Here is a 54133-nt window from a genome sequence, read left to right on the forward strand (position 1 = left end):
CTGATAGCCATTAGCGCTAAATAAACCGCACAATTTTAACTACGCCCGTTTTCACTTTTATCATTCTCACTAAATTTTTTAACACGACATCTATTGTCGTGTTTTTCGTTTTATCGTTTGCCGATTGGGGCCAGCTTGGTTACGATGTGCGCCGCTATTTTCTGTTTCTTCCTGTTCTTTTCTGTACTGTATAACCTGTCAGCCTATAAAGGCTGCCCTGCCGCGGTTAGCTATGTTTCGTCATTTTATTTAATGACATCCTCTACGTAGCTGACGGCTTTAATTATGTATAAGGTAAAACCATGTCATTTGGCGTTATATTTTTAATATTGGCAGTTGGATTTGTCGGGCTGATCACCCTGCCAAAACTGTTTTCTGATAAGCAGGCCACTGAGCCTGAGCCACCACCTGTGCGCGGTGATGAGCTGGCTATTTGGCCATTTGCGCCCATGCCTATTATGACTGATACGGAAGTTATCTTCTTTAAAAAGTTAAAAAATGCCTTGCCCGAATATCATATCTTTGTCCAAGTTCAGCTGTCTCGTATCATTGAAGCAAACAGTGACGAAACCTCGGAGCGTAGCTTTTGGTTCAATCGCATTTGTCGCCAAAGCGTCGACTATGTCATCGTGGATATCGATGCGCAGACTACCTTGCTGGCCATCGAGCTTGATGATTGGACGCATAATAGTAAAGCGCGGCAAAAGGCGGATGATAAAAAGGATAAAGCGCTTGCCAGTGCCGGTATTGCTATCGTGCGCTTTCATGCCGAACGCATGCCGAGTGCCGATATGCTCAGATATGAACTGATGCAGGTGATTGAGAGTTATTGAGGTTATAATAAAAACTTAACCTTTATCTTTTGCTTAGCCAAGCTTTTTAGGATAAATCACAATCGGCCTGTCACCTTCAAAATATAATCCTGTTCTTAAAACACCGTTTTCAGAATAGATAAGTGGTAACAGCCGATTGTCATAAAAGTCGCGCTTGCTAAACCATTCAATATAATGAGCGGCGCGTAATGCAGTTACATCAATCGTTGCAAGCGTGGCATTATCAGCTTTATCGCACCATTCGTGCATCGGAAAGCTAGGTGTTAGCCAATGAGGGTAGACGAAATTAGCGATGTTCATTGGCAAAAAGAAGCGTCCTTTAATGACGCCATAACGCTTATCAATCTTCACTTGGCCATGACTTTTAGTCTCGACCCACACCGTACGAAACTGTTTGGTTTGCATGTGGGTCATTTTGCGCTGTAAATTGTCGTTAGAATTGATACCGACCCAATTTATCGGCGCAAACGGTGCTGAACCCATAAAAAACTTAATCGCCAGCTCCCAATGCTCAACCAGATTGTCTTCATGATTATACAAAATCAAATCCAGCTCGCCTGTTGTCTGCTTGCCATTGTATAACTGCACGTTATTGGCAAGCGTCTCGTACCGATGTAATTTGCGTGCAAAGCCATCTTCTAGCCAAAACGATAACAATCCTTCAAAGTGAAAACCCAAGCGATTGGGGCTAGGACGTTTTAATAAATAGCGGGTTAATGCCTGATAGTCATTGGTGGTATCCAACTCTTTTAAACGCGGCTTATAAGCTTCAAACTGCTGTTGCCAAAAGTCTGCGCTATGTATTGCAACTTTGTGGGTAGTTTGATGCGGTGCGAAATCCAACCATGTCGTCAAGACGTTAGGGCAGGCGAGTACATACGCCAAATCACGCACAAAAGGTCGCCGATAAGCTTCCCAAGGTGCATAGCTATCAAGGCGCGGCGTAAGCTCAGACATAGGACAAACCAGAGTAAATATAAAGTATTTACCCTAGCGACTTGCTTACTAAAAGTCTATAGCGAATCGTAATATGTTAAGATTGTAGTCATCTGGCAGAATATATGATTGCCAACCTTTCAGTAATACAGAGGACTAAATTATGAAGTACCTTTTGCAAATCGACTTTCCTTATAGCGGTCCTTTTGGTAGTGCGTTTTTTTATGCCATGAAAGAGCTGGCTGAAGATATCGCAACCGAAAACGGTTTGGTCTATAAGCTATGGACGGAAAACGAAGCAACGCAAGAAGCGGGCGGTATCTATGTGTTTGATAATTTGGACGATGCCAATCGTTATTTAGAAAAGCATACCCAAAGACTGACTTCATTTGGTTTTAAAGATATCAAATCCAAAGTCTTTGTTATTAATGAAGCGCTAAGTGCGATTACTAAAGCGTCTTTGTAATACTTTATGAAGAATAATGAGCATAAAAAAAGCCAACCATTGATATCAATGGTTGGCTTTTTTGTTTAACTACTATATTTGGTCGGAACGGCAGGAAGTAAAGCGTAAGCTGTAAGCTTTGATGTTAAAGGGTTATTGATTTATTAAAATAAAATATACCGCAAAATATACCGCATTATGCAAAAGTCACTTAGTTTTTAGCCCTCATTTGGCTGTTAAAAGTAAAGATCATAGATTGTAACCTCATTATTATAATGAATATGCCAGCAACTTAGGAATACTTTTTTCTACTTGCAACTTTCTTGCATGGGGTTAAATTGCTGATGACTGCACGCGCGTGATTAATAGCATCTTAAGCCATGAAAAATAGGTGCACATATCGTGCATATGTATTGCGTTTTCTTTGCGCCTTGCTCGCAAAATTAGATAAGCCCAAACTTGTGGTCATCTCAAGCCACTCTCTTAAATATATTACTGCAATTTGCTGATACTAAAATCAACTTGCGCTTTGTTTGCATGGGGTTGTTTTGCTGGCGTGCTCTATCAGTACATATATATAATTTTTGAATAGGTTCAAGCACGCTGTTTATGAGACTAGATATAGCAGCGGCACTGGCAGGGTAAGCGTAAAATATAAAACTATGATTAAGGTTAATAGCTACCGCACAGACTCTCGCATGGCACTCCATCACCATCTCTATCTAAATCATAGTTACCGCACTCAAAAGCTTCCTCAGCCTCACTACAGCTTGTCATCTCATAGCAGTACAGAGGCAACTCCCTACAGTTATCAGCATATTCTTTATCATATGTTGATTCATTGTGAGTACCGCCTTTAGCAAAGAGTTTCTGAGTATCGACATACCCATTATCATTTGCCTTGCCAGTTACACCTATTTGACTGTAAATAATAAACCCAGCTATAGAAACTGCAATCAAGAAGGCCATTGTTTTTCTATAGGGGAGTAGTGCTTTCAATAAATAAAATGCAGCCCATAACGCAATACCTATGATAAGCACTGCGATGAATGTCTGAATAATAAAAAATATACTCACAACCCGATCACAGGTGCCAAGATTCCAATAAACCATAAACCAACGGCTATTTTCAAAACTTGCTGTCTTGTTAGTTTCGACTGCTTAGCAATCGCTATAAACACAAAAGGCAGGCATAAGATGCCAGCCGCGGTAGTCGCTATGAAGCTTACTAATCCTATTACGTGCTCCACAAAGTAAGAGTAATACGCCCCAATAAGTATCACGGCGCCTAGCAATAAACTAAAAGCATAAAGCCCATATTTAATGATTTGTTTTTTCACAACCCTTCCTTGTTAGAACACTTGCATATCAAAGATGCTTAGAATGTGATTGATAGCCCATGCCAGCGGCAGATAGACCACACAGTAAAGAATGCTGCCCAAGATAGCTAAAACGCCAAGTACGACAATAAGTCGTGAATAAAACCATACCACTCCATACACCAGAAGTTGTAGATACTCAATCGCCTTGCTAGATAGACTGGCTTTGCGCCCTGTTCTCAAGATACTTCCTCACCTTACTAGGGATTACCTTCTTATTGCCATCAGTGCTAACGCTCTACCTAAACAACCAAGTATTAGCGCGTGCGCACTCTCTTTGCCTAAACTAACTTCCAAGGCAGTCCGCTAAGCTTATCAAACACACGATATAACAACCATTCTATGAAGTCACGCAAGTTATCAACAAAAGATAAGCGCATCTTGCCATCAATACTAAGTAATCATTTAAGCCCATATGATTCCTACCACTCAATGTGGTCGTTTAGGTTCTCCAAGTAGTTAACATTCTCTGCTGTTTTCGGGTCAGTCTTTACCGCCGGCAAGCCGCGTGCATATAGTGCTTGTAGTTTTCCAGTTTGCGGAGTATTTCTAGAAGGAGATGGAGAGCTAGGTTGTTGACCGGGTAGATTTAAAGTTAACCCGCCTGCGGACACTGCCTTGCCACCATCATTTCTAGCTAAAGGATTAACGCCATAGACGATAGATTTTACTTCTCTTAACGAGGATGCGCCTAGCATTGAACCTAATATCTTGTGTCCTAGCGCGTTCTGATCCTCCTTGCTCATTTTCTTACGACTACGTTCTGGCACCGCATTAAGCACTAAGTCGAACGCCTCTTGATATAGGTTTAGAAACTCTTGCTTATTTCTCGCCGTTCCCATACCTTTTAGTTTCGTGCCAGCTCGTGCAAACGTCGCAGTCGTTGCGGCATCCGATTTGATACCTAAGTTTTTTACATCTTTTAGGGCAGTATTGACGCCTTTAGTAATATTGCTATTGTAGTCTGTCACAGTTAAGGGCTTAACCATATTACCAGCCTTGCTTTTAGATGGCTTTGCTGCCAATGGCTGTGTAAGTGTTGTTTGCACACCGCCCGCTGTGCTTGATCGATGTTTTACTAGGTAGTCTGTTAATGATGTGCCTAACTGGTCTTTAGGGTTATAGCGGCCATTGGACTGCACAAACTTATTCATACCGCCTTTACCGCCAAGATGGGCGACGGCAACCAAGCCGCCTAATGTCACTGGAACGCCATTAATTACTTTGCCTACTGCACCGGTTGCTTGTGCTGCGCTAATCAAATCGTTTACGTGCCACTCATTAACGGCTCGCTGCTGTGCTGCTGGCAAGTTTTTAAACTGGCCTGCTGATATAGGTCTTGAGCCTGTTGCTATTGCGTAGTCTTTTAGGCGGTCATCACCCATCTGTATTAAGCCGCCGTAACCTTTTCCATTGGCATTGGTTCTAAATGCTGCACTATTGCCGCTGCTTTCTGTGCCAGTGAGTGAGCTTATAATCCCATTGACTTGACTGGCTCTATCTTTGCCAAGCGTTACACCTGGTGTCTGCCCTTGGTCGACTCCTGCTTTGTATAAATACTCTTCCATGCGATTGTAGGTCTGTTGGTCGATACGTCCTGCCGCAAGCTCGCCCTGAATGTACGCTAATGATTGAGCATGCCCTGCTTGGTTGTTTTGCTTATCTATTGCGTAGCCATGCAGAGTTTCATCACGCTGTGTTTGATTTCCAAACTTAATGCCCTCTAAGCTGACGGTATAACCATAGTCGCGCTGTGCTTTGTCAGCGTCTTTGGCATCATCGATTTTTGCCTCACCTAGCCTTAATGACAATCTGTCGCTATTTTCATCTAGAGCTTTGCGCCGCTCTGCTTCATAAGCAGTTTTCTCTGCGGCTAATGATTGACCATTCTGTAGTTGTTTATAGCCATTATATAATTGGTCGTAAGTCACCGAATCGGTGCGGATAACCTTGCCTGTTTCTTTATCGATGATGTTTTGGAAGTAATACTCATTGCCGTTTTCGTCGGTACGTGCGGCGATATTGCCTTTCACGTCACGGTCAACGCTGATTTTGTAGGGTAAGTCGCTGTGACTGTTTGCGCCTTCAACGATGGCATTGATAGCGCCGTTCTTATCGCCTAAGTTTTTAAAATACTCAACCTGATTGAATGTTTTTCCATAGTTTCTGGCGTTGACTGAATCGGTGCGAGCGTCTTTTGTTTCATCAAGTTTAATTTGATTGCCTTGCAAGGTTACATCATGGTTTTGCTGCTCTCGTAAATCCGCCTGCTGTTGGCGGTTGCGGTTGTACTGCTTGTCTGCTACACGCTCAGCCTCGTCTTTTTTGTCCTGATCATAACCCATGATATTTTTGGCGAACTGATTAGTGAACTGTGCAATGCCGGTTAAGCTACTCATAACAATCTCCTAGTTACATCCAAACGCCGGTGCCGACGGTGGTCTTTGCTGGCTTATTTCTATATTGATCCCATGCTTTGAAAACGGTGCCACCAAGATCGGCCCAGCTTTTAGCAGCGTTATCGGCATTGGTTTGCGACTGTGTGGCGCGGTTGGCATAGGTTTTTGATAGGGCGGTTGACGCGCTATCAATGTTTGATTGCACGCCATTTAGCTTATTGATGCCGGTTTGATTGGCGTCTTGGTAACGTGCAAAGGTTAAATCTTTAGCTCGGTCCATTTCTTGCTGGAGCGACTGATTGATTGTTTCTGCCAGCGCAAGGCCGCGAGATAAAGACAATTGACGGCCTAATGCGTCAGCACGCCCACTGTTAGGATTGACACCCATGCGCTGCATCTGTCTTAGGCGTGCGGCTTCTGAATTGGCAAACTGCGTGTTCACATCGCCTATAGCGCGTGTGGTCACGCCATCGATATCAGGCTTAACCCCTTGCGTGACTAGGGATAGATAACCTTTTTCAATCGGACCGTATATTTTATCGTAGTCCTCTTGTCTTTTTCTTGCATCATCATACTGCTGCTGCTGCTGCATATCTAGCGACTGCTGGTTAGCTTTATCTGCTTTTTTCTGCTGCTTATCTTTTTCTTTACCGCCCAGAAATCCAGCGGCGCCGCCAATTACAGCGCCAGCCGGTCCGCCTGTTAAAAATCCCGTTGCTGCACCTAGAACCCCACTTAGAAAACCCATGATACCCTCGCTTACTTTTACTATTAATTTATTGTTGATGAATTTTAGACACGAGAAAAACCCAATCATCTGTTAATGACTAGGTATCTGTTTGTTGTGAGGTGGCAAAGGCTGCCTAATTACTGCAAGTGGAACAAGGTATTACTATGTTTTAATTATAGCAAAATAACGTGTAAGTGTTCTGATGAATAGCAGAAATCCAGTTTCGCTACACTCTCAGCTCAACTCTAAAACAGCCTCGTAAATATGTCGCTCCGCATTACTCAGATGCTCCTGAACCTTGCGTACATGACTGCGCTTAGTTGTGCCCTCGCCATGCTCGTACTCACTCACCACCGATTTACTTAGTTTTGTGTAAGACATGCCGTATAGATAATAGTGCCTTATAATCTTAGCCCACATCATAAGTTCTTTATCACCTGATTGCCTCATGCCTCCTAATTCACGGTCTATCAGCGTGTAATAAGCTTCGTCGTTCATGTCCCACAGCACTGGACGACTTCTTTCGCGACTTTGCTGCACATTGTCACTTAAGACCTTTGCCATAGGTGACTGATAGCCCAAATGACCGCCAACCTTCTCACGATTGCAAAAATCACCCCAGCCAGTCAACCAGCTTTGCACCTCTAATAAATCAATCGCTTTAATTTTTCCAGTATTATTGCTCATCTCTCACCTTCAAAATAACGCACAATATTTTTTTTGATAATATAACTCTGTGACTTGCCAGCCTATAGCGCGTCTGTAGTAAGATTATTGGCACCAAAAACCAATGCATCAGCTCTCACTTACTCGCAAAAATAGATAAACCCAAAATTGGTTTTATCTCAAGCCAGCCTCTTAAATATATTACTGTGATTTGCTGATACTAAAATCGACTTGCAACTTTCTTTCATGGGGTTGAATTGCTAACCACTATGCATACTCATTTATATGCAATTTTAGCCTTGCGAAAATACCCGTGGCTCGCCGGTCTCAGGGTCTAAATTGAAAATTCTCTGCGGATTATGTTTGCTGCTATTAGGGCTGTCGGATTGCCGCTTGTTTCCAGTATCTCTACTGTCTCTCGCGCCATTACTTCCGGTGTCATCCATGCTTCTTGTGATAGCTTCATTGGGCTTTCCTCTTTTATTCTGTCTAACTCCTCTATCTGCTCGCTCGTTAAGTCCAGTAGCGTTTTCGGTTCTTTGTCCATTTTCCCAATCTCCAAATTATCTTTTAAATAAAGGCATACGCTAGACGTACACCTTTCGGTATTGGCTTAGGTTCACCCATTGGGTGAGGGTGTCCTATCAAGCTCGGATTGTTCAGTGTTATCTCTCGGCTCTAGTCTGCCCAACTCAATAGACTGGCTTAAGCGTTTGGCTTTGTCATTGATAACTTGCTGTCTATCGGCTGGCATGGCTGCTAGGTAGTCGTCTAGGTTGGTAAGTTGTGTCATTGGTTATCCTCTAACCACTAAACGATCAAGCCTCTATAAAAGGTTCGGCTTTAGGGGTTAAGGTGACTTGTAAGCCCATGCCGTCAATGATCTTTAGCATGGTATCAAAACGTGGCTTTTCGGACTGCAAGGTTTTATAAAGACTTTCGCGTCTTATGCCTGTCTTTGCTGCCAACTCATTCATACCTTTTGCGCGTGCAACATCGTTTAATGCTTGGATAAAGTCACTAGGTGCGCCATCGCTCAATGCTTCATTCAAGTAAGCATTAATTAGTGTTTCATCTGTTAGGTACTCTGCTACGTCAAAACGGCTAGTTTTAATATTAGTCATTGGGGTGTTCCTTTTCTTGATCCTTAACTTGCTGCCATAAGGTGCAAGCCTTAGAAATATCGTTTGTTTGGCTGTCTTTACTGCCACCTATCAACAATAGATAGAGTGTATCGCCTTGCTGGGCATAATAAACACGGTAACCATTGCCTTTGAATATTCGCATCTCATAGATACCGTTTGTATTGGCTAGTGGTTTATGGTCACCAAAGTTACCGCCTTGCGCTCGCTTGATACGTGCCAATATGCCAACTTTGCCTAACGGGTCTTTGAGCTTATGCAGCCAACGTTCAAACTGTTCTGTTTGGTCAATATTAATCATCATAGGAAATTATTAGTAAACTTATAATTGATTGTAAACTTTCGGATAATAGATAACAAGTTATGATTGTACTTGCTGTGTTGCTTATCGTTGATTTATAAAAAAAGGCAGACGCTAACGCCTACCTTTCAATATTATTAGGGTTCGTTATGATAACGATACCTACTTGCTAGCTAAGAATTACTGCCAAAATCAGGGATTGCGTCAAGATCGTTCATCATCGGACTGTGGTTGGTAAAGCGCGAGTACCTACCTTCAAAACCTAGTCGAACCGTTCCGACTTGGCCTTGTCGGTTCTTAGCGATAATTACTTCTGCTACGCCTCTATCTTTTGATTTATCGTTATAAACCTCGTCACGATATAAGAATGTAGTGGTCAACTAATTTAGGACACCTGATAAGAGGTTTTTGTTAAAGTAGCGTTTCTCTTTTTCTAGCGGTGTTAAATAGTCATTAAAACGGTGTGGTCTCACTGACTGATAATAGCCCCAAATATAATCAATAATAGCAGTCCGAGCTTCAGCAATATTCTCATAACCGCCCTTTGGCATCCATTCTGTTTTAAAGCTCCTGAAGAACCTTTCAGTTGGCGCGTTGTCCCAACAGTTACCTTTTCGGCTCATGCTCTGCTTCATGCCATTACAACTTGCCACGGATTCAGCAAACTTCTTGCTAGTGTAATGGGTGCCTTGATCAGAGTGAAACAACACCCCACTTGGCTTTAAGCGCGACTGATACGCCATCTGCAGCGCTTTGGTTGTCAGCATACTGTCAGGCGAATCTGATACAGCAAAGCCAACAATACGACGAGCATATAAATCTAAAACGATAGCTAGGTAGCACCAGCCGCCTTTAATGCGAACATAAGTGACATCACCTGTCCAGACATGATTGGGCGATGTGGGGCTAAAGTTACGGTTCAGTATATTGTCATGAGCTTTGTGTTCTTCATCAGCATGCTTATATTTATGCGTTTTCAATTGACAGCTTTTAAGCCCCATGCTGCTCATAAGTTTACCTACCATATAACGGGTCAGCTTGATGCCGTGTTCATTCATTAGTATAGCGGCAATGCTGCGAGCGCCTGCTGAGCGCTTTGAGTCGTTAAATATTTGGCGGACTAATGCTTTAGTTTTGACGGCTTCAAGGCTGATGGGCTTGGGCTTTAGTCCATAGTAGTAACTGCTCCTCAATACCCCAAACAACTTGCATAAAAGGCTTTTACTGGCCTGTTTGTCTTGCTCTGCAAGCTTGCTTATCAGCGATAGCCGTTCAGGCTGTCCAAGGCCAGCAGAGCAGAAGCCTTTTTTAATATGTCGCGCTCCATAGTCAGCCGCTTAACCTGCTTACGCAGCTCTTGAAGCTCGCGCTGTTCATCCGTTAAAGCGTTGCCGGCTTTAGGTGCTTGGCCACTCATTTCTTGACGGTACTGACTCAGCCATTTCTGCAGGGTAGATTTGCCAATACCCAGTGAGCTTGCCACATCAGGTATGGTGCGGTTGTGATCAGTGACTAAGCTAATCGCTTCTAATTTAAATTCTCGGGTATATTGGTTGCGTTTGTTGGTCATACTATTTTCCTTCTTTGGGTTAGTATAGCCTCTTAGCAGTTGTCCAATTTAATTATGCCACTACAGAACATAATTACATCGGCCTCTTGCTCGATTGCTCCTGACTCCCTCAAGTCACTCATAATAGGCCGCTTGTTAGGTCGGCTCTCTAAGCTGCGGTTCAACTGTGACAATAGTATAACGGGGCAATTAAACTCTTTACCGAACGCTTTCAAGTGCCTTGTCACCTCACCAAGTGCATTCACTCGATCCTTACCATCAATACCGCCCATAATCTGCAAGTAATCAATCATGATAACTCCAATCTCGCCATGCTGATTGCGGACTTTATTCAAAGTCGTTCGCATCTGATGATAAGTAATCAATGATCCCGACTCGATGAACATAGGATATTCTTTGCTATAGTCTCTGACCGTGTTGTTTAGGTTTGCCCAATCATCGGTACTGACATTCATGCCACTTCTGACCGCGCCTAAATCAACTCCTGCCATTGACGACATGAAGCGCTGCATAACAGACGAGTCCGTCATCTCTAGACTAAAGAACACGCCAGCCTTGCGCTTGTAATTACCCTTGCTGTCTGTGTAAAAGCTATCTTTAACCATACTCTGTACTATATTCTGACCGAACGTAGTCTTACCCATCGAGGGACGCGCTCCCACTACTACCAAGTCACCGTTTTGTATGGGTGATCGGTTATCAAGATCAATAAAGCCAGTAGGCGAGAACGGCATCACTTCGCCCTTGCTTGCTGCTTGCAAGTTAGTAAAGAAGTCACCCATCAACGAGCCAACAGATCGTGCGCCGCTACCACTTTTGTTGGTATCAATGACAGTTGTTAGCTGCTCAATGATACCGTTCACCTTATCATCAAGACGCGTATCAGCTTGCTTTAATTCGTCCTGCGCTTGTAGAAGCACCCGATTGACAGCTCGATACTTTGACAGCTCTAGTATGCGATCAGCATAGGCCACAAGGTTGAATAACGTAGCTGGGCTTGTGCTCAATATCTCGGCAAGATAACTATCAGAAACATCATCACTATAATTATTAGCGGCTAACCAATCGTGAACCATAACCGTATCGTATGGCAGACCGTCTTTATCCAATGCTTTGACTGCTTGGAATATTAGCTCATGCTTGGCTGACGCAAAGTCGTTCGCATCAATCTTGCTGACAACAAGCTCCAAAGACTTCTCTATGCTCATGAGTGAAGCTAATAGCGCCTTTTCTATATCCATATTATAAAAGCTCATACTTCTAACCCCGCTTTTTCCATGCTCGCTTTGTTTGCTGCTATCTGCTCCTCACGACTTAAGCTCTTGGTCTGTGGCTGTGAGTCGAACGAGTCACTACGGTTACTGTGAGGACGAGCACTACTGCTTTGCTCTGCGTTAGTGTTATCTAACTCTGTGATCTCATCAAGCCAGCCCTCATTATTTAAATAAGTCATAGGGTGCTTGCGATAGCTCTTGTTGGGCGTTGACCTAACATATCTTGGAACATGAGCCATGATTAGCTTTTGTGTCTCAATACTAAGCGATAGCCACTTAGCCTTGGGTTTTGCTAAACCTCCTTTCTTATAGTCATAAGCATTCCAAAAATCATCAAACGGTAAGCTAGTTAATGGTTCTTGGTTAGTGGTTAATGGTTTATGGTTAGCATTGCCTTCGCATTCCGTTCGCAATGCGTTCGCATCATTAACACTTGAACTCTTGATTTTATTAGCCTTAGCGTCTTTTTTCTTCCATCTAACGTTAGCAGATTTACGCGCTTTATCTGATTTCGTCTGATATTTAGCGATCTCTTTCTCTGCTCTGTCATTCACATAACCGTCATCAGTCAGCTCAAAGAAATAACGCAATACGTTCGCAATGCGTTCGCATTCCGTTCGCATATTAATCAACATAGCTATTTCGTTAATATCGTCAGGTAGTGGACACTCATTTAGGTATTGATAGTCCAACATTCTGCGATAAGCCAAGTCCTCCATAGGCTCAAGGAAGCTCGTTTTACTCATATAGTCTTTTGGGTGAAATGTGTAGTAGTGCATCACTCATCCCCTATAACATCGCTGGCGCGTGATATACTATTATCAGAATCAGCTAACTTAGTTAGTTGGATTTTACCTGCCAGCCCTTGCCGTGTGGCTGCATCAAAATTATTCATTACCACTGTCAAGCCTGTGCTAAATGCACGGGCTTTTTCATGGGTGGCTGTTTGTGGTGTGGTGGTCATCTTTTCCCCCTTGCTTGCGACTGGTTCGGCTTGCGCTCGGCTCTATACTTCTTGTAATAGCTCTTACGCTTGGCATACTTACGGCTTTGTTTTGGCTGTGGGTAAAGCTTCATAATTGAACCCTCCACATGCTGCAAATAATGGCAAGTTTTGTGGTACCTGCCAGCCTGTAAAATACGCTTTTCAAGGGGTGAAAATAACCAGTTAAAAACTCATTTATTTTCGGCTGTAACGGGACATAGGGAATAATTTTTGACGGCTCACAATGAGCATTTAAGGGTCGATTTGAACGGGTTAAATCACTCATGATCTACCCCCGATTTGCCGTAACTCGTCATTGCTAGGGGTTCTTTGATTTCCTTTACCTTGCTAAGTAGCAACTCTGTCCATGCGCTTGTTGAGTCATGGGTGATACGCGCCATAGATACAGCAGTGCTTGCCTCGATTTTCCCAGTGTAAATAAGCCATAGCAGTTGACCAATATCATCTAGAGCAGTAGCAGCACCTTCCATGTCACAAGCAATATCCGATAAATCAAAAGCAGATATTAAAACCACTTCGTCATCATCGGCGGCAGTAGTGTCAATCACTGTGCGCTGGCTTGATTGGTTGCCCCTGCCACTGTATAGCGTTGCAACTGCTTGGCGGTTGGCTGGCGTGTCTTGGAATAATGACGGCTGATAATCGCCTGTTTCTTTGTCGCATGACGGCACAAAGTAACCTTTATCATCGTAGTAGATGTTGCTGCCATCGTGAGTAAGTGCCAATAGGTCACGCTTGCCGTATGGGTCGGCTGTCAGTACAAACGAGGTAAAGCTTAATGATGGGCATAGAACACTGTCACCAGCTTTGAATGTGGCTAGTGTAGGGGTGTTTTTAGTGTTTGAGGTCGTACGGATTGAATTAGGCATGATAGCCTCCTGAATGTTTTGTGTGTGTGTTTTCAATCATAAAAAAAGGGTAAAACGGGACATTAACAACCGCATTCAGGCGGCGGAACTTATTTCCCACAAGGGGTATTGTATTAGGTTCACTTATCCCGTCATAACGTACGGCACTGTGTCCAGTGTCATAGGTATAACGATTACTACTTGTCACACTGTTATTCGCGTCCGTGGTAACTTGCTGGGTGTTAATCAGGTCAGTTTTAGACACAAAAATAGCCAAAGGTTGACGACTTGGCTTTGCCGCTGAATGTTTTGTTGTGAGGCTATGATAACCGCTGTTATCATCGGTTGCAATCTGTTTTGCGCTGGCTTGGTTGCAAGCCACCAATAACAGTAGTAAGCCAATGCCAGCCACCCATGCCATGAATATAATAAAGCTAGGCAGTAAGTCGCGCTTGCCAGCCTGTGCGTGATTGTGTGCTCCGTCACGGGCGTTTAGACTGATTTTGTTATCGTTGCTCATTTCTTACGTCCTCCACGTTAAAGGCTATTTCTGCTATGCGTGTGGATAGCTCTTTGAGTGCTTCCACTTGTCTGTTACCTGTCGGTAGCAAGCCAGCTAACCTTAATAGCTTATTTTCTGTTTCCACTACCTTGGTTAAGCTGTTAATAGCGGTCACATTGGCGTGTAAGGTAATGATTAGCTGGTCGATAAAGTCATCAGGTATCATCAACATGCCCTCATTTCTTAGCCCGTCCATGACTTGATTTATAAAATCGTTATCACTCATGATTTGCTACCTTCTGTTTCGCTGTGGTCAACATGCAATCCAATTCCTCGGCAATGCCCTCCATCGACTTTGACGCAGCTCTTAGCGCAGTTATGACGGTATTAATAACGCCACTTGATACCGCACAATCTACTTGCACGGCTTGCAATGCCATTGCTAGATGACTGGTATCAATATCGAGTAGCACTATCTGCTCATTGATACTTTCTAACTGGTCGGCTGATACTGATATTTGATTACTCATTGATTGATACCTCATCTTGTGTGATTAGATTACCCATGATGTCCGCGCTCATTTTGCTGGCGTGTTCGCTGTGTGCCAGGAGCGCGGAACGTACCGCCACAATCACGCCCTTGCTTGCTGGGTCGCTGGTTTCTATCAGGTTCAAGGCATAAGCAAGGCTTTCACAATCGTTCGATACGTCTTGTATGTAGTCATCTACATGGCATAGCGTATAAGTATCGACTGCCACTAGGCGCGGTTCTAAGACTTCATTATTATTTTTCACTGTCAATGCCTCCTACAAGTTCAAGGCTGGGCTGCATCTGCTTAAGGGTGCTATCAATATCTTGCTGTAGCTGTGGCTTGATTTGCTTACCACCAATGCAAAGAAAGCGCCCTGCTATAGTGAGCCCAGCATCAACCATGCTTAAGTCATGGCATAAGCCATTAAGTCGTTGGCTAAGTTGCTGTTTCTGATTTGCTATTGAGTCAAAGGCCCGTATAACCATTAGTTGAAAGCGCGGGCTAATCCACATCGCATAGCTATAAACAAGCTCACGGCATACAAAAGTGCCTTGCTGTTGTGACTCGCCACCTTGAATGACTTTGTAAGCTATTGAATTTGTTCCGTTACTCATATCTGAGGAACGCTCTATTTCATCAATTAAACCCTTTGTGGCTTCTAACCGCATAAAGTTACTGGCTTGGTGCTTCTTATTACTGCCACTGGCTCTATGTAGATCATTGAGTGAGTAGAGCCCGTCTTTCATACCTATGGCGCTGTTTGAGATAGTAAGCATGATTAAATACCCTCAGCATCAGTGATTGACTTCATATCAAGTAAGGTTGCTTCATCGAGCCAATAAACCGAAAACCGCTTATCATTGTGCGTGACTATCTCACTTTGAATGGTTAGCCCCGCGGTTCTTAGGTCATGTATGCGCTGTGCTAGGCACGTGATTTGATAAAGGCGGTAAGCGTCCCATGTCGTGATAGTTGCGCCTGTCATTAAATGCGCTTTGACGATCTCTATTTGGGTCTTAGGTGCTTGCTCATTGGTGACGGGTGCGGTGGCTGTAGTAGTCATGGCTTACACCTCCTCGCAAGTGATTGAGGTGTGACTTTCCAGCCACTCGATAACATCAGCATTGCGCCATGCCGTCATAGTAGGGGATAGTTTTACTGGTGCTGGGAAGCGTCCATCGCGTGACCATGCCCATAAGGTACTGCTGCCAAACGGTAAGAATGGTATTAGCTGGCTGGCACGGCTCATGCCTTGTGGTGGTAGATATTTGACGTTTAGGCTTTCGGCTATTTGCTCAATGCTGTTTGATGTGTCATCAGTGAAAGCGATAACGGGATTATCTGTGGTGGTGTGCTGTGTCATGTCAACGACTCCGTACTAAGTGCCACTACGGTAGGTAATGGCTTATCTCGTATGGGTCTATGTTAGGCGGGGGTATCGGCTATCAGGCAAGTGCTATTGCTATGATGTAAGGGCAGTAGTATTGATATGAGGGCATTAAAAAACCCTTGATAGACAAGGGTTCATTGACCTTATAGCAATAGATTAAAAATCTAGCTATCTTTTATATTTTCCACCACTTCGCGCATCGCTATGACGGCAAACTTTATCAATATTTAATGCTAAAGCGTCTGATATACCATCAAAGTTATCTGTTATCCATTTTGTAATAGTGCTTTGTTTAGGTGCTGGCTGGTCAGGGTGGTAGTTAATCCAAAACTCTGTGATAACTGCATTCATTATGTTAATGGCTGGTGTGGTGTAGATGGATTTATCATTATCAGGGTTGGTTGGATCAATATCGCCCGATCTAGTGTTAACTTGTTCTAGATTTTCAAGTTCGGTTACCCTAAGTTTTTCGGCTGATAGTCGTTCTGTTAGCTGTCTAATATATGCTGCTGGGTCGACTGGTATAGTGTCGTTGAAATCTTTATAAACATAGTGATTGCGTGCCAGCCATATTTTGACCTGCTGAGCCTCTATTTCTTGTTCCTGATTGAAAGGTATTAATTCACCTGAATTGATACCCGAGTCTATCCACATCATGTATAAAACGAATTGACGATCACTACTCCTAGAGTTTGGGGGGTAGTTAAGTATCAAACAAACTATTTGATTAGGTGTGAATGATTCATAAGTAACTAACTCTTTTTGATACTCGCCTAAATCTGTATGCGTCTTAACGTGTATTAACTTTTCACTCGGTTGGCTTGTTTCTTCCCAATCCTTAGTCATGTTATTTTGAGTTGAAGTTTGTATTGCTTGTTGAGTGAGAGTCGTATCATTAACAGCGTCATTACCAAAGGTATCATCGGTTAGTGTTTGATTTATGTCCTGCTCGAGCTCTATAGCCGGCTTATCTATACTACTTCTATTAAACATACTGTCTAACTGCTCAACTGGGTAAAGAAATTCACTAACAGTATGGCCATAACCCTCAACGAAACTTCCGCAGCTTAAATGTAAGAAGCACTTATCTATACCTTCCGTCCGCTTTTGATGATCTGTAGCTACTGGTGCTGGGTTACCAAAGATTTTATAAGGGCGAACATGTTGTCCATTAAGGGTTAAACAGTTTGGCACACAAGTGAAGTAGTCTTGATATAAATCAACCAGGTCATAAGCATTGGCAGAAAAATACCCCTGTAATCTGCACGTATCTTTTTTTACCTCCTCCCATTTGTTTTCTCCAACAAATTTTGCATAGGTTGCTGTTATTTCGCCTCGATAGAAAAATACTGGGGTTAATTTACTATCAGTAATAGCTTCTAATAGTAAATCTGTAGTCCTTCTCGCGTTCCACTTATAACCCTTCTGATCTAAAAAAGTAATCAGTTCATCAAAATCTAGATAGTCCTGTTCCATTGTCACACCCTCACACCCTTAAATCAAAGTAGGTGCAAGGCAGTGATAGCTTAAGGGTGTGAATAGCTATCGTTCGGGGGATCAGCCCTAGCCTTGCATAGTCGTTATTACATGGGGTTATCCATGCTTCTGTGCTTGTTGTTTGAAGTTACCGTGTATGACGTTATCAATCTTGCCAGCGTAGGCATCATCAATGAAGTTTGCCCACTGGTGCATCATCTTGGTTCTATAGGGTAGATGCTGCGCCCCGTTATATGCTTTGCTTACCTTGTTCTCTTTCTCGTGTGCCAGTTGCAGCTCTATTGCTTCGTGCATAAATTCTTGTTCGTGTAGGGTAGTGCTGGCAAGTCCACGGAAGCCATGACCAGTCATACGCCCTTTGTAGCCCATGCGCCATAGGGCAGTGATAAAGGCGTTTTCACTATATGGCTTACGGGTTGTGGTATTAAAGAACACATACTTATCCGAAAATCCTAGCTCTTTAATCTGCTCTAAGATTGCCATCACTTGAGGCGCAAGCGGTACTAGGTGCGGTCTATCCATTTTCATTTTATCGGCTGGTATGCGCCATACTTTGGCTTGATAGTCTATCTCGCTCCACTCCATAAAGCGTAGTTCTTGAGTTCTCACGAACGTATAGCACATAAACCAAAAGCCTAGCTTCACCAGTAAGTCACCACCATAGGCATCAATATCTTGAAGTAGTTTAGGTAACTGCTGGCTAGTCACACGGCTATGGTGCTTCACCTTATGCGGTTTTAATGCTTCGGTTAGGTCGTTGGCTGGGTTGTGAGTTACTAAGCCCTCACGTATGGCTTGCTTGAATATCTGCCCTGTTTGACGCATTGCACGCCTTGCCATATCGGTTGCGCCCCTGGCTTCGATAGCTTTACCAATGGCCAAAACATCAGGCGCAGTTATGTCCTCTATATTCATGTGACCAATAACGGGCTTAATATCGCGCTGGTACTGTGAGTAGTCGCGGCTATAGGTCTTAGGGGCAATATGGGCTTTGCGGTCGTCATGCCAGCGCTGGGCTATGGCATCAAACGCCTTTGTACCGTCAGTGTCGGCTTGCAAGCGTTTCTTATCGTGCTTAGGGTTGATGCCTTGCGCTATCAAGTCTTTTATCTGTTGGTTACGTTGGCGAGCATCGGCAAGGCTCATTGCTGGATATTTACCAATGGTTAGGCTTTGGCGTTTATCAGCATACTTGTAGTCACTTACCCATACTTTGCTTCCAGTGCTACGAACCCATAGGCGTAGGTTATTACCGTCACTATATTTGTCAGGTCGGCTAGGTGTGCAAGTATCGGACGGCTTAAGTCGTTTGATTTGACTATCAGTTAGGGACATGACGGTATATTTCCATGACGGTATAAGATATACCGTAAAATATACCGCACTTTAACATGGATTACCATGCTTTATGATGGCTTGTTATGTAGGGCGTATTGTTTGAAGCGCCCATAGAAAAAGGGCAGACGGTCAATGACGGTCTGCCCTAAATCTATGTTTGGTCGGAACGGCAGGATTTGAACCTGCGACCACTACACCCCCAGTGTAGTGCGCTACCAGACTGCGCTACGCCCCGAATGACTGACTATTTTACGCAAAATTATGCATATTGCAAGGGCTATTTATTTTAGTCAAAATCTACAATGGCATTTTACTTATCACAGTCAGTTGCATACATAGTTATTCAACCTTAACCTAGTAATTCTTTTAGGATTTGGTTGACTTGTTGTGGGTTGGCACTGCCGCGGCTGGCTTTCATCACTTGCCCAACCAAACCGTTAAAGGCTTTTTCTTTACCGCCGCGATACTCGTCGACCATCGCTTGGTTTTTGGCAATAACGTCTTCAACGATGGCTTTAATTGCGCCCGTATCGGTTTCTTGCTTAAGCCCTTTTTCTTCGATGATTTTATCAGCAGCGTCATCAGCATCGCCGCCTTCGCGCTCATAAAGCGCACTAAAGACTTTTTTAGCTAATTTGCCCGATAAAGTGTCATCTTTGATACGTGCCAGCATGCCAGCCAATTGTTTGGCGCTGATGGGCGAGTCGGCGATGTCTTTATCATCTTTATTAAGAGCACCGAGTAGATCGCCCATGACCCAGTTAGCTGCCATTTTGGCGTCTTGTTGCCCGACCTCAGCGACGACATTTTCAAAATAATCGGCGAGCGTACGGCTACCGGTCAAGATGCGAGCGTCGTATTCTGATAGTCCAAGCGCTTCTTCAAAGCGTGCACGGCGAGCAACAGGCAATTCGGGCATCGCAGCCTTGATGGCATCGACCGTATGCTGCTCGATACGCACTGGCAATAAGTCAGGGTCAGGAAAATAGCGATAGTCGTTGGCGTCTTCTTTGGTACGCATGGTGCGGGTTTCATCACGCTCAGGATCGTATAGCATCGTCGCTTGGATAACTTTACCGCCGTCCTCGATGATGTCGATTTGACGCTCGATTTCACGATTGATGGCGCGTTCGATAAAGCGGAATGAGTTGAGGTTTTTCAACTCCGTACGTGTCCCCAAATCTGCGCCCGGTTTACGCACAGAGACGTTACAGTCGCAGCGGAATGAGCCTTCTGCCATAATCGCATCTGAGATACCAAGCCATGTGACCAGCTGGTGAATGGCTTTGATATAAGCAATCGCTTCGGCAGCTGAGCGCATGTCAGGCTCAGAGACGATTTCGATAAGTGGCGTACCTGCGCGGTTAAGGTCAACGCCTGTCATACCATCGACGGCATCGTGTACGGATTTACCCGCATCTTCTTCTAGGTGCGCGCGGGTGATACCCATACGTTTAGGGTATTCGTTTTTCTCGCCTTCATTGACCACCACGTCAATATAACCTTTGCCAACGATAGGGTTGGCCATTTGGGTGATTTGATAGCCTTTTGGCAAGTCAGGATAGAAGTAGTTTTTGCGGTCAAAGGTGTTAAATAGACCTAATTCAGCATTGACACCGATACCAAACTTTAAGGCACGATCGACCACGCCCGTATTCAATACAGGTAAAACACCAGGCAAGCCTAAATCAACGATACTGGCTTGGGTATTTGGTTCGTGACCAAAGTCAGTCGGCGCGCTGGAGAATATTTTACTTTCAGTATTGAGCTGGCAATGAATCTCAATCCCGATGACCACTTCATAGCCATCGACGAACAGCTCTTTGCGGACAATTTCTTGCTGAGCGGCATTATCAGTAGTAGTTGCTGTGTTCATTATACCGTCTCCTTCGCGATGGTAGAGTGTTGTAAATGGTGGTCGGTATACTGCTGGAATAGATGGACGGTAGAGAGCAGTTTGCTTTCTTGCCAATATTGACCAATCAATTGCAAACCAATAGGCAAACCGTTTGTGGTTAACCCAACCGGCTGACTAAGCGCAGGTAAACCCGCTAAGTTAACACCAATGGTATATACGTCCCCCAAATACATGGTTGCAGGATCAAGGTCTTCAGCAAGTTTATAAGCTGCGGTCGGCGCGGTTGGACTGGCGATGACATCACAATTGTTAAAAGCGTCTTCAAAGTCTTGTACGATGAGTCGGCGTACTTTTTGAGCCTTAGTGTAATAGGCGTCAAAGTAACCCGCGGATAGCGCATAAGTACCGGTCAAAATACGACGTTGTACTTCAGGGCCAAAGCCTTCTGAGCGTGAGCGCGTATATAAATCGAGCAGGTCGGTTGGGTTGTCACAGCGATAGCCAAAACGCACACCATCAAAACGTGATAGGTTCGATGATGCTTCAGCAGGGGCGAGCATATAATAAGTCGCAAGGGTAATTTCAGGGTCAGTGATGTTGACCTCTACAATCGTCGCACCAAGCGCTTCGTATTGTTTTAGCGCTGCACGTACCGCTTGCTCAACCTCAGCATCTAAGCCTTTGGTAAAGTACTCTTTTGCCACGCCAATACGTAAGCCTTCTAATGGCTTGGCGTTGTCGCCAGCAGTTGTGACGGCATCATTTAAGTCTTGCACGTAATCTGGCATATCATGCTTGATAGAAGTGGCATCGCGTGGGTCGTGACCAATCATCGGTTGTAGCAGATACGCACAGTCCATAGCACTGCGGCCCATGCTACCCGCTTGGTCAAGGCTTGACGCATAAGCAATCATACCAAAGCGCGAGATACGACCATAAGTTGGTTTGATACCGGTTAAACCACAAAATGAAGCAGGCTGACGGATAGAACCACCAGTATCGCTGGCAGTAGCAACCGGAACAAACCCTGCGGCAACGGCAGCGGCACTACCACCTGATGAGCCACCTGGGACGCGCTCAAGATTCCAAGGATTGTGTACCGCGCCATAATGCGAGCTCTCATTATCCGAGCCCATCGCAAACTCATCCATATTGAGCTTACCAAGGCTAATCATGCCGGCTTTATTGATATTGGTGACGACAGTGGCATCATAAGGTGACACAAAGTTATGCAGCATTTTTGAGCCACAAGTCGTTAAGACACCTTGGGTACAAAAGATATCTTTATGCGCCATCGGCACACCAAGCAGGGGACGCTTGTCACCTTGGGCACGCATCTCATCAGCGGCTTGTGCTTGCGCGCGCGCGGTTTCGGAGGTGTGGGTGATAAAGCTGTTGATCTTACTGTCGAGCGCGTCGATACGCTTGATATAGTGCTCAGTTAATTCTGCACTGCTAAATTGCTTGTCTTGCAAGCCCGTAATCAGCTGCTGGGTACTTAAAAGGTGAAGTTCAGACATAAGGTGTCGTCCGTCAAAATGTGAATAACATTAAATAAAGTGAAATACGGTAAAAATTATTGGGGCAATTATTCAATCACTTGTGGCACAAGGTATAAACCTGCTTCTACGGCAGGCGCGACCGATTGATTGCGCTCGCGATTGATATCGTGTTTGGCGACATCGGCGCGCAAATCTTGGCAAACTTCATGAATGTTTGATAAAGGTTTGATACCAGTGGTGTCGACACTACCAAGCGTTTGCATCAATTTTAATACGTCGCTGATATCGTCGGCGTAGCTGCTGGCGGTGTCTTCATCAACACCGAGGCGTGCAAGGCGGGCAACTTCTAAGATTTCTTTGCGGCTGACATTGCTTTCAGCGGCGAGGGTTTGCTGTGACATAGTTTCTCCAGTGAAGGATAGTTTTTATTAGAGTAGGGATAAAAATAGGTAATGACTAATAACTGAATAAAGTAATAATGTTTAAAATACACGCAAATAAACAATCTACCTGAGTATTTTATAAAGAGTGCCTTTATTATAAAGCATCTCACCGAAGATTACAGAGCAGGGCATCGATTGCTGCTGTATCTTTACTAACTTTGTTCAAATAAAGAGCATTACAAAATTGACCCAATAGTTATGGATTGATTGTCAATTGCTCAGCATTGCGTTCAGAAATACGTTACAGTATGCAGCCACTGCTCAGCGAAACGTTAAGTAAATGCCTTTAAATGCTTTAGCAAGACCCGCCGCAGCAATAATACTTGGTGATCGCGCCTTGTTAGTGTTTGAATTAAATGATGTTTCATTAAATGCCATGCTCTGCTCTGTCATTTCAAACTTTGTAACATCTTTTCGCGTTTAACGGCAAAATCCTAGCGTACTGATGCAAATTTCTGTGTTTTTTTTGAGCTAAATCGGTATAATTTAGCTCAGTTTTTTCATTTCATCATTATTGCTTCGGTTTGACTTGCTGCGATGATAAACTCGCGCCATCGGTCACGTCTTACGACGACCTGCTCAACACTGACGAGTAACCCTCAGTCAATTTCGTTCGCCTCATTCGCCTCATTTGTAATACGCTGGATATATTAGCCATGAACCCGTTTGGATTTTTATCAAATAATATCGCAATCGACCTCGGTACTGCGAACACCCTTATCTTTATTCCTGGTAAAGGGGTGGTGCTCGACGAGCCTACAGTGGTCGCGCTACGTAGTAATCGTACCCAAAACCCTACCGTCGCCGCCGTTGGTATTGATGCCAAACAGATGCTAGGTCGTACGCCTGCCAACATCACGGCTATTCGCCCATTAAAAGATGGCGTGATTGCAGACTTTGAAGTGACACAAAAAATGCTCAAGCATTTTATCACTAAAGTAAAAGCCAAGCGTTTTATGGCGCAGCCCAACGTGGTGGTTTGTGTGCCTTGCAAATCGACGTTGGTTGAGCGTAAAGCGATTCGTGAAGCGGTATCGTCGGCTGGCGCGAGCAAAGTCTTGTTGTTAGAAGAGCCAATGGCTGCCGCTATCGGTGCGGGCATGCCCGTGCATGAAGCCAGTGGTTCAATGGTCGTTGATATCGGCGGCGGCACGACTGAGATTGCTGTTATCGCACTGTCAGGCTGCGTCTACGCCGAGTCGATTCGTATCGGCGGCGATATGTTTGATGAAGCGATTATTACTCATGTGCGCCGTACGCATGGCTGCGTGATTGGTGAAACCACCGCTGAGCGTATCAAGCAAGAGGTGGGTTCGGCATTAAATGAAGACAGCCAGTTAGAAGTTGAAGTTCGCGGTCGCAGCATGGCAGAAGGCGTACCAAAGACCTTTACGGTCAATTCTGAAGAAGTACAAAAAGCCCTCAGCGACCCATTAAGCGGTATCGTCAGCGCGGTAAAAGCAGCACTTGAACAGACGCCACCTGAGTTGTCATCAGACATCGCTGAGCGTGGTATTGTCTTAACTGGCGGCGGCGCGTTGCTGCGTGATTTAGACAAGCTTATCTCTAAAGAAACCGGTCTGCCTGTAACGGTCGCTGAAGAGCCATTGACTTGTGTCAGCCGTGGCGGCGGTATTGCGCTTGATTTTATCAACAACAAAAGCCTAAATATGATTTTTGTTTAAGTTGTGAATATTAAAGCGCTATAAAAATTGTTTGATTCTATTTGTTTTTTCCTATTAAAGGTAGCCAATAAGGTTGCCTTTAATGACATTTAGCCATACCAAAATGCAATAGAAGTACGATAAGTCACGCGTGGTTATTAACGTGTCGACATTATTTTGAACTGACGCTATATGCTGATATTTGTTGCTCTTATGGCGCATCACAACTGTTGCTCACCTTAAAACCTCTAGATTAGACCAATTATGATTCCAAGTATTTTTGCTCGTCAGCCGCTCGCGCTTCGTAAGACTGCTATCGTATTGATAGTGGCGCTGGTATTGATGTGGTTTGATAGCAAAAATCCAGAATGGTTTAAGCCGATACGCTCGACCACCCATGCCGCCATGCAGCCTATTTATGAGCTGTCGTTATTGCCAAGTTATGCAAAACACTGGTCGAGCGGCAGCTTGCAGTCGAAAGAAGCGCTACGCCGTGAAAACATGCAGCTAAAAACGCAACTTATCCATGCCCAAGCTAAGCTGCAGCAGCAGGATTATGTCTTGGCACAGAACGCGCGTTTGCAAGGTATCTTATCGACTACGCGCCCTGAGCAATTTGATTTAAACCTAGCGCAAGTGATTGGAACGGATACCAATCTGCTCAGGCAAATCGTGGTGCTCAATAAAGGCGAACAAGATGGCGTGCAAGTCGGTCAAACGGTCATCGATGAAGTGGGTATTTTAGGTCAGATTATTAATGTTTATCCTAATACCAGTCGCTTATTGCTGATTACCGATGAGCAGCAATCGGTTGCTGTGACCGTCAAACGCACCGGACAGCGCGCTATCGTCACGGGCGAGGGCATACCGACCTCATTACGCCTTAACTACGTCTTTAAAACCTCAGATGTGCGCGTCGGCGATGAGCTGGTGTCATCAGGCTTGGGCGGACGTATTCCGGCGGGCTATCGCGTTGGTCGTATCGCCCATGTCGAAGACACGCAAGAAGATAACTTTAGAAGTATTGAAGTCACGCCAGCGGCAAACTTTATCGACAATGCCTATGTATTGGTGCTGCAAGATAAACTGGTTAATAGAAGAAATGCCGGTATTAAAGAAAACTAAGGGCTTGTCAGCTTACTCATAAGTCCACATTGCGCGTCATTATTGATAGCATAGACATTTGCACAGACATTTACATAGACGTCTGGATAGACAGATAAGATAAATAGTATTCAAAATTATTTGGTCAACTAGCGCTGCTACTCTTTTCAATATTAACTGAACGATTAAATAGCTGCTAAACTCTCGCTAAAGGTAAGTATTCATGGCATACGCGGATTTTGATGATGCAACTGGCGTACTCCCGGCCTTGATTATACTGAGTTTTATTATTGCCTCATCGCTGAGCGTCTATCCTTTAAGCCCAAGTATGGCCGCCCTGCGCCCAATGGTCATGGTCATGGTGCTGATTTTTTGGTTACTGTTTCAGCCGCGCTATGTCGGGATTTTCAGCGCCTTTGCTATTGGCATTATCGCTGATTTATTAATGGATACCCACTTAGGTCAGCAAGCCTTCGCTGCCGTTATGGTAGCGATGGTCCTCAAAATCACCAGTATCTATATCAGACAGCTTAATACCATTAGCGCTTGGCTTATTGCAAGCCTAGGATTGGTTGTTTTCCAAGTCAGCTTATGGATATTGCAACTCTTTATCCAAAATACCTTTGTTGCCCAATCTGCTCTATCGTTATTTATGAGTATCATCAGCTGGCCATTGGTGTTATTGACATTACGGAGATTTGCCCGCTAGTTTTTTACATTTATTTGTTTCATAAAGCTGAAAAACCATAAATTTATAAAATAAGAGTATCACGATGAACCTCATTTTAGCGTCTGGCTCGCCGCGGCGTCATGAGCTGCTAACCAGAGCACAACTCGACTTTACGGTCATGAGCGTCGATATTGATGAGACGCCGCATGTGAATGAATCTCCTAAAGATTACATTGAACGTATGGTTGCTAGCAAAGCAGAGGCGGCGCTAGAGCAATTGAATAAAAAGCTAAATAAAAAGTTAAACGACAGGCAAACTGATTTATCTGCATCTCTAATTATTTTAACCGCTGATACCATTGGCGTCTTAGCCGATGGCAAAACGGTATTGGTCAAGCCTGACAGCCGTGAAGACGCTTATCGCATGTGGCAACAGATGTCTGATGTCACCCACCAAGTATGGACAGCAGTGCAAGCAACTCAAGTATTGTTATCTGTTAAGCCTTCAAGCTCTCCAAACTCCGGCAGAGCATTTCAAATCGTGAATCAACAACAAATCACTGAGCGTACCGATGTCACCTTTATTCCTTTAACCGAAGAGATGATGGAAAACTATTGGGACAGCGGCGAGCCTGCTGATAAAGCTGGTGGCTACGGTATTCAGGGTTTGGGCGCCGCCTGGGTAAGCCGCATTAATGGCAGCTATACCAATGTGGTTGGTTTACCGCTGGCACAAACTGTGGCGTTGATTAAAAATATCACAGCTGTCAGCACCAACAAGAAAGCCTAAGCATTGGGCAAATAAGCTGAGTAAACAGGTAGGTGAGAGTAGCGCGTATTTGATGTAGGATAATTAAATGGTTGGTCTTACATGAGATGGCAAATGGCTATCACTCAATTATCTGCACATAATGACACGCTAGGATAATGGGCAAACCCAAGGTGCATTTGGTACACTGTGAGGCTACCAAACGATGAACGCTTCACAAGAAAGCTGAGTGCTAAGAGAAAATATTATGTCCGAAGAGCTGCTGATTAATATTAGTCCCATGGAATCGCGCGTCGCCGTGTTAGATAACGGGGTGTTGGGCGAGATTTATATCGAGCGTCATCATAAACTGGGCTTGGTCGGCAATATTTATTTGGGCACGGTAGTACGCGTGCTTCCGGGTATGCAGGCAGCTTTTGTCGACATCGGCCAGTCACGCACAGCGTTTTTACATGTCAATGACATGCAGCGCGAACCGCGTCCTGTTAGCGAGAGCAAAAATAAGACCTCAGAAAACACCAATAACCAACGTCCTGTTATCGAAGCTACCGCTGATGATTTGGCGGTCACGCCGCCTGTGGTCAGTGCGCACAGCACCGAGGTTGTAGCCGTTACAAAATCTCTTATCCAGCATCGACTGCACGAAGGCCAACGTATCTTAGTACAAGTGACCAAAGACCAGCTTGGTAGCAAGGGCGCGCGTTTAACCACCAATATATCGCTACCATCACGTTACTTGGTCTATCTGCCATCGAGTGACCATATCGGTATCTCGCAGCGTATTGATGGCGAAGAAGAACGTACTCGTCTCAAAACTGAACTGGCGAGCCTGATGCAAACGGTCAATCTACAAGGTGGGCTGATTGCGCGCACCGCTGCTGAGCGCGTGCCAGTCGATAAACTCGAAGAAGATATCTACTATCTATTGCAGCTCTGGCGCACCATTTGTGCCCGTCGCCAAGAAACAAAACCAAATCAAAGCTCTGAGCTTATTTATCAAGAATTATCACTGCCGCTACGCTCCATTCGTGACTTGGTGCATGCCGATACCGAAAAAGTGGTGATTGATAACGCGCAAATCTATGAGCAAGTCCGTTATTTTGCTAAAGAGTTTGTGCCTTTCGTCTACGACCGTATTGTGCATTATACCGCCGAGCCTTCCTTGTTTGATGTCCACCGTGTCGAGGATGATTTGCGTGATGCCCTAAAACGTCGTGTCGATTTAAAGTCTGGCGGTTATCTGATTATCGATCAAACCGAAGCCATGACCACCATCGATGTCAATACTGGCTCTTTTGTCGGTGGGCGCTCGTTAGAAGATACCGTTTATAAAACCAATTTAGAGGCCACCCACGCTATTGCGCGGCAATTACGCCTAAGAAACCTTGGCGGCATTATTATCTTAGATTTTATTGATATGCTTGAGCAGCAGCATAAAGACGATATTTTAGAGAGCCTGCAAGCGCAGCTAGCGCAAGACTACGCCAAAACCAAAATTACCCAAGTCAGTGAGCTTGGGCTGGTTGAAATGACGCGTAAACGTACCCGTGAGTCGCTTGGACAGCAGCTATGTGAACCTTGCTCAACCTGTCAGGGTCGCGGCTTTGTTAAAACGGCCGAAACCGTTTGCTTTGAGATATTTCGCGAGATTATGCGCTGTGCGCGAACTTATAACTCGCCCAAGAAATTCACTGTGGTTGCCCATGCTGCCGTCATTGACTTACTATTGACCACCGAATCAGACACCGTCGCAGATTTAGAGTATCTATTAGGTAGAGTGATTACCTTTGAGGTCGAAAATCTCTATACCCAAGAGCAATATGACATCGTTTTAGATTAATGATAGAGTAAATTTATACCATTATAAAGTATCTTAATTGAGGTTTTGATAAGGAGATTATTGATAAAAGCGCTTGTTTATAAAGGGGGATATCTCAAAACACCGCCGATATTACTCTTGCAATGAGCGAAATACTATGTATAATACACACCACTGAATTATATATGCGCAGCCAATTAAACAGCTGGCGCTATGACAGCTAGAGCATCGTTTCTAGCACTATTTCATTATGCCTTTGCTGACATCCTATAATGGAAGGGTCGGCGGGGCTTTAAACTATTTTGCTTTTGGCACGCTATAAGTTCCGGTAACGAACTCATTCTGGTTAAGAACAGAAGGCCGCTTAAAGTGAATATTTAACCAAACGGCTTTTGCTCATATCTTTGCAAAGCAAGAATGACAAAAGCACATATTAGGAGCTTGCTGGCATGGCTAACCAGAGAATCCGTATCCGTCTTAAGTCTTTTGATCATCGTCTGATTGATCAATCTGCACAAGAGATCGTTGATACTGCAAAGCGCACCGGTGCGCAAGTTTGTGGTCCTGTACCGTTGCCGACTCGCATTGAGCGCTTCAACGTTCTAACCTCACCACACGTTAATAAAGACGCTCGTGACCAGTACGAAATCCGTACTCACAAGCGTATGGTTGATATCGTTCAGCCTACCGACAAAACTGTGGATGCGCTAATGAAGTTAGACTTAGCGGCGGGTGTTGACGTTCAAATTGCTTTGGGTTAATGCAAAACACACCCAACCCATTAATATAAGATATAAAGAGGTCTAAAATGGCGATCGGTTTAGTCGGTAAAAAATGCGGCATGACCCGTATCTTCACTGAAGCAGGCGAATCTATTCCTGTTACAGTGGTTGAGGTCCATGCTAACCGCATTACTCAAGTAAAAAATACTGATGTAGATGGCTATCAAGCCATTCAAGTTACCACAGGTACTCGTCGTGACAGCCGCGTAACTGCTGCACAGAAAGGTCACTTCGCTAAAGCTGGCGTTGCAGCTGGCCGTGGTGTATGGGAGTTTCGTGCCAATGACAGCGATCTTGAAGGTCGTGAAATTGGTGGTGAGATCCTAGCTGACTTGTTCGAACAAGGTCAGATTGTAGATGTCACAGGACAGAGTAAAGGTAAAGGCTTTCAAGGCGGCGTAAAGCGTCACAACTTTAGCATGCAAGATGCCACTCATGGTAACTCAGTGTCTCACCGTGTCCTTGGTTCAACTGGTCAAAACCAGTCACCAGGTAAAGTCTTCAAAGGCAAAAAAATGCCAGGTCAAATGGGTAACAAACGCGTTACCGTTCAGGGCCTAGAAGTGATATCGGTTGATGTTGAAAAAGGGTTACTTGTCATCAAGGGTGCTATCCCAGGTGCCACCGGTGGCGATGTCATCGTACGTCCGTCAGTCAAAGCCTAAGCAAGGGGATTAACGTGGATTTAAAAACAGTTACAGGGGCGGCAGTTGAGCTTTCTGATACGGCTTTCGGTCGTGAATTCAACGAAGCATTAGTGCATCAGGTCGTCACCGCATATCTTGCTGGTGCTCGTCAAGGTACACGCGCTCAGAAAACCCGTGCCGAAGTTTCTGGTGGTGGCATCAAGCCATGGCGCCAAAAAGGTACTGGTCGCGCTCGTGCAGGTTCTATTCGTAGCCCAATCTGGCGTTCAGGTGGTCGTGCATTCGCAGCCAAACCACAAGATTGGTCACAGAAAGTTAACCGCAAAATGTATCGCGGTGCGATGCAGTGCATCCTAGCCGAATTGATTCGCCAAGAGCGTTTGATTTTGGTTGAAGAGCTAAGCGTTTCTGGTCCTAAGACCAAAGAGCTGATTGCAAAGTTAAATGATTTGGGCGCACCTCGTGCACTCATCGTCACCAAAGAAGTTGACGAAAATCTATACTTAGCTGCGCGCAACATCCCACACGTCAATGTACTTGGTACAAACGAAGTGGATCCAGTGAGCTTGATTGCTTTTGATAAAGTAATCATGTCAGTTGAAGCTGCGAAACAATTTGAGGAAGCACTAGCATGAATAACGCAAGACTTTATCAGGTCTTAAGAGGGCCTGTATTCTCAGAAAAATCTCAAATGCTTGGCGACTCACTTGGTGTACAGGTATTTAAAGTTGACTCTAATGCTACTAAGCTTGAAGTCAAAAAAGCGGTTGAGATGATGTTCGAAGGCGTTGAAGTTTTAAAAGTAAACACTTTGAATGTTAAAGGTAAGACAAAGCGTTTTGGTAAAAATATCGGCCGTCGTAATGACTATAAAAAAGCCTACGTTACCTTAAAAGCTGGTCAAGATGTACAAATGGCTGATGCTGGTGAAGAAGTCGCAAACACGACTGCTTCTACTAGTGAAACAGCGAACAACGAATAAGGATTACACTCATGCCTATCGTAAAAGCAAAGCCAACATCACCAGGCCGTCGTTTTGTTGAAAAAGTGGTGCATCCACACCTTTACAAAGGTCGTCCTTTTGCAGCGCTTCTCGAATCAAAAAGTAAGTCAGGTGGTCGTAACAATAATGGTCGCATCACGACTCGTCACGTTGGTGGTGGTCATAAGCAGCATTATCGTATTATCGATTTTAAACGTACTAAAGACAATATCCCAGCTGTGGTTGAGCGTATCGAATACGATCCTAACCGTACTGCACACATTGCTTTACTTAAGTACGCTGACGGCGAACGTCGCTATATCATTGCTGCTAAAAAACAAGCAGTTGGCGATACCGTCATGTCAGGAGAGAACTCTCCAATCCGTCCAGGTAACTGCTTACCACTGAAAAACATCCCATTGGGTACTGTGATACACAATATCGAACTTAAAATCGGTAAAGGTGCACAGCTAGCTCGTTCTGCGGGTGCCAGCGTTCAGCTACTAGGTCGTGACGGTATTTATGCTATTCTACGTCTACGCTCAGGTGAAACTCGCCGCGTACACGTGAATTGCCGTGCTGTTATTGGTGAAGTTTCTAACACTGAAAATAACTTGAAATCACTTGGTAAAGCCGGTGCTTCACGTTGGCGCGGTGTTCGTCCTTCTGTTCGTGGTGTCGCTATGAACCCGGTTGATCACCCACACGGTGGTGGTGAAGGTCGTAACAAAGGTCGCCATCCAACCAGCCCTTGGGGTCAGAAGTCTAAAGGACTTAAAACGCGTCATAATAAGCGTACTGACAGTATGATCATCCGCCGCCGCGCCAAGAAGAAATAAAGGAAGAATTTCATGCCTCGTTCATTGAAAAAAGGTCCATTCATAGACGCGCACTTATTTGCTAAAGTTGAGAATGCATTAGACACCAACTCACGCAAACCAATTAAAACTTGGTCGCGCCGCTCGATGATTTTGCCACAAATGGTTGGCCTAACCTTATCTGTTCACAACGGCCGTACTCACGTACCGGTTATCGTAAGCGAGCAGATGGTTGGTCATAAACTAGGTGAATTTGCCCCGACTCGTACATATCGTGGTCATGGCATTGACAAGAAAGCTAAGAGATAAGGTGCTTACCATGGAAGTAACTGCAAAATTACGCGGTGCCGCCATATCGGCACAAAAAGTTAGACTCGTTGCTGATGAAGTTCGTGGCAAATCTATCGAGCGTGCTTTGGATATCCTAACGTATAGTAATAAAAAAGGCGCTGTTTTCGTTAAGAAATGTCTTGACTCAGCCATCGCCAATGCCGAACACAACAACGGTTTAGATATCGATACTCTTAAAGTATCAACCATCTACGTTGATGAAGGCATTACGCTAAAACGTATCCTACCACGTGCTAAAGGTCGCGCTGATCGTATCAGTAAGCGTACTTGTCACATCACTATAAAGGTAGGAGAATAAGTTATGGGTCAAAAAGTACATCCAATCGGAATTCGTCTTGGTGTTGTCAAAAAGCATAACGCAAACTGGTATGCTAACCCTAAACAATACTCAGAATACCTCATCAACGACATTCAAGTTCGTGAGTATCTACGCAAAAAACTAGACAACGCTATGATCAGCAACATTATGATTGAGCGTCCTACTGGTGCTGCTAAGATTACCATCGCCACTGCGCGTCCTGGTATTGTTATCGGTAAAAAAGGCGAAGATATCGAAAGACTTCAAAAAGAATTGACCAAAATTATGGGCGTACCTGCTCAGGTCAACATTGAAGAAATCACATCACCTGATCTTGATGCACGTTTGGTAGCAGACGGTATCGGCAGCCAGCTTGAGCGCCGTGTTATGTTCCGTCGTGCGATGAAACGCGCCGTACAGAACAGCATGCGTTCTGGTGCTAAAGGTATTAAAGTTGAGCTGTCTGGCCGTCTTGGCGGTGCTGAGATTGCTCGTACTGAATGGTACCGTGAAGGTCGTGTGCCATTGCATACACTCCGCGCTGATATTGACTACGCGTCAATTCGTGCAGAAACCACATACGGCACTATCGGTGTAAAAGTTTGGATTTTCCGTGGCGAAATCCTTGACGGTATGAACAGCGTATATAATCCCGTCAAAGAAGAGCAGACTCGTGCGCCAAAACGCCGTGGTCGTGGAAACGGAAACCGTCGAAACACAGACAGAGGTTAAACTATGTTACAGCCAAAACGTACCAAGTTTCGTAAAATGCACAAAGGTCGTAACACAGGTCTTGCTCACCGTGGAAGCACCGTTGCATTCGGACAAATTGGTCTAAAATCGTTGACTCGTGGTCGTATGACTGCCCGTCAAATTGAAGCAGCACGTCGTACCATCACTCGTAAAATCAAGCGTGGCGGTAAGATTTGGATTCGTGTATTCCCAGACAAACCTATTACCAACAAACCACTAGAAGTACGTATGGGTAAAGGTAAAGGTCCAGTCGAGTATTGGGTATGCGAAATCAAACCTGGTAAAGTGCTATATGAACTCGAAGGGGTTTCAGAAGAACTTGCTCGCGAAGCGTTAACGCTTGCTGCAGCAAAACTGCCCTTTAAAACTACCATTGTTAAGCGGACGATAATGTAATGAAGATCAGTGAATTACGTGATAAATCATTAGAAGAACTGACTCAGTTACTTGATGAAAAGCAACTTGATGCTTTCCGTATTCGTATGGCTAAAGCAACGGGTCAGTTGGGTAACACCCATGAAGTCAGAAGCAATCGTCGCACGATTGCTCAGATTCAGACTTTGATTAACGAGAAACAACGAGGCGACTCATGAGCGATAACAATCAAACAGCTAATGCTAGCGTATTGACAGGACGAGTTGTCAGCGACAAGATGGACAAATCCATCACAGTTTTGATTGAGCGTCTGGTTCGTCATCCTTTGTATGGCAAACAGCTTCGTCGTTCTACAAAAATCAAAGCTCATGATGAAGATAACGTTTGTCAACAAGGCGACCTTGTCCGCATCAAAGAAACGCGTCCAATCTCAAAAACCAAGTCTTGGACTTTGGTTGAAGTGGTTGAAAAAGTAGAAAAAATCTAAGTAAATTGCATTAAAAGCCAGAAGCTGTTAAAATAGCCGCCTTTTTAAGGATGCTGATTGCGCCGAGCGTATATCACTCACATTAAGAGTAGCAGCGGTTATTAATATTAAAATGCCGACTACTCATTCTGTGCTAGCGGCAGCAACTGGTTTTTATTGCTCATACGTGTGGAGTAACGCTATGATTCAGGTTGAATCGATGCTGGAAGTTGCAGACAATAGCGGTGCAAGACGAGTTCAGTGCATTAAAGTACTGGGTGGCTCTCATCGTCGTTATGCATCAGTTGGCGACATTATTAAAGTAACGGTTAAAGAAGCCATTCCGCGTGGTCGTGTTAAAAAAGGCGACGTGATGAATGCTGTAGTTGTACGTACCAAAAAAGGCGTTCGTCGTCCTGATGGTTCAGTTCTGCGTTTTGATGACAATGCTGCGGTATTGTTGAACCAAAACAAAGCACCGATAGCAACTCGTATTTTTGGACCGGTAACTCGTGAACTACGTGGTGATCAGTTTATGAAAATTGTATCACTAGCACCAGAAGTATTGTGAGGTAATCCATGTCAAAATTACGTAAAGGCGATACAGTTATCGTGATTGCTGGGAAAGACAAAGGCAAGCAAGGTACTGTGCAAGCTGTAAAAAACGATCGTATTAAAGTTGAAGGCATCAACATTGTCACCAAACATCAGAAGCCAAATCAGGCAACTGGTACTGAAGGTGGCATCGTTAAGCAAGAAGCTTTTTTGCATATCTCAAATGTCGCAATTTTAAATGCGCAAACCCAAAAAGCTGATCGTATTACTTATCAGTTCGGTGAAGACGGCAAGAAACAACGCGTCTATCGTTCGAACGGTGAAGTAGTGGCGACTGCGTAAGACACTAAGGGTGTAATGGTAATGGCAAGATTAAAATCTTTATATAACGAAGAATTAAAGCAACAAATCAAAGAAGAGCTTGGTTTGGCGAACGTGATGCAAGTGCCTAAAATCACTAAAATCACGCTTAATATGGGTGTAGGTGGCGCGTCTCAAGACAAAAAATTGCTTGAAGGTGCTGTAGCTGACATGACCGCTATCGCTGGTCAAAAACCTGTCGTCACCAAAGCGCGCAAATCAGTTGCTGGCTTTAAAATTCGTGAAGAATGGCCAATTGGCTGTAAAGTAACGCTGCGCGGTGAGCAAATGTACGAATTTTTAGATCGTCTCATTGCCATTGCAATTCCTCGTATTCGTGATTTCCGCGGTTTTTCACCTAAAGCCTTTGACGGACGTGGTAACTACTCATTGGGTATCAAAGAACAAATCGTATTCCCAGAAGTAGACTTTGACAAGATTGATCGTATCCGCGGTATGGATGTGACCATCACCACGTCAGCTGGTAATGATGAAGAAGGTCGTGCGTTGCTTAAAGCATTCGGCTTCCCATTTAAATAAGGTAAAGACGTTATGGCAAAGAAGAGCATGATTAACCGCGAATTAAAACGCGAAAAAATGGTTGCTAAATATGCTGAAAAGCGTATTAAGCTAAAAGAAACTATCAGTGATATCAACGCATCAGACGAAGAGCGTATGGAAGCGATGCTAGAGCTACAAGCCCTACCACGCAACGCATCACCAGTACGTCTACGCAACCGTTGTGCTATCACTGGTCGTCCTCACGGTTACTTCCGCAAGTTTGGCTTATCACGCAATATGCTGCGTGAGCGTGTCATGCAAGGCGATGTGCCTGGTGTTCGTAAAGCAAGCTGGTAAGGAGTAACGATATGAGTATGCAAGATACCGTTGGGGATATGCTAACCCGTATTCGTAACGCACAAATGGCTAATAAAGTATCGGTAGCAATGCCGAGCTCTAAACTACGTAAATCAATCGCTGACTTATTAGTAAGCGAAGGTTATGTAGCCAGCGCTGTTGTGACTGAGCAAGAAAATAACAAAGCAACTTTGACCATCGAGTTAAAATACTTCGAAGGCAAAGCAGTTATTGAAACGATCCAACGTTATAGCCGTCCTGGCCTACGCCAGCATCGCGGTAAAGACGCTATCCCTACTGTTAAACAAGGTATGGGTGTTGCTATCGTATCAACCAGCCAAGGTATCATGAGCGATCGTGCTGCACGCGCTGCTGGTATCGGTGGTGAAATCGTTGCATTCGTTGCTTAATTAGCAATCATTGCTATCGGTAACGAGACGATAAAGTCTACTTGATCTTCGTTGGGCACTTATCAATTTTATCATACATATTTTTTAACATTGATAGGTGCCTAATGCAGTCAATTATGCTAAACTAACACGCTTTTTAGCCTGTTAGTTTTTTCGCTAATAAAAGTAAGTTAATTTTTTTAAGGAATATTCCTATGTCTCGTGTGGCTAAAGCCCCAGTAGCACTGCCTAGCGGCGTAAGTGTTACTTTGAACGATCGGCAGGTCGAAGTTAAAGGCAAAAATGGCAATATGTCTTTACGCCTGCATGAATTGGTCGAGCTAAAACAGGAAGATGATGCAATTCTTCTCTCACCTGCAGCCGATTCAAAAGAAGCCATGATGCATACTGGCACCATGCGCTCTTTACTAAACAATTTAGTAATAGGCGTAAATGAAGGTTTTGAAAGACGCCTTCAACTTATTGGTGTTGGTTATCGCGCTCAAGCTACTGGTAATAAAGTAACGCTAAACGTTGGTTACTCACATCCAGTAGAATATACGCTACCTGAAGGTGTATCAGCTGAAACCCCAACGCAAACTGAAATCGTTTTAAAATCAAACGATAAGCAGCAGCTTGGTCAAGCAGCGGCTAATATCCGCGGTTTCCGCCCACCAGAGCCTTATAAAGGTAAAGGTATTCGTTATAGTGACGAGCATGTGATTCGCAAAGAAGCCAAGAAAAAATAAGGTGAGTTGAAATGTTTGATAAAAAAGCAGCTCGTCTACGTCGAGCAAAGAAAACCCGTGCACATATCCGTTTTTTAGGCGTAAATCGCTTAACGGTTAACCGCACCCCAAGACATATTTATGCCCAAATTATCTCTCCAAACGGTGGTGAAGTGATTGCTCAGGCATCTACCTTAGACAGCAGCTTACGTTCAGGTGCAACTGGTAACGTTGATGCAGCGACGTCTGTGGGCCAATTGATCGCAGAACGCGCAAAAGCAGCTGGTATTACTAAAGTTGCCTTTGACCGTAGTGGTTTTAAATATCATGGTCGAGTAAAAGCTTTAGCTGAAGCTGCTCGCGAAAACGGATTGGAGTTTTAATCATGGCTAGAAATGATAAAAATGAACAGACTGACGGTCTAGTAGAACGCTTAGTTACCGTTGATCGCGTTGCAAAAGTGGTTAAAGGTGGTCGTATTTTCTCATTTACTGCGCTAACCGTAGTGGGTGATGGCAATGGCCGTGTTGGTTTTGGTCGTGGTAAAGCACGTGAAGTACCAGCCGCTATTCAAAAAGCACTTGAAGCTGCTAAGCGCAACATGATTACTGTTGAGCTTGATGGTGCAACATTGTTCCATCCGATCAAAGCACGTCATGGTGCTAGTAAAGTCTACATGCAGCCTGCATCTGAAGGTACTGGTGTAATCGCTGGTGGCGCAATGCGTGCAGTATTAGAAGTTGCTGGTGTTAAAGACGTTTTAACGAAATCTCATGGTTCTACCAACACGGCAAACGTTGTACGTGCAACATTTAACGGTTTACGTGATATGTCAACTCCAGAAAAGATGGCAGCAAAACGTGGTAAATCTGTAGACGAAATCTTGGGTTAACTTAGAAACTAGGTGAGTTACGATGAAAAAAATGAAAGTCACTCAATTTAAATCGGGTGCCCATCGCCTCAAGAGCCACAAAGCGAGCTTGAAAGGATTGGGTTTACGCCGTATTGGTCATACTGTTGAAGTAGAAGATACTCCTTCAACCCGTGGTATGGTCAATCGCGTCAACTACATGGTAAAAGTGGAGGAAGCGTAATGGGACTTAGATTAAATGAATTATCACCAGGTGTTGGCGCGAAAAAAACTGCACAACGTCGTGGTCGTGGTATCGGTTCAGGTCTTGGCAAAACTGGTGGTCGCGGTGTAAAAGGTCAGAAATCTCGTTCAGGTTCTAGCATCCGCTCAGGATTTGAAGGTGGTCAAATGCCTTTATATCGTCGCCTACCAAAATTTGGCTTCACCAGTAAAATGGCAATGACGACTGCTGAAGTTCGTCTGTCTGAATTAAACAAAGTCGAAGGCGATGTGGTTAGCATTGAAACACTAAAAGCTGCTAACGTTATCCGTCATGACATGAAACGCGTTCGTATTATGTTGTCAGGCGAAGTCACTAAAGCTTATACTTTTAAAGGTATCAAAGTGACTAAAGGCGCCAAGCAAGCAATCGAAGCTGCTGGTGGTAGCATCGAGGAGTAGTAACGTGTCAAAACAATCAATGTCATCGACTGGTATACCGCTCAATCCATTTGCCTTTATACGTAAGTATGATGAATTATGGACGCGTTTATTATTCTTAATCGGCGCATTGATTGTTTATCGTTTAGGGTCACATATTCCAGTGCCGGGTATCAACCCGGTTAACTTGGCTGATCTGTTTTCGCGCAACGAAAATACCATTTTGAGCATGTTTAATATGTTCTCAGGTGGTGCACTAGAGCGTATGTCCATTATGGCGCTTGGCATCATGCCGTATATCTCAGCATCTATTATTGTTCAGATGATGTCTGCGGTACTGCCATCGCTTGAAGCCCTCAAAAAAGAAGGCGAAGCGGGACGACGTAAGCTAAACAAGTACACCCGTCAAGGGACACTTGCATTGGCACTAGTACAGTCATTAGGAATGTGTGCTGGCTTAATCAGTCAGAATCTTACCTTATCTACTGGTTTGACTTTTTATATTCCAGCGGTTACCTCATTGGTAGCAGGCGCTATGTTCTTAATGTGGCTCGGTGAGCAGATTACAGAACGCGGCGTGGGTAACGGTATCTCAATGCTCATTTTTGCGAGTATTGTGGCTGGTACGCCAGGTATAATTTCGCAGTCTATCGAACAGGTCAATCAAGGGCAGATGAACTTGATTGTGCTTTTTATCTTTGTATTGCTAGGCATCGCGGTGACTGCCGGTATCGTTTATATTGAACGAGCGCAGCGCCGTGTCCCAGTAAACTATGCGCAGAAGCAACAACAAGGTCGCAAAATTTATGCTCAGCAGCAGTCGCATTTGCCGCTTAAGCTAAATATGGCAGGGGTTATTCCCGCTATTTTTGCCAGCTCGTTATTGTTGTTTCCAGCAAGTTTAGGACAATGGGTTGGTCAATCGGCTGATCCTACTTTTACACAAAAGATATTACAAAATATGGCATTGGTGTTGTCTCCAGGGCAGCCGCTGTATTTGGTTCTGTTTGGCGCAATGATTATTTTCTTCTGTTACTTTTACACGGCATTGGTATTTAGTCCGCGTGAAGTTGCTGAAAACCTTAAACGTAGTGGTGCGTATATCCCAGGTATTCGCCCCGGACAACAAACTCAGCGTTACCTTGATCATGTATTAAACCGACTGACCTTTATTGGCGCGATGTATATGACGGTTATTTGTTTAATGCCAATGGTCGTGCAGTCATCGTTTGGTGTGCCGTTTCAACTTGGTGGTACGTCATTACTGATTATGGTGGTTGTGGTAATGGACTTCATTTCGCAAATCCAAGCGCATTTGATGACCCATCAATATCATGATCAGACGTTAATTCAATCGCCCACTCAACCTTAAATGAGCGGTACGATATCTCAAAGGAGTATGCTATGAAAGTTCAAGCATCAGTTAAGAAGATTTGTGGTAGCTGTAAAGTTGTGCGCCGTAAAGGCCGTGTACATGTTATTTGTACCGCAGAACCTCGCCACAAGCAACGTCAAGGTTAATGTTTTAAAGACATAAAGCGTCACGCTTATGGGTTTTATAAAATTAATACTTGAAAAATAACGGCGGATGCGATATCATCCGCCACTTGCCGTAGTTTATGCAAAATCTTTTATAAAATGGTCAATGAAGAGACTTGTTATCAAGTTGAAGCAGCGATAATAATTATAAAAGCTTTAGTATTGACAGCAACAAATCTGAAAAATAACGCTTTATTAATGAATAAAGCTTATTTTTCTTTAATGGAGAGAAATCAATGGCTCGTATTGCCGGCGTAAACATTCCGGATAATAAGCATGCTGTTATTTCACTAACTTATATCTTTGGTATAGGTCGTACCACTGCTCAGAAAATCTTAGAAGCAGTTGGCATTGCCCCTACTACTAAAGTTAGCCAGTTAGATGATACACAGTTAGATGCTATCCGTGCACAAGTTGCAAATTACATGACTGAAGGTGATCTTCGTCGTGAAGTGTCAATGAATATCAAGCGCTTGGTTGATCTTGGTTGTTACCGTGGCATCCGCCATCGCCGTAACCTACCAGTTAGAGGTCAGAACACCAAGAACAACGCTCGTACTCGTAAGGGTCCGACACGCCCTCTCAAAAGATAATTAACTTAGGAAGCTAAAAGATGGCTAAAGACACTCGTAGTCGCAAAAAAGTGACTCGTCGTTCAGTATCGGAGGGCGTTGCCCATATCCATGCGTCTTTTAATAACACCATTGTTACGATTACCGATCGTCAAGGTAATGCACTGGCTTGGGCCACTTCAGGTGGACAAGGCTTCCGTGGTTCACGTAAATCTACACCATTTGCAGCTCAGGTTGCAGCTGAAGTCGCTGGTAAAGCGGCTCAAGAATACGGTGTTAAGAATATCGACGTTTTGGTCAAAGGACCAGGACCGGGTCGTGAGTCTGCGGTAAGAGCACTTGGTGCATTGGGTTATAAAGTTAACAGCATCTCTGATGTGACCCCAATCCCACACAATGGTTGCCGTGCGCCGAAAAAGCGCCGCGTCTAATATTAAAGACGAAGCTTTTTATCATAAGAGCTTATAGGAGACATAACAATGGCCCGTTATATTGGACCAAAACTCAAATTATCACGTCGTGAAGGTACAGACTTAGGCCTTAAGTCTGGTGTTAAACCATATGACGTAAAAACGAAAAAAGCGGCTCGTCCACCTGGTCAACATGGTGTCAGCCGTAATAAGAGCTCAGAGTACTCTCTACAGTTACGTGAAAAACAAAAAGTTAAGCGTATCTACGGTGTACTAGAGCGTCAGTTTGCTAACTACTATAAAGAAGCTGCTCGTAAGCGTGGCGCTACTGGTGAAAACCTACTAGCAATGCTTGAGAGTCGCCTTGATAACGTCGTTTATCGCATGGGCTTTGGCTCAACTCGTGCTGAAGCACGTCAGCTAGTTAGCCATCGCACTGTGATGGTAAAAAAAGCTGGCCGCGATGAGTTTGTTCGTGTGAACATTCCATCAATTCAGTTGCAAGATGGTGATGTCGTCGCTATCCGTGAGAAGTCTCGCGAACAACTACGTATTAAAAACGCTATTGAACTAGCGACACAACGTGGTATTCCAGAATGGCTAGATGTTGACCACAGCAAGCTACAGGGCACGTTTAAACAAGCGCCTGATCGCATTGATCTACCTGCTGAAATCAACGAAAGCTTGATCGTTGAGCTATACTCTAAGTAAGTAACGTACTGCTCGATGTTATAATAATAGCATTGAGCAATTGACGTTAATTAAACCAGTTTAATAAATCGAGGTGACATCATGATGCTAAGTGCAACTGAGTTTCTAACGCCGAACGCCATTAACGTGGATACGGTTAATGAAACAATTGCGAAAGTCACGCTCGAACCGTTAGAACGCGGCTTTGGGCATACTTTAGGTAATGCCTTACGTCGCATCTTGTTATCTTCATTACCTGGTGCTGCAGTCATTGAAGCTGAGATTGATGGTGTTGACCATGAATATTCAACGCTTGAAGGACTACAAGAAGACGTGCTTGACTTGCTTTTGAACTTAAAAGGCTTGGCAATCACCCTTCATGACCAAAATGAAGTATTCTTGACCTTGGATAAACAAGGTCCAGGCACTATTACTGCTGCAGACATCACGTTGCCGCATAATGTCGACATTATCAATCCAGAATTGGTATTAGGTACATTAAGCGACCGTGGTCATCTTAAGATGCGTTTGCGTGTGGTAATGGGTCGTGGATATGAGCCAGCAAACCAGCGCCGTGAAGATGGTGACACTAAAGCGATTGGACGCTTAAAGCTTGATGCAAGTTTTAGTCCAGTACTGCGTGTTGCTTATCAGGTTGAGAACGCACGTGTAGAACAACGTACCGATCTTGATCGTCTTATCATCGAGCTTGAAACTAATGGCACTATCGATCCAGAAGAAGCAATTCGTAAAGCAGCCACTATTTTACAACAGCAGATTTCTATCTTTGTTGACCTAGAAGCTGAAGAAGCGCCTGAGCCTGTGAAAGAAAAAGAAGAGGTTGATCCGGTGCTATTACGCCCTGTGGACGATCTTGAACTAACGGTTCGCTCAGCCAACTGCTTGAAAGCTGAAAACATTTACTATATCGGTGATTTGGTACAGCGTTCAGAGACTGAACTACTAAAAACCCCAAATCTTGGTAAGAAATCATTGACCGAAATCAAAGACGTATTAGCGTCTAAAGATTTAGAGCTCGGTATGCGCCTAGACAATTGGCCACCAGCTGACCTTCGTGTCGATGATCGCTTTTCTTATCGTAGCCGTTAAACTTTAAGGATTTTTGACTATGCGCCATCGTAAGAGTGGAGTCAAGCTGGGTCGTACCGGCAGTCATCGTAAGGCAATGTTTCAGAACATGACCAACTCATTATTTGAGCATGAACTGATCAAAACAACTTTACCAAAAGCAAAAGAATTGCGCCGTGTTGCTGAGCCATTAATCACTTTGGCTAAAGAAGACAGCGTTGCTAATCGCCGTTTGGCATTTAGCCGTATGCGTAGCAAAACTATGGTAGGTAAATTATTTGGCACGTTAGGTCCTCGTTACCAAACTCGTCCAGGTGGTTATTTGCGTATCGTAAAATGCGGTTACCGTGATGGTGACAATGCGCCAATGGCTTATGTAGAATTGGTTGATCGTGACTAATTTTATACGCTCATTGTATAATAAAAAAAGCTTCAATAATTTGGAGCTTTTTTTATGCCTTTTATTCTTAAAATTTTTTTATGGTACGAGTGAGCTGACGTCAGCAGCACCTTGTCTGATGATTTCGGGCTGATTAGTGGTCATATCGACGATAGTAGTCAGTTTGGTGGTTTTGATACCCGCATTAATGAGACCATCTATTTGATTACCGAGTAACTCTTCAATCTCAAATGGATCATCCAATATCTCATCTCGATGCGGCAATATGAGTGAACTGGTCAATATAGGCTCATCCATCGCTGCTAGCAATGCTTGCGCGATGGGGTTACTTGGCACGCGTATACCAATGGTTTTTTTCTTAGGATGCGCCAACTTCTTAGGTACATCTTTGGTGGCGTTTAAAATAAAGGTAATCGGCGCCGGCGTATGCGCTTTTAGCTGTTTAAATTGCACATTGTCTACCGTGGCATAGTTGGCAATTTCACTTAAATCGCGACATAACAAGGTAAATTGGTGCTTATCATCAAGCTCTCGGATATGTTTAAGCTTTTCTAGTGCGTCTTTAGCGCCTAAGCGGCAGCCAAACGCATAACTGGTATCGGTAGGATAGATAAGTAATTGGTCATTACGTAATAAATCTGCTGCTTGTTCGATAAGCCGCGGTTGTGGGTTGTCCGGATGAATGTAAAATACTTGCATGATTTTTCCTTATTTTTTAATTATAAAGTGCTTCATAGGCAGTTTTTAAAAAATGAAATTGTTTTGTTTTTTAGCATATCTCTCTGACTGCATCAAAAGACAGCGCTACTACTCAATCAGTATAACGCAAAGTAAATATAAGTTTATTAGTAAGGCGTTACGGTGGGTAGGGAAACGTTAACACTATAGTTGTGGACCGCTTTCGACAGGAAATACATATATAGAGCGCAGTTTTTCATCGCTAATTAGCAGTACAAATCGTTAATAATGCTTGCAATAATATTTTGGCATCACGTGGTATGACGTGAGGTTCAGCGATATATGCTTTGGCCTGCTGATAGACGTCCTGCGCAAAGGTGCTGGTACTGGTATCAAAGGTGGCAAACAGATTGTCTTGCGAGACTTGAAAAGGACGTCTGCACGCTAAAGTAAATAAACACTCTAACGCTTGTGGTTTGATTTCTACACGCTCAAACGCTTGTTGTTGAGCTTCTGTGCGCCCATCAGGTGCATACCAGTAGCCAAAGTCAGAGAGCTGTCTACGACGGTCGCCTGCAATAAAAAAATGGCTTTGCTCATGCAATGCGCTTTGAAAGAAACCATGGGCAAATTCAATACGTGCTGGCTGATTGTCTTTGGCAGGAAAGTACTCTGGTTCGCCAGCGCCACGTACTAGGATAACGTGCTGGTGGGCAAATAACGTATTAAAGAGACTTATCAGCCAATCGGTCGTTGTTTTTTCATTCTCATCAACAGTGTTGATATTTTCAGCATGGATAATTTTCTGCCATTGTTCTGACAGTGCGTTTAACTGCATCTCTGAAATAGCGCTCAAAGACTCAGGTGGCTTTTTGGTTTCTAAAGTATTTAAACGATGTAGCAAGCGTTTTGCGTCAGAAACAGAAAGCAAAACAGAAAAGTCAGGATCCACAGCAGGCGATATCATATGAATATATTAACCAAATAAAAAGGTAGAGCGCGTGATTTGCAACGCGAGCAAGCCAAGGTAAATGCAAACTTAATACGAAAGCACTTACCAAAAATCTTAACATACTAGCCCTAGCGCTCATCAGCGCTTTCCGTTAGTATGGCAGGCAATATTATACACCGTTTTTGATGAATGAGGCCGCGCATGTCAAGCACTCCAATAAACAAGCCGTCAGCGCTTCAGGCTGACAAAACAGCAGCTACGATGTCGAGCAACTTGCCAGAGGATATCTCTTTAAGCAAATGGGAAGACAGTGGCTTTGAATGGTCAGGGCAAGTTGCGCCGCGTTCGTTTGTGCGCCTAAATGCCATCTTGTCAACTGAGCACGAGCAATCAAACCTTGAGCTTAAAGCCAATCTATATCGCCATAATAATGTGTTGCATTTGTCTTTTACTCTCACAGGTGAGATATGGTTGACTTGTCAGCGTTGTTTGCAACCGATTGCTATTGATTTGACTGATGACTATGATATTGCATTATTAGATAACGAAAGCCAAGTGCGTTTGGTCGGTGAAGAGCAGGATTACTTGCTGCTCGATGAAATTATCACTGAGCCTGCGCCTGAGCGTTTATTGCCGTTTAAAAAATTGATCGAAGATGAGATTTTGCTAAAAGCGCCCATGGCACCAAAGCATGATGACTGTGAGATGAGCGTTGAGCAGTTTGGTGACATTCCAGAAGAAGAGGAAAATGAGAATCCTTTTGCGGCATTAGCGTCGCTAAAAGGTAAGTTATAGCCGCATAACTGGCAGCATAACGTCGATAAATCATTACTTTCTACCTTTTATCAGCTTTTTGCCCAAGAGTGAAAAGCAGGGCTTTATTAATTGGCGAAACATGCGTATAATGTCCCGTTTATTGCATTCTAGCAACCTGCCAATGGCAGAGAGAAGCTAGCCTTGCAAACGAACTATAGATTTTAGACGTAGTCAGCACTTTAATACGTGTGGCAATCTATTTAACTAATGATGCGTAAGACTTAGGTTGTTGTGATTATATAGCCTCTGTCGGTATCGATTAAAGCTGAATTTCAAGCTTAACCCTTTTAAGTATAGGAGCTATATCATGGCTGTTCAAAAAAGTCGTAAAAGTCGTTCTCGTCGTGACATGCGCCGTTCACATCATCGTATGGAAGTGGCTGAATTAAGCATCGACGCTACTACTGGTGAAAAACATCGTCGTCATCACATGACTAAAGATGGTTTCTATCGTGGTCGCCAGCTTTTCAAAGTTAGTCAAGACGCTTAATTTATTTGCGCGCTGATGGTTGATGCAAAATGCTGGTAGTTCTAATGACTATCGATGATTTTACACAGTTGTTATGGTGCAAGCAGTTTAAGCAAACAAGAGCCAAGTTATCTCGCTATCATATATTATGAAGTCAGATATCTTGGCTTTTTGTTATGTATTTTTTAGCAGCTAATGGCGATAAAAATATCGCCTTTTGAGCTTTCAGTTTTTGATAGCTATGCTAATTGTCTGCGTCAGTGTATAGTTTAATAGCAGTCAGCTGTCTTAAAGGAATAATGATAGCGGCGCTTCGTACAGCAAATCTTTTTATTAGTCTCTAATTTTATAATAAACCCCATTCATTTAGGGGTATTTCCAATTAAATAAGGAATATTGGTTATGGCCTCTGTACCCGATATGGTAAAAAAACAACCCACCCGTATAGCCGTCCTATTCCCTGGACAAGGCTCGCAAGTGGTTGGTATGCTGAGCGAGCTTGCCGAAACCTATCCTGAGATTCGGGATACTTTTACGGAAGCGAGTACGGCGCTTGATGAAGACTTATGGGCAATTTGTCAGGACGAAGACAAGCTGAATCAAACCCAATATACTCAGCCAGCCTTATTAGCCGCTAGCATAGCCATTTGGCGCATCTTACAACAAAAAATAGAGGATAAGCCTTGTTACTTAGCGGGTCATTCCTTGGGTGAATATAGCGCCTTGTGTGCTGCTGGGGTGATATCTCTAGCTGATGCGGTCAAGCTAGTGCATAAACGCGGTCAATTGATGCAAGAGGCGGTGGCAGGGGTCGATACGGCGATGGCAGCGGTGCTCGGTCTTGAAGACCACCGCGTCGAAAACTTATGCGAACAAGCGACCGAGCACGTCGATGATGCCATTGTTGGCGCCGCAAACTTTAATAGTCCAGGTCAAGTGGTGGTTTCAGGTAACGCCGCTGGCGTCAACGCCGTGATCGATAAAGTTCAAAATACCGGTAAAAAAGCCATTCCATTAAAGGTTAGTGTGCCGTCGCATTGTGCGCTCATGGAGCCTGCGACTAGCGCTTTGGCGCAAGAATTGGCAGCCATTCAATTTGACCAAGCGGCCATTCCAGTGATTCAAAACCGTCATGCGCGCGTTGAAACCAATGCAGTCGCTATCAAACAAGCATTGACCGAGCAGCTCAGTGAGCCTGTCCTATGGTCGAAAACCATGCAAGAATTGGCCGACAAACAAATTAATATTTTAATCGAATGTGGCAGCGGTAACGTCTTAAGTAACTTGGCCAAGCGTCAAGCGCATCCTATCGTAAGTTATCCTACCGACAAGCCTGCCCGTTTAGATAAGTTGATGGAGGTATTATCATGAGCCGTACGATTACATTAGTGACGGGCGCAAGCCGCGGTATCGGTAAAGCCGTTGCCAAACGTTTTGCCAAAGAAGGCCATTTTGTCATTGGCACAGCGACCACAGAAAAAGGCGCGGCGCTTATTGATGATTATTTACACGATAGCGGCGGTATTGGTCGAGTATTAGACGTACGTGATACCGCGCAGATTGATAAGCTGTTTGAAGAGATTGAAAGCGTCTACGGCGCGGTACAAGTATTGGTCAATAACGCCGGTATTACCCAAGATGGCTTATTGATGCGCATGAAAGATGAAGATTGGGATAATGTGCTTGATACCAATTTAACCTCAGTTTATCGTATGAGCAAACGTGCGGTACGCGGTATGATGAAAGCGCGCCGTGGTCGTATCATCAATATCACCTCTGTCGTCGCTCAAATGGGCAATGCGGGCCAATCTAACTATGCTGCGACCAAAGCCGGCGTCGAAGGTTTTAGCCGTACGCTGGCGCGCGAGATTGGCTCAAGACAAGTGACCATTAACTGTGTCGCCCCAGGTTTGATTGAAACAGACATGACCGATGAGCTCGATGAGCGCTTACTCAATTCAATGCTCGATGCGGTGCCGATTAGCCGCCTTGGTCAGCCAGAAGATATCGCCGCGGCGGTCTCATTCTTAGCAAGTGATGAAGCCAGTTATATCACCGGTGCGATTATTCCAGTTAATGGTGGCATGTATATGTAGCATTAGAATTTATTATTCTAATTAAGCGTTACATACTTATAATAAAAAACTCTGTGAACGAGTGTAAACTATAATAAAGGGTGCTATAATGACGGATACTTTTTTGTCAAAGCCCTGTATGATAGCAAGGCTTTACCAGACATTAGTCAAAACGTATAATTGGTTATAGTGCACTCAGACAGCCATATTAATCTGAACATCCCATTTTATATATAATGCTATAGTGCCCAATACGGGACTATAGCAATTTTGTCAAAATAATAGATCAAAAAGGAGAAATCTACATGAGTAATGATACCGAGCTAAGAGTTAAATCTGCGGTAGCGGAACAATTAGGTATGAACGTTGAAGACATCAACAATGATGCTTCATTCATGGAAGACTTAGGCGCTGATTCATTAGACCTAGTTGAATTGGTTATGTCATTCGAAAGCGATTTTGGCATCACTATTCCTGATGAAGATTCAGCAGAATTAACGACTGTTCAAAAAGCCATTGATTACGTACAAGCACAACTGTAAATAATCATTTGCTTAGTAAGTAAGTGTGATAGGACCGTTTATCTTTATTGATAAGCGGTTTTTTTAACACTGTTTTTTAGATGGAATGATTAACTCTCTGTTTTACCTTTTACAATGACTCAAATTCGCTGGCCTATTTAAATCATAGCTATTAATGATAAAGTTACATAAGCTACGCCAGATTAACATTACTCAACATACTATTACTAGAGGGATTATCCAGCTTTGTCTATACTAGAAATGGTAAGAACTGAAAACTAAGAAAGGTAAACAGTAGAAAAGTAATGTCTGTCAAAACCGATTAAACTTTAATGGCTGTTTAACCACTAAGTAACCTTCATGTTAAGTACAAATCACGTTAATAGGCAGAGGAAAGCAGTTAAATATATCGCCTATTAAAACAATAATGATAAATAACGAATAACAAAATTTTAAGGAGCAATTTTATGGGTATGTTCAGTTTTGCAAAAGACATTGGTGAAAAGATTTTTAACCGTGACGATGCCAAGCACGACGCTAAAGCGGAAACCAAAGCGGATGCTAATACCCCAGTTCAAAGCACAGAGCCTTCTGCTCAGTCAGTTGCCAATATTCTACTACGCCGTATTCAGCAGCAAAATCTGAATATCAGTAATCTAAAAGTAAAATATAATGGTTCTACAGATACAGCCGAAATCAGTGGTAAAGCTAAGACACAAGCAGATCGCGAAAAAGCCATTATCGCTATCGGTAACGTGCAAAACGTTGCCAAGGTTATTGATAACATTGATATTGAAGAAGATGCGCCTGAATCTACCATGTACACAGTAAAATCTGGCGATAGCTTATCTAAAATTGCCAAAGAAGTGTATGGTTCAACAGGTGATTATATGAAAATATTTGAAGCCAATAAGCCAATGTTGTCTGATCCCGATAAGATTTATCCAGGTCAAGTACTACGTATTCCTAAGCCATAATAGGCTATTAAATGTTTAAAGCTAAACATTTAAACACAGATATTTAAAGTTATACGCTAATAAAAATGCCTCTCACTAACATTAGAGGCATTTTTTTGGTTTATTATTTGCCATAGCATTTATGGCTTTAAGCTTTCTAGTTTTTCCTGTTGTTCTTTGATGGCCCAATTAATATGTTCGTCCAGCATGGCATTATGTAAGCCCAATTTTGCTTGCAGTTGGGTGATTATTTGTGCATTACCATCTGCGTTACCCTCTGCATTACCAAGGCCAATGGCAATATTGCGTAAAAAATTCACGTAACCGGTGCGTCTAAGCGGACTGCCTTCGGTCTTTTTCATAAACTCTGCTTCTTGCCATTGCCATAGCTCAAGCAAACTGCTGTTATCAAGATTGTGTCTTGGGGCAAAATCTTCTACTGGCGTGATATTGGCGTAGCGATTCCACGGGCAAATGAGCTGACAGTCGTCACAACCAAAGATGCGATTACCAATAGCGCGGCGATATTTGCTATCTATAATGCCGTCGTGCTCGATGGTAAGGTAAGAGATACAAGCAGAAGCGTCAAGCTCATAGGGGGCGATAATCGCCTGAGTAGGGCAGACGTCGATACAAGCGCTGCAACTGCCGCAATGCTCCTTGACCGGTTCGTCATCGGGTAGCTCAAGGCTCATAAATAGCTCGCCGAGGACAAAAAATGAACCAGCTTGCTTGTTTATGAGCAGGGTATGTTTGCCCGTCCAACCAAGACCCGCCGCATCGGCAATAGGACGTTCAAAGATAGGCGCAGAATCGCTAAAGGGGCGAAAAATAAAATCCTGCTCTGAGCCAATATTAAGATGCTGCCATTCAGGTAGCATATTTTCTATTTTTAATGCCAATTGCTTTAAGCGACTGCGCATCGTTTTATGATAATCGCGCCCCCTAGCATAACGGGCGATGATACCTTGATTGGGATAAGCGTTATCAGTGACCGCGCGCGGCGTGGGCGTTTGGGTTAAATAATCCATGCGCACGCTGATGATGGTTTTTGCGCCTTCTACCAATTGCGCAGGTTGGGCCCGCAAATGATGGTTATGGTGCATAAACTGCAATTGCCCCTCATAACCTTTTGCCAGCCATTGTTTTAGATGTTCTGTTTGTTCGATAAATAAAGGATGATGCACCGATAAAAAGCCACAGTCAGCAAATCCTAGGGCTTGCGCTTGGGCTTTAATCCATAGTTTAACCTCTGCTGGTGTAGCAAAGCTTGAGGCATTATGAACGGCAATTCTTGCTTGCCCTGCATGATTAGGCGCAGACGCCTGCGCTGCCAAATTGTGAGCATCTGAGGTCTGTGCGTCTGGCTGTGTCGATTGAAGTTGTTTAGGTTGGGCTTTGCTATTCATAATGCGCTATAAATGATAATGTGAATAGCAGTATGATAAGCCAGTGAGCGACGAGCGCAAGTAGCAAAACCAATAAATCTGTATTTATACCAAGCTGTAAGCTCTCGTAAAATTTGATAGAGCTGATACCACCCATACATTACCTTATGATTAAAATAATAAAACCAGCCAATAAAAATAAGCGAGGATGAACCATGCCAGTAGCAACCGATGTGTCCACAAAAACGACCATACCAGTAGCTTTGTATAGTAGTCAGCAGATTTATGCTATGGAGGAGGCATGGTTTGGCGCAGGTCATGATAGTTTTGGATTAATGCAGCAGGCTGCATGGCAGATGGCACATTATATTGTGGCGCTTTATGAGCAAAAAATACTTAATTCTTATGCCTCAGTGCTTACTAACACCCATAATCGCATTAAGTGTTCGCCTCGAGCGAATATTTGGGTCGGGAAGGGTAATAATGGCGGTGATGGTTGGTTGATTGCTTATTATTTGCAGCAAATGGGCTGGCAAGTACAAATCATCACGGTTGGTTTTGATAAACAAGATTTTGCGATAGTTGAGACAACGCAGCCATCTAACAAAGAAGCTTCTTTATCTGATGCCAACCAAGCCCTACAAGTAGCGCTATCTGCTAACTGTGATTATCTACGCTTTGAAGATATGAGCGCTCATGACAAGGAAAACGCAGGTAAGCCGCTACAAGCAGACGTGTATATCGATGCGTTATTTGGTATAGGTTTAGATCGCGCGCCTGATGGTATTTATAAACAGGCAATTTGTACCCTTAACGATGCCGCGCAGCATAATGGCGCTTTAGTGGTTGCGGTTGATGTGCCCAGTGGCTTGGTTGCCGCAACCGGGCAAGTATTCGACCAAGTAGCGGTAAACGCTGATGCGACATTATGTTTGATTGCGCGCAAATTTGGTTTGCATACTAACGATGGTATGGATTATAGCGGTGAGGTAATTGATATCCCGCTCATACCTTATCAAATGGCTAGTAAAGAGTTTAAGCCGGAGGCCAAACTCCTGACAACCGCGCATGCACTGAATCCACGCCGACAAAACAGCTATAAAGGCAGTTACGGGCATGTATTGGTGATTGGCGGTAATCGCGTTGATGGCTCGCAGGGCATGGGCGGTGCCGCTATCCTCTCGGCTTCAAGTACGATGGCGACAGGTGCGGGTAAAATCACCGTCGCTTGTCATGAAGCATTTCACGGCGCCCTATTAACTTCATTGCCTGATGCGATGACCATCAATTTACACGATACAGATGGCGTAAAAAACCTCATCCAAGAAGCCAGTGTTATTGCTATCGGCATGGGACTTGGCCGTGATGACAAAGCAAAAGCGTTGTTTATAAATTATATCCAAACGGCGATAGAAAATAGCAAACCAATAGTGATTGATGCGGATGGTTTATATCATTTAGCAACATTGCAGGCAGAGCAGCATAAACTGGTTACACAGCTAAAAGCGTATAGTAGCGAACATCAAGTTTGCCTAACACCGCATAGTGGTGAAGCGGCAAGATTGTTGAATAAAGAGGTCAATGAAGTAGAAGAGGATAGGCTAGCCATGATAAAACGGTGCGCCAAAATCTATGGCGGCGATTGGGTGCTAAAAGGTGCAGGGTCGTTAGTGCTAGAGCAAAAGGCTGAGGAAAGACAGATTTACGTTTGTGGCGTCGGTAATGCCGGGATGGCAAGCGCTGGCATGGGCGATGTGTTATCAGGCGTCATTGCAGGTCTGCTAGCGCAAAAGGATTTGACCGAAGAAGCGCGTAGTTTGCACCAAGCGGTTCTGCTTCACGGTCTGGCAGGCGACTGCTTAGCGGGGCAGGCAGAAAATTTAGAAAGTCTTAGCCATACTCATAATTGTCGCTCATTATTGATCGGCCAACGAGGCTTGCAAGCACAGGATATGCCCGTTGCTATCCGCCATATTATGCACCTGATAACTGACTGAATCATCAGTTATCAGTATCAATGACTAACGTTGAATAGAGCAGTGATGGTATTATTCAAAGGTATATAAAGACCGAGTTTAGGTACCATTACAATATTGATTGATGGCTTGCTGTACACGCTCGCGTTTTAGCTCAATTTCACGGCCATCTAAATATTGACGTTTACCATTGGCATCCATCTCGTAGATACGCCCACCAACATTTAGGTTGGTTAAATTATTGCGTAATGACTGGCAACGCTGAGCATTCGCCTGTGCTTCTTGTTCTTTAATGCGCGCCTCTAGCTGAGCCACGCGCTGTTCTTCAGCACTTTGCGGAGCCGCTTGATTGGCTTCGGTTTTCCCTGCCAATTGTCCGGCGTTACTTTGTCTGCCGTCACTACGAAACTCTATCACTTCAATATTTCTACCGTTTTGCGGGGCGTGTTGGCTGTACTTCACCTCGCCATGCGCGCCGATAGATTTATAAACCTGAATGGCATGACTGGCATTGATTGGCAGCATGAGCATACACGCCGTGCTGATACTTAGAAGCAGTTTGGTAGCGGTGTTCACACGAAACGCAGATGCCATGGTAACAATTGCCATAATGACAATCCTCTTAATAGGTAAGAAACGGACGTATTTATCAGATAAGGATAATATTTAATCGTCTTGATAACAATATAAATACACTAGCGTTTGATTTTAGCAAATAATACTTATAAATGTACATTATTTAATAACTAATAGTTAGGCATAGGGTTTAGAAGTTTTTCTTGACAAAGGTGCCCAAACCATCGAATATAATAGCAGTTGATTGGTCAGTGAGCGGCTTTTATAAAATTGCCGTGGCACTTGAAAATAAGGACTACGGGTTGCTTATCAGTAGCTTGCTCAGTTTTATTTTCTTTGTGACAATGATATGGAATAAAATGCCATTATCCTAATGCGTATTCAAAGCTATATTTATTGTCTGCGGACTTATCTGTCTACAATGACTAAGATAAACTTATTATTACTGTGGTTCGTAAGATTTGGCTGTAATAAAAAATAGGGCACAATGTGTAGTTTTAACAACAACTCATTAAATAAGTTATAAGATTTAG

At 43.9% G+C, this 54133-nt stretch carries 75 protein-coding genes, 1 tRNA gene and 1 pseudogene; 42 read left to right on the forward strand and 35 right to left on the reverse strand.

Annotated features, from left to right (window positions below; all coding sequences use genetic code 11):
* Window positions 1-302 precede the first annotated feature (302 nt).
* Entirely contained in the window at window positions 303-833 is a 531-nt protein-coding gene (locus tag B3R91_RS07965) for a DUF2726 domain-containing protein (RefSeq protein ID WP_144296353.1), read from the forward strand.
* 33 nt (window positions 834-866) lie between these two features.
* Here B3R91_RS07965 and B3R91_RS07970 read toward each other — a convergent pair whose 3' ends face one another.
* Window positions 867-1790: a DUF1853 family protein gene (locus B3R91_RS07970; protein ID WP_286797128.1), complete on the reverse strand. Its 924-nt coding sequence runs from the start codon at window positions 1788-1790 to the stop codon at window positions 867-869.
* A gap of 142 nt (window positions 1791-1932) precedes the next feature.
* On the opposite strand from B3R91_RS07970, the gene B3R91_RS07975 reads away from it, so the two are divergent.
* On the forward strand, window positions 1933-2235 hold the full coding sequence (locus tag B3R91_RS07975) for a monooxygenase (protein ID WP_286797129.1): 303 nt from the start codon (window positions 1933-1935) through the stop codon (window positions 2233-2235).
* 651 nt (window positions 2236-2886) lie between these two features.
* Here B3R91_RS07975 and B3R91_RS07980 read toward each other — a convergent pair.
* The 30 genes from B3R91_RS07980 to gatC all read right to left on the reverse strand — a co-directional run bounded on the left by B3R91_RS07980 (window position 2887) and on the right by gatC (window position 22550).
* Window positions 2887-3291: an excalibur calcium-binding domain-containing protein gene (locus B3R91_RS07980; RefSeq protein ID WP_286797130.1), complete on the reverse strand. Its 405-nt coding sequence runs from the start codon at window positions 3289-3291 to the stop codon at window positions 2887-2889.
* A complete protein-coding gene (locus B3R91_RS07985) occupies window positions 3288-3554 on the reverse strand; it encodes a hypothetical protein (RefSeq protein ID WP_286797131.1) in 267 nt (88 codons plus the stop codon). The genes B3R91_RS07980 and B3R91_RS07985 overlap by 4 nt, the downstream gene beginning before the upstream one ends.
* A gap of 12 nt (window positions 3555-3566) precedes the next feature.
* On the reverse strand, window positions 3567-3776 hold the full coding sequence (locus B3R91_RS07990) for a hypothetical protein (protein WP_286797133.1): 210 nt from the start codon (window positions 3774-3776) through the stop codon (window positions 3567-3569).
* Between the two features lie 239 nt (window positions 3777-4015).
* Window positions 4016-5992 (reverse strand): hypothetical protein, encoded by a 1977-nt coding sequence (locus tag B3R91_RS07995; RefSeq protein ID WP_286797135.1) that lies wholly within the window; start codon window positions 5990-5992, stop codon window positions 4016-4018.
* Window positions 5993-6005: 13 nt separating this feature from the next.
* On the reverse strand, window positions 6006-6740 hold the full coding sequence (locus B3R91_RS08000; protein WP_286797136.1) for a hypothetical protein: 735 nt from the start codon (window positions 6738-6740) through the stop codon (window positions 6006-6008).
* 216 nt (window positions 6741-6956) lie between these two features.
* A complete protein-coding gene (locus B3R91_RS08005; RefSeq protein WP_286797137.1) occupies window positions 6957-7409 on the reverse strand; it encodes a hypothetical protein in 453 nt (150 codons plus the stop codon).
* Window positions 7410-7722: 313 nt separating this feature from the next.
* Window positions 7723-7935 (reverse strand): hypothetical protein, encoded by a 213-nt coding sequence (locus B3R91_RS08010; RefSeq protein WP_286797139.1) that lies wholly within the window; start codon window positions 7933-7935, stop codon window positions 7723-7725.
* A 72-nt stretch (window positions 7936-8007) separates the two neighbouring features.
* Complete coding sequence (locus B3R91_RS08015; RefSeq protein ID WP_286797140.1) at window positions 8008-8181, reverse strand: hypothetical protein; 174 nt, start codon at window positions 8179-8181, stop codon at window positions 8008-8010.
* Between the two features lie 25 nt (window positions 8182-8206).
* Window positions 8207-8512, reverse strand: coding sequence for an addiction module antidote protein (locus B3R91_RS08020; RefSeq protein ID WP_286797142.1), 306 nt, complete (start codon window positions 8510-8512; stop codon window positions 8207-8209).
* Window positions 8505-8834, reverse strand: coding sequence for a type II toxin-antitoxin system RelE/ParE family toxin (locus B3R91_RS08025; RefSeq protein ID WP_286797143.1), 330 nt, complete (start codon window positions 8832-8834; stop codon window positions 8505-8507). Before B3R91_RS08025 ends, B3R91_RS08020 begins: the two co-directional genes overlap by 8 nt.
* A 170-nt stretch (window positions 8835-9004) precedes the next feature.
* On the reverse strand, window positions 9005-9211 hold the full coding sequence (locus B3R91_RS08030) for a DnaB-like helicase C-terminal domain-containing protein (RefSeq protein WP_414707534.1): 207 nt from the start codon (window positions 9209-9211) through the stop codon (window positions 9005-9007).
* A complete protein-coding gene (locus tag B3R91_RS08035; protein WP_349681536.1) occupies window positions 9212-10144 on the reverse strand; it encodes an IS3 family transposase in 933 nt (310 codons plus the stop codon).
* Window positions 10090-10401, reverse strand: a complete 312-nt coding sequence (locus B3R91_RS08040; RefSeq protein ID WP_286797144.1) for a transposase — start codon at window positions 10399-10401, stop codon at window positions 10090-10092. The genes B3R91_RS08035 and B3R91_RS08040 overlap by 55 nt, the downstream gene beginning before the upstream one ends.
* A gap of 32 nt (window positions 10402-10433) precedes the next feature.
* A complete protein-coding gene (locus tag B3R91_RS08045; RefSeq protein ID WP_286797146.1) occupies window positions 10434-11657 on the reverse strand; it encodes a replicative DNA helicase in 1224 nt (407 codons plus the stop codon).
* On the reverse strand, window positions 11654-12454 hold the full coding sequence (locus B3R91_RS08050; RefSeq protein WP_286797147.1) for a YdaU family protein: 801 nt from the start codon (window positions 12452-12454) through the stop codon (window positions 11654-11656). Before B3R91_RS08050 ends, B3R91_RS08045 begins: the two co-directional genes overlap by 4 nt.
* The gene (locus B3R91_RS08055; RefSeq protein ID WP_286797149.1) at window positions 12454-12639 is read right to left on the reverse strand and encodes a hypothetical protein; all 186 of its coding nucleotides are present in this window, start codon (window positions 12637-12639) and stop codon (window positions 12454-12456) included. Before B3R91_RS08055 ends, B3R91_RS08050 begins: the two co-directional genes overlap by 1 nt.
* A 299-nt stretch (window positions 12640-12938) precedes the next feature.
* Window positions 12939-13550: a hypothetical protein gene (locus B3R91_RS08060; RefSeq protein WP_286797151.1), complete on the reverse strand. Its 612-nt coding sequence runs from the start codon at window positions 13548-13550 to the stop codon at window positions 12939-12941.
* The gene (locus tag B3R91_RS08065) at window positions 13543-14049 is read right to left on the reverse strand and encodes a hypothetical protein (RefSeq protein ID WP_286797152.1); all 507 of its coding nucleotides are present in this window, start codon (window positions 14047-14049) and stop codon (window positions 13543-13545) included. The genes B3R91_RS08060 and B3R91_RS08065 overlap by 8 nt, the downstream gene beginning before the upstream one ends.
* Window positions 14036-14317 carry a hypothetical protein gene (locus B3R91_RS08070; protein WP_286797153.1) on the reverse strand — a complete coding sequence of 94 codons (282 nt, stop codon included), beginning with the start codon at window positions 14315-14317 and terminating at the stop codon, window positions 14036-14038. Before B3R91_RS08070 ends, B3R91_RS08065 begins: the two co-directional genes overlap by 14 nt.
* Entirely contained in the window at window positions 14310-14561 is a 252-nt protein-coding gene (locus tag B3R91_RS08075) for a hypothetical protein (protein WP_286797154.1), read from the reverse strand. Before B3R91_RS08075 ends, B3R91_RS08070 begins: the two co-directional genes overlap by 8 nt.
* Complete coding sequence (locus B3R91_RS08080; RefSeq protein WP_286797156.1) at window positions 14554-14826, reverse strand: hypothetical protein; 273 nt, start codon at window positions 14824-14826, stop codon at window positions 14554-14556. The genes B3R91_RS08075 and B3R91_RS08080 overlap by 8 nt, the downstream gene beginning before the upstream one ends.
* Window positions 14816-15340 carry a KilA-N domain-containing protein gene (locus B3R91_RS08085; protein ID WP_286797157.1) on the reverse strand — a complete coding sequence of 175 codons (525 nt, stop codon included), beginning with the start codon at window positions 15338-15340 and terminating at the stop codon, window positions 14816-14818. Before B3R91_RS08085 ends, B3R91_RS08080 begins: the two co-directional genes overlap by 11 nt.
* A 2-nt stretch (window positions 15341-15342) precedes the next feature.
* Complete coding sequence (locus tag B3R91_RS08090) at window positions 15343-15627, reverse strand: helix-turn-helix domain-containing protein (RefSeq protein WP_286797158.1); 285 nt, start codon at window positions 15625-15627, stop codon at window positions 15343-15345.
* Between the two features lie 3 nt (window positions 15628-15630).
* On the reverse strand, window positions 15631-15927 hold the full coding sequence (locus tag B3R91_RS08095; RefSeq protein WP_286797160.1) for a helix-turn-helix transcriptional regulator: 297 nt from the start codon (window positions 15925-15927) through the stop codon (window positions 15631-15633).
* 195 nt (window positions 15928-16122) lie between these two features.
* Window positions 16123-17430, reverse strand: coding sequence for a hypothetical protein (locus B3R91_RS08100; protein WP_286797162.1), 1308 nt, complete (start codon window positions 17428-17430; stop codon window positions 16123-16125).
* 117 nt (window positions 17431-17547) lie between these two features.
* A complete protein-coding gene (locus tag B3R91_RS08105; protein ID WP_286797163.1) occupies window positions 17548-18786 on the reverse strand; it encodes a tyrosine-type recombinase/integrase in 1239 nt (412 codons plus the stop codon).
* Between the two features lie 161 nt (window positions 18787-18947).
* Window positions 18948-19024: transfer RNA gene (locus tag B3R91_RS08110), tRNA-Pro, on the reverse strand.
* Between the two features lie 114 nt (window positions 19025-19138).
* Entirely contained in the window at window positions 19139-20665 is a 1527-nt protein-coding gene (gatB, locus tag B3R91_RS08115) for an Asp-tRNA(Asn)/Glu-tRNA(Gln) amidotransferase subunit GatB (RefSeq protein WP_201592258.1), read from the reverse strand.
* Window positions 20665-22167: an Asp-tRNA(Asn)/Glu-tRNA(Gln) amidotransferase subunit GatA gene (gene gatA / locus B3R91_RS08120; RefSeq protein ID WP_286797164.1), complete on the reverse strand. Its 1503-nt coding sequence runs from the start codon at window positions 22165-22167 to the stop codon at window positions 20665-20667. Before gatA ends, gatB begins: the two co-directional genes overlap by 1 nt.
* Window positions 22168-22235: 68 nt before the next feature.
* The gene (gene gatC / locus B3R91_RS08125) at window positions 22236-22550 is read right to left on the reverse strand and encodes an Asp-tRNA(Asn)/Glu-tRNA(Gln) amidotransferase subunit GatC (RefSeq protein ID WP_198328453.1); all 315 of its coding nucleotides are present in this window, start codon (window positions 22548-22550) and stop codon (window positions 22236-22238) included.
* Between the two features lie 689 nt (window positions 22551-23239).
* Between gatC and B3R91_RS08130 the strand changes: the two genes are divergently transcribed.
* From B3R91_RS08130 to rplQ, 33 genes and pseudogenes are all read left to right on the forward strand, one after another.
* On the forward strand, window positions 23240-24277 hold the full coding sequence (locus tag B3R91_RS08130; RefSeq protein ID WP_414706782.1) for a rod shape-determining protein: 1038 nt from the start codon (window positions 23240-23242) through the stop codon (window positions 24275-24277).
* Between the two features lie 243 nt (window positions 24278-24520).
* On the forward strand, window positions 24521-25381 hold the full coding sequence (gene mreC, locus B3R91_RS08135) for a rod shape-determining protein MreC (protein ID WP_102077546.1): 861 nt from the start codon (window positions 24521-24523) through the stop codon (window positions 25379-25381).
* 202 nt (window positions 25382-25583) lie between these two features.
* Complete coding sequence (gene mreD, locus B3R91_RS08140; RefSeq protein ID WP_286797165.1) at window positions 25584-26069, forward strand: rod shape-determining protein MreD; 486 nt, start codon at window positions 25584-25586, stop codon at window positions 26067-26069.
* A gap of 64 nt (window positions 26070-26133) precedes the next feature.
* Entirely contained in the window at window positions 26134-26820 is a 687-nt protein-coding gene (locus B3R91_RS08145) for a Maf family protein (RefSeq protein WP_286797166.1), read from the forward strand.
* A gap of 226 nt (window positions 26821-27046) precedes the next feature.
* Window positions 27047-28639 (forward strand): Rne/Rng family ribonuclease, encoded by a 1593-nt coding sequence (locus B3R91_RS08150; RefSeq protein WP_198328458.1) that lies wholly within the window; start codon window positions 27047-27049, stop codon window positions 28637-28639.
* A gap of 428 nt (window positions 28640-29067) precedes the next feature.
* Window positions 29068-29379: a 30S ribosomal protein S10 gene (gene rpsJ / locus B3R91_RS08155; RefSeq protein WP_010196670.1), complete on the forward strand. Its 312-nt coding sequence runs from the start codon at window positions 29068-29070 to the stop codon at window positions 29377-29379.
* 47 nt (window positions 29380-29426) lie between these two features.
* Window positions 29427-30065, forward strand: a complete 639-nt coding sequence (rplC, locus tag B3R91_RS08160) for a 50S ribosomal protein L3 (protein ID WP_068408481.1) — start codon at window positions 29427-29429, stop codon at window positions 30063-30065.
* Between the two features lie 14 nt (window positions 30066-30079).
* Window positions 30080-30682, forward strand: a complete 603-nt coding sequence (gene rplD, locus B3R91_RS08165; protein WP_068408479.1) for a 50S ribosomal protein L4 — start codon at window positions 30080-30082, stop codon at window positions 30680-30682.
* A complete protein-coding gene (gene rplW / locus B3R91_RS08170) occupies window positions 30679-31029 on the forward strand; it encodes a 50S ribosomal protein L23 (RefSeq protein ID WP_068408477.1) in 351 nt (116 codons plus the stop codon). Before rplD ends, rplW begins: the two co-directional genes overlap by 4 nt.
* Before the next feature lie 11 nt (window positions 31030-31040).
* Entirely contained in the window at window positions 31041-31868 is an 828-nt protein-coding gene (gene rplB, locus B3R91_RS08175; RefSeq protein WP_068408475.1) for a 50S ribosomal protein L2, read from the forward strand.
* 12 nt (window positions 31869-31880) lie between these two features.
* A complete protein-coding gene (gene rpsS, locus B3R91_RS08180) occupies window positions 31881-32156 on the forward strand; it encodes a 30S ribosomal protein S19 (protein WP_010196682.1) in 276 nt (91 codons plus the stop codon).
* Window positions 32157-32166: 10 nt separating this feature from the next.
* Window positions 32167-32496 carry a 50S ribosomal protein L22 gene (rplV, locus tag B3R91_RS08185; protein ID WP_068408473.1) on the forward strand — a complete coding sequence of 110 codons (330 nt, stop codon included), beginning with the start codon at window positions 32167-32169 and terminating at the stop codon, window positions 32494-32496.
* A gap of 3 nt (window positions 32497-32499) precedes the next feature.
* A pseudogene (gene rpsC, locus B3R91_RS08190) lies at window positions 32500-33334 on the forward strand (30S ribosomal protein S3).
* On the forward strand, window positions 33232-33645 hold the full coding sequence (rplP, locus tag B3R91_RS08195; RefSeq protein ID WP_068034608.1) for a 50S ribosomal protein L16: 414 nt from the start codon (window positions 33232-33234) through the stop codon (window positions 33643-33645). The pseudogene rpsC and the gene rplP overlap by 103 nt, the downstream one beginning before the upstream one ends.
* Window positions 33645-33842 carry a 50S ribosomal protein L29 gene (gene rpmC, locus B3R91_RS08200; protein ID WP_068408469.1) on the forward strand — a complete coding sequence of 66 codons (198 nt, stop codon included), beginning with the start codon at window positions 33645-33647 and terminating at the stop codon, window positions 33840-33842. Before rplP ends, rpmC begins: the two co-directional genes overlap by 1 nt.
* A complete protein-coding gene (gene rpsQ, locus B3R91_RS08205) occupies window positions 33839-34111 on the forward strand; it encodes a 30S ribosomal protein S17 (protein ID WP_068408467.1) in 273 nt (90 codons plus the stop codon). Before rpmC ends, rpsQ begins: the two co-directional genes overlap by 4 nt.
* A 181-nt stretch (window positions 34112-34292) precedes the next feature.
* Window positions 34293-34661, forward strand: coding sequence for a 50S ribosomal protein L14 (rplN, locus tag B3R91_RS08210; protein ID WP_010196702.1), 369 nt, complete (start codon window positions 34293-34295; stop codon window positions 34659-34661).
* Window positions 34662-34669: 8 nt separating this feature from the next.
* Window positions 34670-34987 (forward strand): 50S ribosomal protein L24, encoded by a 318-nt coding sequence (rplX, locus tag B3R91_RS08215; RefSeq protein WP_068408465.1) that lies wholly within the window; start codon window positions 34670-34672, stop codon window positions 34985-34987.
* A 21-nt stretch (window positions 34988-35008) separates the two neighbouring features.
* Entirely contained in the window at window positions 35009-35545 is a 537-nt protein-coding gene (rplE, locus tag B3R91_RS08220; RefSeq protein ID WP_068408463.1) for a 50S ribosomal protein L5, read from the forward strand.
* Between the two features lie 12 nt (window positions 35546-35557).
* Complete coding sequence (gene rpsN, locus B3R91_RS08225; protein ID WP_068408462.1) at window positions 35558-35863, forward strand: 30S ribosomal protein S14; 306 nt, start codon at window positions 35558-35560, stop codon at window positions 35861-35863.
* A gap of 11 nt (window positions 35864-35874) precedes the next feature.
* Complete coding sequence (gene rpsH, locus B3R91_RS08230; protein WP_068408460.1) at window positions 35875-36273, forward strand: 30S ribosomal protein S8; 399 nt, start codon at window positions 35875-35877, stop codon at window positions 36271-36273.
* 194 nt (window positions 36274-36467) lie between these two features.
* The gene (gene rplF, locus B3R91_RS08235) at window positions 36468-37001 is read left to right on the forward strand and encodes a 50S ribosomal protein L6 (protein WP_068408459.1); all 534 of its coding nucleotides are present in this window, start codon (window positions 36468-36470) and stop codon (window positions 36999-37001) included.
* A gap of 11 nt (window positions 37002-37012) precedes the next feature.
* Window positions 37013-37363, forward strand: a complete 351-nt coding sequence (gene rplR / locus B3R91_RS08240) for a 50S ribosomal protein L18 (RefSeq protein ID WP_068408457.1) — start codon at window positions 37013-37015, stop codon at window positions 37361-37363.
* A 2-nt stretch (window positions 37364-37365) separates the two neighbouring features.
* Window positions 37366-37872 (forward strand): 30S ribosomal protein S5, encoded by a 507-nt coding sequence (rpsE, locus tag B3R91_RS08245; RefSeq protein ID WP_207989339.1) that lies wholly within the window; start codon window positions 37366-37368, stop codon window positions 37870-37872.
* 22 nt (window positions 37873-37894) lie between these two features.
* Entirely contained in the window at window positions 37895-38074 is a 180-nt protein-coding gene (gene rpmD, locus B3R91_RS08250; protein WP_068408453.1) for a 50S ribosomal protein L30, read from the forward strand.
* Window positions 38074-38514: a 50S ribosomal protein L15 gene (rplO, locus tag B3R91_RS08255; protein WP_068408451.1), complete on the forward strand. Its 441-nt coding sequence runs from the start codon at window positions 38074-38076 to the stop codon at window positions 38512-38514. The genes rpmD and rplO overlap by 1 nt, the downstream gene beginning before the upstream one ends.
* 19 nt (window positions 38515-38533) lie before the next feature.
* Window positions 38534-39865 (forward strand): preprotein translocase subunit SecY, encoded by a 1332-nt coding sequence (secY, locus tag B3R91_RS08260; RefSeq protein WP_286797189.1) that lies wholly within the window; start codon window positions 38534-38536, stop codon window positions 39863-39865.
* 32 nt (window positions 39866-39897) lie between these two features.
* Window positions 39898-40014, forward strand: coding sequence for a 50S ribosomal protein L36 (gene rpmJ / locus B3R91_RS08265; RefSeq protein WP_011279805.1), 117 nt, complete (start codon window positions 39898-39900; stop codon window positions 40012-40014).
* Window positions 40015-40268: 254 nt separating this feature from the next.
* Window positions 40269-40625: a 30S ribosomal protein S13 gene (rpsM, locus tag B3R91_RS08270; RefSeq protein WP_058025564.1), complete on the forward strand. Its 357-nt coding sequence runs from the start codon at window positions 40269-40271 to the stop codon at window positions 40623-40625.
* 20 nt (window positions 40626-40645) lie between these two features.
* Window positions 40646-41035, forward strand: coding sequence for a 30S ribosomal protein S11 (rpsK, locus tag B3R91_RS08275; RefSeq protein ID WP_058368279.1), 390 nt, complete (start codon window positions 40646-40648; stop codon window positions 41033-41035).
* A gap of 48 nt (window positions 41036-41083) precedes the next feature.
* Complete coding sequence (gene rpsD / locus B3R91_RS08280; protein WP_068408447.1) at window positions 41084-41725, forward strand: 30S ribosomal protein S4; 642 nt, start codon at window positions 41084-41086, stop codon at window positions 41723-41725.
* Between the two features lie 81 nt (window positions 41726-41806).
* Window positions 41807-42814, forward strand: coding sequence for a DNA-directed RNA polymerase subunit alpha (locus tag B3R91_RS08285; protein ID WP_068408445.1), 1008 nt, complete (start codon window positions 41807-41809; stop codon window positions 42812-42814).
* Between the two features lie 19 nt (window positions 42815-42833).
* On the forward strand, window positions 42834-43193 hold the full coding sequence (gene rplQ, locus B3R91_RS08290) for a 50S ribosomal protein L17 (protein WP_068408443.1): 360 nt from the start codon (window positions 42834-42836) through the stop codon (window positions 43191-43193).
* Between the two features lie 78 nt (window positions 43194-43271).
* On the opposite strand, the gene B3R91_RS08295 is transcribed toward rplQ, so the two are convergent.
* Window positions 43272-43892: an L-threonylcarbamoyladenylate synthase gene (locus B3R91_RS08295; protein ID WP_286797175.1), complete on the reverse strand. Its 621-nt coding sequence runs from the start codon at window positions 43890-43892 to the stop codon at window positions 43272-43274.
* Window positions 43893-44133: 241 nt separating this feature from the next.
* Window positions 44134-44838, reverse strand: coding sequence for an elongation factor P hydroxylase (locus tag B3R91_RS08300; protein WP_286797176.1), 705 nt, complete (start codon window positions 44836-44838; stop codon window positions 44134-44136).
* Window positions 44839-45024: 186 nt separating this feature from the next.
* On the opposite strand from B3R91_RS08300, the gene B3R91_RS08305 reads away from it, so the two are divergent.
* From B3R91_RS08305 to lysM, 6 genes are all read left to right on the forward strand, one after another.
* Window positions 45025-45618: a YceD family protein gene (locus B3R91_RS08305; protein WP_286797177.1), complete on the forward strand. Its 594-nt coding sequence runs from the start codon at window positions 45025-45027 to the stop codon at window positions 45616-45618.
* A gap of 328 nt (window positions 45619-45946) precedes the next feature.
* Window positions 45947-46129, forward strand: coding sequence for a 50S ribosomal protein L32 (rpmF, locus tag B3R91_RS08310; protein ID WP_068408434.1), 183 nt, complete (start codon window positions 45947-45949; stop codon window positions 46127-46129).
* 381 nt (window positions 46130-46510) lie between these two features.
* Window positions 46511-47479: an ACP S-malonyltransferase gene (gene fabD, locus B3R91_RS08315; RefSeq protein ID WP_286797179.1), complete on the forward strand. Its 969-nt coding sequence runs from the start codon at window positions 46511-46513 to the stop codon at window positions 47477-47479.
* The gene (gene fabG, locus B3R91_RS08320; protein WP_265088596.1) at window positions 47470-48204 is read left to right on the forward strand and encodes a 3-oxoacyl-ACP reductase FabG; all 735 of its coding nucleotides are present in this window, start codon (window positions 47470-47472) and stop codon (window positions 48202-48204) included. Before fabD ends, fabG begins: the two co-directional genes overlap by 10 nt.
* Window positions 48205-48488: 284 nt before the next feature.
* Window positions 48489-48725: an acyl carrier protein gene (gene acpP / locus B3R91_RS08325; RefSeq protein ID WP_068034635.1), complete on the forward strand. Its 237-nt coding sequence runs from the start codon at window positions 48489-48491 to the stop codon at window positions 48723-48725.
* A 446-nt stretch (window positions 48726-49171) separates the two neighbouring features.
* Window positions 49172-49681, forward strand: a complete 510-nt coding sequence (gene lysM, locus B3R91_RS08330; RefSeq protein ID WP_144297874.1) for a peptidoglycan-binding protein LysM — start codon at window positions 49172-49174, stop codon at window positions 49679-49681.
* A gap of 119 nt (window positions 49682-49800) precedes the next feature.
* On the opposite strand, the gene queG is transcribed toward lysM, so the two are convergent.
* Complete coding sequence (gene queG / locus B3R91_RS08335) at window positions 49801-51069, reverse strand: tRNA epoxyqueuosine(34) reductase QueG (RefSeq protein WP_286797181.1); 1269 nt, start codon at window positions 51067-51069, stop codon at window positions 49801-49803.
* A 194-nt stretch (window positions 51070-51263) separates the two neighbouring features.
* On the opposite strand from queG, the gene B3R91_RS08340 reads away from it, so the two are divergent.
* The gene (locus B3R91_RS08340) at window positions 51264-53045 is read left to right on the forward strand and encodes an NAD(P)H-hydrate dehydratase (RefSeq protein ID WP_286797183.1); all 1782 of its coding nucleotides are present in this window, start codon (window positions 51264-51266) and stop codon (window positions 53043-53045) included.
* 78 nt (window positions 53046-53123) lie between these two features.
* On the opposite strand, the gene B3R91_RS08345 is transcribed toward B3R91_RS08340, so the two are convergent.
* Window positions 53124-53633 (reverse strand): DUF4124 domain-containing protein, encoded by a 510-nt coding sequence (locus B3R91_RS08345; RefSeq protein WP_223808605.1) that lies wholly within the window; start codon window positions 53631-53633, stop codon window positions 53124-53126.
* Between the last annotated feature and the right edge of the window lie 500 nt (window positions 53634-54133).

It is taken from the genome of Psychrobacter sp. UBA6291 (assembly GCF_002439405.1).
Lineage (GTDB): Bacteria > Pseudomonadota > Gammaproteobacteria > Pseudomonadales > Moraxellaceae > Psychrobacter > Psychrobacter faecalis.

Coding starts and splice junctions, on each gene's coding strand:
- gatA (WP_286797164.1), bottom strand. CDS start 22,167: ATGTCTGAACTTCACCTTTTAAGTACCCAGCAGCTGATTACGGGCTTG.
- lysM (WP_144297874.1), top strand. CDS start 49,172: ATGGGTATGTTCAGTTTTGCAAAAGACATTGGTGAAAAGATTTTTAAC.
- rpsS (WP_010196682.1), top strand. CDS start 31,881: ATGCCTCGTTCATTGAAAAAAGGTCCATTCATAGACGCGCACTTATTT.
- rpsJ (WP_010196670.1), top strand. CDS start 29,068: ATGGCTAACCAGAGAATCCGTATCCGTCTTAAGTCTTTTGATCATCGT.
- B3R91_RS07995 (WP_286797135.1), bottom strand. CDS start 5,992: ATGAGTAGCTTAACCGGCATTGCACAGTTCACTAATCAGTTCGCCAAA.
- rplR (WP_068408457.1), top strand. CDS start 37,013: ATGTTTGATAAAAAAGCAGCTCGTCTACGTCGAGCAAAGAAAACCCGT.
- B3R91_RS08090 (WP_286797158.1), bottom strand. CDS start 15,627: ATGACTACTACAGCCACCGCACCCGTCACCAATGAGCAAGCACCTAAG.
- B3R91_RS08085 (WP_286797157.1), bottom strand. CDS start 15,340: ATGCTTACTATCTCAAACAGCGCCATAGGTATGAAAGACGGGCTCTAC.
- rplP (WP_068034608.1), top strand. CDS start 33,232: ATGTTACAGCCAAAACGTACCAAGTTTCGTAAAATGCACAAAGGTCGT.
- rplF (WP_068408459.1), top strand. CDS start 36,468: ATGTCTCGTGTGGCTAAAGCCCCAGTAGCACTGCCTAGCGGCGTAAGT.
- B3R91_RS07975 (WP_286797129.1), top strand. CDS start 1,933: ATGAAGTACCTTTTGCAAATCGACTTTCCTTATAGCGGTCCTTTTGGT.
- B3R91_RS08295 (WP_286797175.1), bottom strand. CDS start 43,892: ATGCAAGTATTTTACATTCATCCGGACAACCCACAACCGCGGCTTATC.
- rpmF (WP_068408434.1), top strand. CDS start 45,947: ATGGCTGTTCAAAAAAGTCGTAAAAGTCGTTCTCGTCGTGACATGCGC.
- rpmC (WP_068408469.1), top strand. CDS start 33,645: ATGAAGATCAGTGAATTACGTGATAAATCATTAGAAGAACTGACTCAG.
- rpsE (WP_207989339.1), top strand. CDS start 37,366: ATGGCTAGAAATGATAAAAATGAACAGACTGACGGTCTAGTAGAACGC.
- rplX (WP_068408465.1), top strand. CDS start 34,670: ATGTCAAAATTACGTAAAGGCGATACAGTTATCGTGATTGCTGGGAAA.
- rpsK (WP_058368279.1), top strand. CDS start 40,646: ATGGCTAAAGACACTCGTAGTCGCAAAAAAGTGACTCGTCGTTCAGTA.
- B3R91_RS08005 (WP_286797137.1), bottom strand. CDS start 7,409: ATGAGCAATAATACTGGAAAAATTAAAGCGATTGATTTATTAGAGGTG.
- B3R91_RS08040 (WP_286797144.1), bottom strand. CDS start 10,401: ATGACCAACAAACGCAACCAATATACCCGAGAATTTAAATTAGAAGCG.
- B3R91_RS08345 (WP_223808605.1), bottom strand. CDS start 53,633: ATGGCAATTGTTACCATGGCATCTGCGTTTCGTGTGAACACCGCTACC.
- rpmD (WP_068408453.1), top strand. CDS start 37,895: ATGAAAAAAATGAAAGTCACTCAATTTAAATCGGGTGCCCATCGCCTC.
- B3R91_RS08300 (WP_286797176.1), bottom strand. CDS start 44,838: ATGATATCGCCTGCTGTGGATCCTGACTTTTCTGTTTTGCTTTCTGTT.
- mreC (WP_102077546.1), top strand. CDS start 24,521: ATGATTCCAAGTATTTTTGCTCGTCAGCCGCTCGCGCTTCGTAAGACT.
- mreD (WP_286797165.1), top strand. CDS start 25,584: ATGGCATACGCGGATTTTGATGATGCAACTGGCGTACTCCCGGCCTTG.
- B3R91_RS08305 (WP_286797177.1), top strand. CDS start 45,025: ATGTCAAGCACTCCAATAAACAAGCCGTCAGCGCTTCAGGCTGACAAA.
- B3R91_RS07965 (WP_144296353.1), top strand. CDS start 303: ATGTCATTTGGCGTTATATTTTTAATATTGGCAGTTGGATTTGTCGGG.
- B3R91_RS08010 (WP_286797139.1), bottom strand. CDS start 7,935: ATGGACAAAGAACCGAAAACGCTACTGGACTTAACGAGCGAGCAGATA.
- rpsH (WP_068408460.1), top strand. CDS start 35,875: ATGAGTATGCAAGATACCGTTGGGGATATGCTAACCCGTATTCGTAAC.
- B3R91_RS08145 (WP_286797166.1), top strand. CDS start 26,134: ATGAACCTCATTTTAGCGTCTGGCTCGCCGCGGCGTCATGAGCTGCTA.
- B3R91_RS08015 (WP_286797140.1), bottom strand. CDS start 8,181: ATGACACAACTTACCAACCTAGACGACTACCTAGCAGCCATGCCAGCC.
- B3R91_RS08050 (WP_286797147.1), bottom strand. CDS start 12,454: ATGCACTACTACACATTTCACCCAAAAGACTATATGAGTAAAACGAGC.
- B3R91_RS08340 (WP_286797183.1), top strand. CDS start 51,264: ATGCCAGTAGCAACCGATGTGTCCACAAAAACGACCATACCAGTAGCT.
- B3R91_RS08060 (WP_286797151.1), bottom strand. CDS start 13,550: ATGCCTAATTCAATCCGTACGACCTCAAACACTAAAAACACCCCTACA.
- rplQ (WP_068408443.1), top strand. CDS start 42,834: ATGCGCCATCGTAAGAGTGGAGTCAAGCTGGGTCGTACCGGCAGTCAT.
- queG (WP_286797181.1), bottom strand. CDS start 51,069: ATGAATAGCAAAGCCCAACCTAAACAACTTCAATCGACACAGCCAGAC.
- rpsD (WP_068408447.1), top strand. CDS start 41,084: ATGGCCCGTTATATTGGACCAAAACTCAAATTATCACGTCGTGAAGGT.
- B3R91_RS08070 (WP_286797153.1), bottom strand. CDS start 14,317: ATGAGTGATAACGATTTTATAAATCAAGTCATGGACGGGCTAAGAAAT.
- B3R91_RS08100 (WP_286797162.1), bottom strand. CDS start 17,430: ATGGAACAGGACTATCTAGATTTTGATGAACTGATTACTTTTTTAGAT.
- B3R91_RS08285 (WP_068408445.1), top strand. CDS start 41,807: ATGATGCTAAGTGCAACTGAGTTTCTAACGCCGAACGCCATTAACGTG.
- rplW (WP_068408477.1), top strand. CDS start 30,679: ATGAATAACGCAAGACTTTATCAGGTCTTAAGAGGGCCTGTATTCTCA.
- rpmJ (WP_011279805.1), top strand. CDS start 39,898: ATGAAAGTTCAAGCATCAGTTAAGAAGATTTGTGGTAGCTGTAAAGTT.
- rplE (WP_068408463.1), top strand. CDS start 35,009: ATGGCAAGATTAAAATCTTTATATAACGAAGAATTAAAGCAACAAATC.
- B3R91_RS08095 (WP_286797160.1), bottom strand. CDS start 15,927: ATGACACAGCACACCACCACAGATAATCCCGTTATCGCTTTCACTGAT.
- rpsM (WP_058025564.1), top strand. CDS start 40,269: ATGGCTCGTATTGCCGGCGTAAACATTCCGGATAATAAGCATGCTGTT.
- B3R91_RS08105 (WP_286797163.1), bottom strand. CDS start 18,786: ATGTCCCTAACTGATAGTCAAATCAAACGACTTAAGCCGTCCGATACT.
- rplB (WP_068408475.1), top strand. CDS start 31,041: ATGCCTATCGTAAAAGCAAAGCCAACATCACCAGGCCGTCGTTTTGTT.
- B3R91_RS08150 (WP_198328458.1), top strand. CDS start 27,047: ATGTCCGAAGAGCTGCTGATTAATATTAGTCCCATGGAATCGCGCGTC.
- acpP (WP_068034635.1), top strand. CDS start 48,489: ATGAGTAATGATACCGAGCTAAGAGTTAAATCTGCGGTAGCGGAACAA.
- rplN (WP_010196702.1), top strand. CDS start 34,293: ATGATTCAGGTTGAATCGATGCTGGAAGTTGCAGACAATAGCGGTGCA.
- gatC (WP_198328453.1), bottom strand. CDS start 22,550: ATGTCACAGCAAACCCTCGCCGCTGAAAGCAATGTCAGCCGCAAAGAA.
- rpsQ (WP_068408467.1), top strand. CDS start 33,839: ATGAGCGATAACAATCAAACAGCTAATGCTAGCGTATTGACAGGACGA.
- B3R91_RS08055 (WP_286797149.1), bottom strand. CDS start 12,639: ATGACCACCACACCACAAACAGCCACCCATGAAAAAGCCCGTGCATTT.
- rplV (WP_068408473.1), top strand. CDS start 32,167: ATGGAAGTAACTGCAAAATTACGCGGTGCCGCCATATCGGCACAAAAA.
- B3R91_RS08025 (WP_286797143.1), bottom strand. CDS start 8,834: ATGATGATTAATATTGACCAAACAGAACAGTTTGAACGTTGGCTGCAT.
- gatB (WP_201592258.1), bottom strand. CDS start 20,665: ATGAACACAGCAACTACTACTGATAATGCCGCTCAGCAAGAAATTGTC.
- B3R91_RS08000 (WP_286797136.1), bottom strand. CDS start 6,740: ATGGGTTTTCTAAGTGGGGTTCTAGGTGCAGCAACGGGATTTTTAACA.
- rpsN (WP_068408462.1), top strand. CDS start 35,558: ATGGCAAAGAAGAGCATGATTAACCGCGAATTAAAACGCGAAAAAATG.
- B3R91_RS08065 (WP_286797152.1), bottom strand. CDS start 14,049: ATGAGCAACGATAACAAAATCAGTCTAAACGCCCGTGACGGAGCACAC.
- rplO (WP_068408451.1), top strand. CDS start 38,074: ATGGGACTTAGATTAAATGAATTATCACCAGGTGTTGGCGCGAAAAAA.
- fabD (WP_286797179.1), top strand. CDS start 46,511: ATGGCCTCTGTACCCGATATGGTAAAAAAACAACCCACCCGTATAGCC.
- B3R91_RS08045 (WP_286797146.1), bottom strand. CDS start 11,657: ATGAGCTTTTATAATATGGATATAGAAAAGGCGCTATTAGCTTCACTC.
- B3R91_RS08075 (WP_286797154.1), bottom strand. CDS start 14,561: ATGAGTAATCAAATATCAGTATCAGCCGACCAGTTAGAAAGTATCAAT.
- rplC (WP_068408481.1), top strand. CDS start 29,427: ATGGCGATCGGTTTAGTCGGTAAAAAATGCGGCATGACCCGTATCTTC.
- secY (WP_286797189.1), top strand. CDS start 38,534: ATGTCATCGACTGGTATACCGCTCAATCCATTTGCCTTTATACGTAAG.
- B3R91_RS07970 (WP_286797128.1), bottom strand. CDS start 1,790: ATGTCTGAGCTTACGCCGCGCCTTGATAGCTATGCACCTTGGGAAGCT.
- B3R91_RS08020 (WP_286797142.1), bottom strand. CDS start 8,512: ATGACTAATATTAAAACTAGCCGTTTTGACGTAGCAGAGTACCTAACA.